55 protein-coding genes and 1 riboswitch (2 of these 56 cut by a window edge) are annotated in these 55595 nt (G+C 68.1%); of the genes, 35 read left to right on the top strand and 20 right to left on the bottom strand.

The genetic code is table 11. The features are described from left to right. Positions 1-671: the 3' portion of a LuxR C-terminal-related transcriptional regulator gene (locus ACGFNJ_RS02225; RefSeq protein ID WP_393442453.1), read on the top strand. It extends 1933 nt beyond the left edge of the window; the window shows 671 of its 2604 coding nt (coding positions 1934-2604); its start codon lies off the left edge, out of view; its stop codon occupies positions 669-671. A gap of 159 nt (positions 672-830) precedes the next feature. Here the strand turns inward: ACGFNJ_RS02225 and ACGFNJ_RS02220 are convergent, their stop codons facing one another. Next, positions 831-2336, bottom strand: coding sequence for a glycosyltransferase family 39 protein (locus tag ACGFNJ_RS02220; RefSeq protein WP_393442451.1), 1506 nt, complete (start codon positions 2334-2336; stop codon positions 831-833). 430 nt (positions 2337-2766) lie between these two features. On the opposite strand from ACGFNJ_RS02220, the gene ACGFNJ_RS02215 reads away from it, so the two are divergent. Further along, positions 2767-3219: a hypothetical protein gene (locus ACGFNJ_RS02215; RefSeq protein WP_393442449.1), complete on the top strand. Its 453-nt coding sequence runs from the start codon at positions 2767-2769 to the stop codon at positions 3217-3219. 24 nt (positions 3220-3243) lie between these two features. Here ACGFNJ_RS02215 and ACGFNJ_RS02210 read toward each other — a convergent pair whose 3' ends face one another. The 3 genes from ACGFNJ_RS02210 to ACGFNJ_RS02200 form a co-directional block, all read right to left on the bottom strand. Further along, positions 3244-4062, bottom strand: a complete 819-nt coding sequence (locus tag ACGFNJ_RS02210; RefSeq protein ID WP_393442447.1) for an alpha/beta fold hydrolase — start codon at positions 4060-4062, stop codon at positions 3244-3246. A 94-nt stretch (positions 4063-4156) separates the two neighbouring features. Beyond that, positions 4157-4726, bottom strand: a complete 570-nt coding sequence (locus ACGFNJ_RS02205; protein WP_393442445.1) for a methylated-DNA--[protein]-cysteine S-methyltransferase — start codon at positions 4724-4726, stop codon at positions 4157-4159. Between the two features lie 55 nt (positions 4727-4781). Beyond that, positions 4782-5216: a hypothetical protein gene (locus ACGFNJ_RS02200; protein ID WP_393442443.1), complete on the bottom strand. Its 435-nt coding sequence runs from the start codon at positions 5214-5216 to the stop codon at positions 4782-4784. Between the two features lie 61 nt (positions 5217-5277). Here ACGFNJ_RS02200 and ACGFNJ_RS02195 point away from each other — a divergent pair, with 61 nt between their 5' ends. Then, positions 5278-6786, top strand: a complete 1509-nt coding sequence (locus ACGFNJ_RS02195; RefSeq protein WP_393442441.1) for a PLP-dependent aminotransferase family protein — start codon at positions 5278-5280, stop codon at positions 6784-6786. Positions 6787-6794: 8 nt separating this feature from the next. On the opposite strand, the gene ACGFNJ_RS02190 is transcribed toward ACGFNJ_RS02195, so the two are convergent. Continuing rightward, on the bottom strand, positions 6795-7379 hold the full coding sequence (locus tag ACGFNJ_RS02190) for a TetR/AcrR family transcriptional regulator (protein WP_393442439.1): 585 nt from the start codon (positions 7377-7379) through the stop codon (positions 6795-6797). Positions 7380-7513: 134 nt separating this feature from the next. On the opposite strand from ACGFNJ_RS02190, the gene ACGFNJ_RS02185 reads away from it, so the two are divergent. Then, on the top strand, positions 7514-8338 hold the full coding sequence (locus tag ACGFNJ_RS02185; protein ID WP_393442437.1) for an SDR family NAD(P)-dependent oxidoreductase: 825 nt from the start codon (positions 7514-7516) through the stop codon (positions 8336-8338). A 60-nt stretch (positions 8339-8398) separates the two neighbouring features. Here ACGFNJ_RS02185 and ACGFNJ_RS02180 read toward each other — a convergent pair whose 3' ends face one another. Then, positions 8399-9496: a CaiB/BaiF CoA transferase family protein gene (locus ACGFNJ_RS02180; protein WP_393442435.1), complete on the bottom strand. Its 1098-nt coding sequence runs from the start codon at positions 9494-9496 to the stop codon at positions 8399-8401. 167 nt (positions 9497-9663) lie between these two features. Here ACGFNJ_RS02180 and ACGFNJ_RS02175 point away from each other — a divergent pair, with 167 nt between their 5' ends. Next, on the top strand, positions 9664-10146 hold the full coding sequence (locus tag ACGFNJ_RS02175; RefSeq protein WP_393442433.1) for a DUF456 domain-containing protein: 483 nt from the start codon (positions 9664-9666) through the stop codon (positions 10144-10146). A 12-nt stretch (positions 10147-10158) separates the two neighbouring features. Here the strand turns inward: ACGFNJ_RS02175 and ACGFNJ_RS02170 are convergent, their stop codons facing one another. Together ACGFNJ_RS02170 and ACGFNJ_RS02165 are read right to left on the bottom strand one after the other, a co-directional pair. After that, on the bottom strand, positions 10159-11031 hold the full coding sequence (locus ACGFNJ_RS02170; protein WP_393442431.1) for an amidohydrolase family protein: 873 nt from the start codon (positions 11029-11031) through the stop codon (positions 10159-10161). Positions 11032-11080: 49 nt separating this feature from the next. After that, positions 11081-12469 (bottom strand): FAD-dependent oxidoreductase, encoded by a 1389-nt coding sequence (locus tag ACGFNJ_RS02165; protein WP_393442429.1) that lies wholly within the window; start codon positions 12467-12469, stop codon positions 11081-11083. A 350-nt stretch (positions 12470-12819) separates the two neighbouring features. Between ACGFNJ_RS02165 and ACGFNJ_RS02160 the strand changes: the two genes are divergently transcribed. The 8 genes from ACGFNJ_RS02160 to ACGFNJ_RS02125 all read left to right on the top strand — a co-directional run bounded on the left by ACGFNJ_RS02160 (position 12820) and on the right by ACGFNJ_RS02125 (position 18894). Beyond that, positions 12820-13266 (top strand): hypothetical protein, encoded by a 447-nt coding sequence (locus ACGFNJ_RS02160; RefSeq protein WP_393442427.1) that lies wholly within the window; start codon positions 12820-12822, stop codon positions 13264-13266. Positions 13267-13330: 64 nt separating this feature from the next. Continuing rightward, positions 13331-13447, top strand: a riboswitch (SAM riboswitch). 13 nt (positions 13448-13460) lie between these two features. Further along, entirely contained in the window at positions 13461-13877 is a 417-nt protein-coding gene (locus tag ACGFNJ_RS02155; protein ID WP_393442425.1) for a rhodanese-like domain-containing protein, read from the top strand. 31 nt (positions 13878-13908) lie between these two features. Next, positions 13909-15123 carry an O-succinylhomoserine sulfhydrylase gene (locus tag ACGFNJ_RS02150; RefSeq protein ID WP_069167394.1) on the top strand — a complete coding sequence of 405 codons (1215 nt, stop codon included), beginning with the start codon at positions 13909-13911 and terminating at the stop codon, positions 15121-15123. A gap of 90 nt (positions 15124-15213) precedes the next feature. Beyond that, positions 15214-15666: an RpiB/LacA/LacB family sugar-phosphate isomerase gene (locus ACGFNJ_RS02145; RefSeq protein WP_393442423.1), complete on the top strand. Its 453-nt coding sequence runs from the start codon at positions 15214-15216 to the stop codon at positions 15664-15666. Between the two features lie 102 nt (positions 15667-15768). Further along, positions 15769-16410: a type 1 glutamine amidotransferase family protein gene (locus tag ACGFNJ_RS02140; RefSeq protein WP_393442421.1), complete on the top strand. Its 642-nt coding sequence runs from the start codon at positions 15769-15771 to the stop codon at positions 16408-16410. Positions 16411-16464: 54 nt separating this feature from the next. Further along, the gene (locus ACGFNJ_RS02135) at positions 16465-16917 is read left to right on the top strand and encodes a MarR family winged helix-turn-helix transcriptional regulator (protein ID WP_393442419.1); all 453 of its coding nucleotides are present in this window, start codon (positions 16465-16467) and stop codon (positions 16915-16917) included. Positions 16918-17147: 230 nt separating this feature from the next. Next, entirely contained in the window at positions 17148-18389 is a 1242-nt protein-coding gene (locus tag ACGFNJ_RS02130; RefSeq protein WP_393442417.1) for an MFS transporter, read from the top strand. Between the two features lie 88 nt (positions 18390-18477). Then, on the top strand, positions 18478-18894 hold the full coding sequence (locus tag ACGFNJ_RS02125) for a Dabb family protein (RefSeq protein ID WP_393442415.1): 417 nt from the start codon (positions 18478-18480) through the stop codon (positions 18892-18894). Positions 18895-19006: 112 nt separating this feature from the next. Here ACGFNJ_RS02125 and ACGFNJ_RS02120 read toward each other — a convergent pair whose 3' ends face one another. Continuing rightward, positions 19007-19765 (bottom strand): HAD-IIA family hydrolase, encoded by a 759-nt coding sequence (locus tag ACGFNJ_RS02120; protein ID WP_069164823.1) that lies wholly within the window; start codon positions 19763-19765, stop codon positions 19007-19009. Positions 19766-20067: 302 nt separating this feature from the next. Here ACGFNJ_RS02120 and fgd point away from each other — a divergent pair, with 302 nt between their 5' ends. Beyond that, entirely contained in the window at positions 20068-21078 is a 1011-nt protein-coding gene (gene fgd, locus ACGFNJ_RS02115) for a glucose-6-phosphate dehydrogenase (coenzyme-F420) (protein WP_393442413.1), read from the top strand. 84 nt (positions 21079-21162) lie between these two features. On the opposite strand, the gene ACGFNJ_RS02110 is transcribed toward fgd, so the two are convergent. Beyond that, positions 21163-21669 (bottom strand): nitroreductase family deazaflavin-dependent oxidoreductase, encoded by a 507-nt coding sequence (locus ACGFNJ_RS02110; RefSeq protein WP_393442411.1) that lies wholly within the window; start codon positions 21667-21669, stop codon positions 21163-21165. Between the two features lie 168 nt (positions 21670-21837). On the opposite strand from ACGFNJ_RS02110, the gene pta reads away from it, so the two are divergent. Further along, entirely contained in the window at positions 21838-23910 is a 2073-nt protein-coding gene (gene pta / locus ACGFNJ_RS02105; RefSeq protein WP_393442409.1) for a phosphate acetyltransferase, read from the top strand. A gap of 115 nt (positions 23911-24025) precedes the next feature. Continuing rightward, positions 24026-25237 (top strand): acetate kinase, encoded by a 1212-nt coding sequence (locus tag ACGFNJ_RS02100; RefSeq protein ID WP_393442407.1) that lies wholly within the window; start codon positions 24026-24028, stop codon positions 25235-25237. Positions 25238-25518: 281 nt separating this feature from the next. On the opposite strand, the gene ACGFNJ_RS02095 is transcribed toward ACGFNJ_RS02100, so the two are convergent. Genes ACGFNJ_RS02095 through ACGFNJ_RS02085 form a run of 3 tightly spaced genes read right to left on the bottom strand, consistent with a single transcriptional unit; the run spans position 25519 to position 30233 of the window. Continuing rightward, entirely contained in the window at positions 25519-27867 is a 2349-nt protein-coding gene (locus tag ACGFNJ_RS02095) for a serine/threonine-protein kinase PknG (protein ID WP_393442405.1), read from the bottom strand. Between the two features lie 6 nt (positions 27868-27873). After that, positions 27874-28848, bottom strand: a complete 975-nt coding sequence (locus tag ACGFNJ_RS02090; RefSeq protein WP_393442403.1) for a glutamate ABC transporter substrate-binding protein — start codon at positions 28846-28848, stop codon at positions 27874-27876. Continuing rightward, entirely contained in the window at positions 28845-30233 is a 1389-nt protein-coding gene (locus ACGFNJ_RS02085; protein ID WP_393442401.1) for a hypothetical protein, read from the bottom strand. Before ACGFNJ_RS02085 ends, ACGFNJ_RS02090 begins: the two co-directional genes overlap by 4 nt. 180 nt (positions 30234-30413) lie before the next feature. On the opposite strand from ACGFNJ_RS02085, the gene ACGFNJ_RS02080 reads away from it, so the two are divergent. Further along, positions 30414-31088 (top strand): NUDIX domain-containing protein, encoded by a 675-nt coding sequence (locus ACGFNJ_RS02080; protein ID WP_393442399.1) that lies wholly within the window; start codon positions 30414-30416, stop codon positions 31086-31088. A 38-nt stretch (positions 31089-31126) separates the two neighbouring features. Here the strand turns inward: ACGFNJ_RS02080 and thiE are convergent, their stop codons facing one another. After that, positions 31127-31825, bottom strand: a complete 699-nt coding sequence (gene thiE / locus ACGFNJ_RS02075) for a thiamine phosphate synthase (RefSeq protein ID WP_393442397.1) — start codon at positions 31823-31825, stop codon at positions 31127-31129. Positions 31826-31889: 64 nt separating this feature from the next. On the opposite strand from thiE, the gene thiO reads away from it, so the two are divergent. The 6 genes from thiO (at position 31890) to ACGFNJ_RS02045 (ending at position 37126) form a co-directional block, all read left to right on the top strand. Continuing rightward, positions 31890-32984, top strand: a complete 1095-nt coding sequence (thiO, locus tag ACGFNJ_RS02070; RefSeq protein ID WP_393442395.1) for a glycine oxidase ThiO — start codon at positions 31890-31892, stop codon at positions 32982-32984. After that, complete coding sequence (thiS, locus tag ACGFNJ_RS02065; protein ID WP_069164765.1) at positions 32981-33199, top strand: sulfur carrier protein ThiS; 219 nt, start codon at positions 32981-32983, stop codon at positions 33197-33199. The genes thiO and thiS overlap by 4 nt, the downstream gene beginning before the upstream one ends. Next, positions 33192-33956: a thiazole synthase gene (locus ACGFNJ_RS02060; RefSeq protein ID WP_393442393.1), complete on the top strand. Its 765-nt coding sequence runs from the start codon at positions 33192-33194 to the stop codon at positions 33954-33956. Before thiS ends, ACGFNJ_RS02060 begins: the two co-directional genes overlap by 8 nt. A gap of 157 nt (positions 33957-34113) precedes the next feature. Next, positions 34114-35058: an ABC transporter ATP-binding protein gene (locus ACGFNJ_RS02055; protein ID WP_393442391.1), complete on the top strand. Its 945-nt coding sequence runs from the start codon at positions 34114-34116 to the stop codon at positions 35056-35058. After that, entirely contained in the window at positions 35058-35819 is a 762-nt protein-coding gene (locus ACGFNJ_RS02050; RefSeq protein WP_393442389.1) for an ABC transporter permease, read from the top strand. The genes ACGFNJ_RS02055 and ACGFNJ_RS02050 overlap by 1 nt, the downstream gene beginning before the upstream one ends. A 383-nt stretch (positions 35820-36202) precedes the next feature. Next, positions 36203-37126, top strand: a complete 924-nt coding sequence (locus ACGFNJ_RS02045) for an adenylate/guanylate cyclase domain-containing protein (RefSeq protein WP_393442387.1) — start codon at positions 36203-36205, stop codon at positions 37124-37126. Between the two features lie 57 nt (positions 37127-37183). Here the strand turns inward: ACGFNJ_RS02045 and ACGFNJ_RS02040 are convergent, their stop codons facing one another. After that, entirely contained in the window at positions 37184-37345 is a 162-nt protein-coding gene (locus ACGFNJ_RS02040) for a hypothetical protein (RefSeq protein ID WP_167837738.1), read from the bottom strand. Positions 37346-37499: 154 nt separating this feature from the next. Here ACGFNJ_RS02040 and ACGFNJ_RS02035 point away from each other — a divergent pair, with 154 nt between their 5' ends. Genes ACGFNJ_RS02035 through ACGFNJ_RS02005 form a run of 7 tightly spaced genes read left to right on the top strand, consistent with a single transcriptional unit; the run spans position 37500 to position 46549 of the window. Beyond that, on the top strand, positions 37500-39215 hold the full coding sequence (locus ACGFNJ_RS02035) for an acyclic terpene utilization AtuA family protein (RefSeq protein ID WP_393442384.1): 1716 nt from the start codon (positions 37500-37502) through the stop codon (positions 39213-39215). A 5-nt stretch (positions 39216-39220) separates the two neighbouring features. Continuing rightward, entirely contained in the window at positions 39221-40369 is a 1149-nt protein-coding gene (locus tag ACGFNJ_RS02030) for an acyl-CoA dehydrogenase family protein (RefSeq protein WP_393443711.1), read from the top strand. Beyond that, entirely contained in the window at positions 40366-41964 is a 1599-nt protein-coding gene (locus ACGFNJ_RS02025; RefSeq protein ID WP_393442382.1) for an acyl-CoA carboxylase subunit beta, read from the top strand. The genes ACGFNJ_RS02030 and ACGFNJ_RS02025 overlap by 4 nt, the downstream gene beginning before the upstream one ends. A 9-nt stretch (positions 41965-41973) precedes the next feature. Continuing rightward, positions 41974-43980, top strand: a complete 2007-nt coding sequence (locus tag ACGFNJ_RS02020; protein WP_393442380.1) for an acetyl/propionyl/methylcrotonyl-CoA carboxylase subunit alpha — start codon at positions 41974-41976, stop codon at positions 43978-43980. Next, positions 43977-45137 carry an acyl-CoA dehydrogenase family protein gene (locus ACGFNJ_RS02015; protein ID WP_393442378.1) on the top strand — a complete coding sequence of 387 codons (1161 nt, stop codon included), beginning with the start codon at positions 43977-43979 and terminating at the stop codon, positions 45135-45137. Before ACGFNJ_RS02020 ends, ACGFNJ_RS02015 begins: the two co-directional genes overlap by 4 nt. 10 nt (positions 45138-45147) lie before the next feature. Beyond that, on the top strand, positions 45148-45930 hold the full coding sequence (locus ACGFNJ_RS02010) for an enoyl-CoA hydratase family protein (RefSeq protein ID WP_393442376.1): 783 nt from the start codon (positions 45148-45150) through the stop codon (positions 45928-45930). Between the two features lie 4 nt (positions 45931-45934). Next, positions 45935-46549 carry a TetR/AcrR family transcriptional regulator gene (locus tag ACGFNJ_RS02005; protein ID WP_393442374.1) on the top strand — a complete coding sequence of 205 codons (615 nt, stop codon included), beginning with the start codon at positions 45935-45937 and terminating at the stop codon, positions 46547-46549. Here ACGFNJ_RS02005 and ACGFNJ_RS02000 read toward each other — a convergent pair. Next, a complete protein-coding gene (locus ACGFNJ_RS02000) occupies positions 46546-47574 on the bottom strand; it encodes a hypothetical protein (RefSeq protein ID WP_393442372.1) in 1029 nt (342 codons plus the stop codon). The genes ACGFNJ_RS02005 and ACGFNJ_RS02000 overlap by 4 nt on opposite strands. Positions 47575-47767: 193 nt before the next feature. Between ACGFNJ_RS02000 and ACGFNJ_RS01995 the strand changes: the two genes are divergently transcribed. From ACGFNJ_RS01995 to ACGFNJ_RS01985, 3 genes are all read left to right on the top strand, one after another. After that, positions 47768-48658: a phosphotransferase family protein gene (locus ACGFNJ_RS01995; protein WP_393442370.1), complete on the top strand. Its 891-nt coding sequence runs from the start codon at positions 47768-47770 to the stop codon at positions 48656-48658. Between the two features lie 391 nt (positions 48659-49049). Continuing rightward, positions 49050-49265 (top strand): hypothetical protein, encoded by a 216-nt coding sequence (locus ACGFNJ_RS01990; RefSeq protein WP_393442368.1) that lies wholly within the window; start codon positions 49050-49052, stop codon positions 49263-49265. Positions 49266-49435: 170 nt separating this feature from the next. After that, a complete protein-coding gene (locus ACGFNJ_RS01985) occupies positions 49436-50215 on the top strand; it encodes an SDR family oxidoreductase (RefSeq protein WP_393442366.1) in 780 nt (259 codons plus the stop codon). Between the two features lie 71 nt (positions 50216-50286). Here ACGFNJ_RS01985 and ACGFNJ_RS01980 read toward each other — a convergent pair whose 3' ends face one another. Next, a complete protein-coding gene (locus ACGFNJ_RS01980) occupies positions 50287-50655 on the bottom strand; it encodes a MerR family transcriptional regulator (RefSeq protein WP_393442364.1) in 369 nt (122 codons plus the stop codon). Positions 50656-50706: 51 nt separating this feature from the next. On the opposite strand from ACGFNJ_RS01980, the gene ACGFNJ_RS01975 reads away from it, so the two are divergent. Then, complete coding sequence (locus ACGFNJ_RS01975; protein ID WP_393442362.1) at positions 50707-51615, top strand: NAD(P)-dependent oxidoreductase; 909 nt, start codon at positions 50707-50709, stop codon at positions 51613-51615. A gap of 52 nt (positions 51616-51667) precedes the next feature. Here ACGFNJ_RS01975 and ACGFNJ_RS01970 read toward each other — a convergent pair whose 3' ends face one another. Both ACGFNJ_RS01970 and ACGFNJ_RS01965 read right to left on the bottom strand, forming a co-directional pair. After that, positions 51668-53701, bottom strand: coding sequence for a glycosyltransferase family 39 protein (locus ACGFNJ_RS01970; RefSeq protein ID WP_393442360.1), 2034 nt, complete (start codon positions 53699-53701; stop codon positions 51668-51670). Next, positions 53698-55032: a glycosyltransferase gene (locus ACGFNJ_RS01965; protein ID WP_393442358.1), complete on the bottom strand. Its 1335-nt coding sequence runs from the start codon at positions 55030-55032 to the stop codon at positions 53698-53700. The genes ACGFNJ_RS01970 and ACGFNJ_RS01965 overlap by 4 nt, the downstream gene beginning before the upstream one ends. A 156-nt stretch (positions 55033-55188) precedes the next feature. On the opposite strand from ACGFNJ_RS01965, the gene ACGFNJ_RS01960 reads away from it, so the two are divergent. Continuing rightward, positions 55189-55314 carry a hypothetical protein gene (locus ACGFNJ_RS01960; protein ID WP_255508388.1) on the top strand — a complete coding sequence of 42 codons (126 nt, stop codon included), beginning with the start codon at positions 55189-55191 and terminating at the stop codon, positions 55312-55314. 49 nt (positions 55315-55363) lie between these two features. Here ACGFNJ_RS01960 and ACGFNJ_RS01955 read toward each other — a convergent pair whose 3' ends face one another. Then, positions 55364-55595 carry the 3' portion of an MFS transporter gene (locus ACGFNJ_RS01955; RefSeq protein WP_393442355.1) on the bottom strand. The gene runs 1286 nt beyond the window's last position, so 232 of the gene's 1518 nt are visible here — the last part of the coding sequence; its start codon lies off the right edge, out of view; it ends in the stop codon at positions 55364-55366.

Here is a 55595-nt window from a genome sequence, read left to right as displayed (position 1 = left end):
ACAGTGCGGTCTACGTGCCGCAGCTCGAGATCGCGCGCGCCTGGCATGCCGCCGCCGAGGGCACGGTCACCCCGGCCATCCGCCTCGCGATGGGCGCGGCCGATGCCGCGGCCCGCTCGAACCAGCACGCGATCGAGGCCATGGCGCTGCATGCCGCCGCCCGCTTCGGCGACCACTCCGCGGCGGGCAGGCTCGCCGATCTCGCGGCCAGGGTGGACGGCAGGCTGGTGCAGGCCCAGGCCAGGCACGCGGTCGCGGTGGCGGCGCACGACGGACCGGGACTCGATGCCGCCGCAGCCGAATTCGAGCGGATCGGCGCGCTGCTTTCGGCCGCGGATGCGGCCGCCCAGGCGGCGTCCGCGCACGAGCGGGCGGGCGATCGCCGCCGCCTGCTCGAATCGGCCGCCGCGGCCAACCGGCTCGCCGCCGCGTGTGGCGGTGCGAGCACGCCCGCGCTGCGGCAGGCCGCCCAGCCGCTGCCGTTGACCGCCCGGGAACGCGAGATCGCCAATCTCGTTGCCGCAGGCCTGTCCAACCGCCAGATCGCCGACCGCCTCACCGTCTCGGTGCGCACCGTCGAGGGCCACCTCTACCGCGCCTGCATCAAGATGGACGTCACCGACCGAGAGTCGTTGGGCGCCTTGATGCGTGGTGAATCCACGCCCGGCTGACCGCAGTACGCCGGGCGGACCCCAGATCCGCACCCTTTCTGTGCATCCGCACTGCTTCTGGCACCCCGCAGCGGGTGCGGATTCGCTGAAAGGGTGCGGATTTTGGTGGGGCACGTCGCGCGCCTAGCGGTTGAGGTGGTTGCCGGGCACGATGGCCGCCTACTGGGCGCGTAGTTGTGGCCAGAGTACTGTCCACGGCACTGTTCGTCCCGTCAAAAGGGTTGCCAGGTCCGGGATTACGGGCTCGGAGTCGGTGAACGCGGCGGTGAGCTGTGGCGGTGGGGTACCGAGAAACAGTACGGCCGTGGCGGTTTCCGGTGGGGCGCCGAAGTAGTAGTACGCGCGGTGTGGGCTGTAGGCGCGTGGCAGGCCCGTCGCGCCACGGTTCACGTCGACGGCGGCGGCGAAGGGGTAGCTCTCGGCGAGGATGGCCGTCTGCGAGCGTTGCTCGGCCGGGAGTCCGTTGTAGGCCGCGGCGACGGCGTCCGAGAGATCGCCGATCATGGTGTCGGACTGGATGAATGCCCGCGCGGTCAGGATGGCGGTGGTATCAGGAATGCGTTCCGCCCAGGAGCGTGGATACACCGGGACCGCGGCCGCGCCCATCGCGAGCCCGGCCGTCAGAGCGACCGCGACGAGCACCCGGACCACAACGTGCTTGCTCAATCCGGCCACGACCACTGCGCCTGCGGCGATCGGCAGCGCGTACAAACCTGCCGTGTAGTACGAGCGCCCCGAACTCACCAGGTAGGCAAGGAAAACCAGGGCGAGCGCGGCACCGGCGAATCGATAGGTGCGAAACCGCTGACCGAACAGCAGCGCGGGAAATCCGATCAGCAGCAACGGCAACCCGACCGCGAGGCCCGCACCCGCCGCGCTGTCCCAGAGAAACCGGCCGACACCGGGAAACTCGGCGGCCACCACCTCCGACATGTGCGTGTACGGCCACGAATTCTGTTGCTGCCAGATCAGATTCGGCACGGTGGCCAGCGCCGCGACGAGCCCGCCGACCCACAGCAAGGGCCTGCCGACCAGACGCCGCGGCCTGAACACCAAGGCGCACAGCACGAGTGCCACCCAGAGCGCGGGCACCAGGAACTTCGTCTGCAACGACAGCACCGTCACCAGCCCTGCCCCGAGCAGCAGCCGATCGTCGGGCCGCCCCTCGGCGTGCAGCCGGGCCCAGCGGACCACCAGAAACACGATCGCGGTCCAGAACACCGGATCCAGCGAGTACGTCGCGAGCCAGTGACACAGCACCACTGCGGTGGACAACGCGTACCCGATCGCCGCGAGCACCTGCGCGCCGCGACCGCCGCCCAACTCGCGCGCCAGGAGCGCGGTGAGGACGATGCCGACCGCCGCGGCCACCGTGACGGGCAGCCGCAGCGCGGTCAGCGAGTCGGGCGCAAGGTGATTCATCGCCGCCGCCAACGCCGGGATCAGCGCGGGTTGGTCGAAATAGCCCCAGGCCAGGTGATCGCGGCCCGCGACGACGAAGTACGCCTCGTCGAAGAAGTAGCCGTAGTTGCGGCTGGCGATCAACAGGGCCAGCCCGGCGATCCCCGCCACCGCGAGCACCGGCGCCCATGCCACCCGAGGCAGCTCCGGCCCTGGGTCGAGCGGTGCCACGTCTATCGATGATTGAGCCTCTGCAGTGGGCATGTCCCACCCTCCGTCGTTGTCTTCCGAAGCCGACCTGAGCGCGCGCCCACCGATTGTGCGGCCGGCGCCCGTCCTGCCGAATCCGCCGCAGGTATCGACCGGAGTAGGGACGAAGGACTACCCCAACCACGCAGAGGGACCACGCCGGTGCACACCTTTGTCGAGTAACACGCCGAATCGGATATTCGATATGCCATTGCGACGTTCGTTCGAAACCGCCGTTGCCTCGATCTGGAATGGGTAGGTTTGCGATTCGGACGGCGCGGAGCTGCCCCCGATATCGGGGGATACCGACCGGGCGAGATCGCCTGTTACCGTCCATCATCCAGCCCGAATCCTGTGCACGCCGCGACTCGACACGGTGAATTGAGCGAGTGGGGAGCGACTGTGCGCAGTTACTGCGGAAGGTCGATAATTGTCCAGAAAAAAGTTGAGCAGCGTACTCGTCGGCGCAGGCGTGCTTGCCGCCATGATCGGCCTCAGCGCACCCGCCTCGGCCAGTGAGTACCGGAGTTTCGACCTACCGCTGCTGACCACGGGGGCCGACGGGATCGGCTGCGCGGGCGACGTCTGGGGAATTGGTCAGAGTTATCCACAGGGCGATGTGCCAGGCCAGGTCAGCCTGCAGTTGAAGGGCTGGCTGAAGGTATTCGGCGTGCCTGCACCGTGGTGTGAGTTGACGCCGACGGTGCAATGGCGAAACTTCACCACCGGCGAATCAGGCGCGGTGCCCGTCCGTTTGGGTAATTGGCAGCCGTTCTTCTGGGTGGCGCCGAAAGTGGGCAACATCGACCACCTCTACACCGGAGCGGGTGACGTCGAGATTTCCATCACCACTAATTACCCGCACTCGCCGAGCGTTACCAGGGTCACGGTTTACTGACGCCGGCACAGGTGGAGCTTCTGCTTATGTCCTGGTGAGGAATTCACCGACGACAGGAGCAAGAAGCTCCACCTTCGGGTTATGGCTGAGTTTCGGGATCTCCTGAAATTCGGCATCGGTGAGAACGGCCGCGATCGCCTCGGCGCCGGTCCGCAGCAGGGGAATGCTCTTGGCGCCCGCGATGACCAAGGTCTCGGCCTTGACCCCGGCCCAGTCCTCGGTGCGCAACGGTTCGCCGCGCATGAACTCGTGCATCACGGCCCAGTCGTGCGGTGTCGAGTTCGCGGTGGCGAGCAGGTTCTTCCAGAACGGGGTGAACCGGATGACGGCGACCATCGCGCGCGGCATGCCCATGGCCTTGGTCATGTAGAAGCGCACGGTGTCGGCGCGGCGGTCGGCGGCCACCAGTTCGTGCAGGGTGGTGTGCAGGCCGGGATCGGGGACGAAGTGTTCGCGGTTCACCACGAACGGCGGCTCGAAGGCGACCACCTTGGTGATGCCGGGCACGCGGCCCGAACCTGCCGCACGCAGCACCAGACCCGCGCCGGACGAGATGCCGTACAGCGCCGCCGATCCGCCCACCGACTCGACCAGCGCGGTGAGGTCGTCGATTTCGTGCTCGACGTCGTAGTCGCCCGGTGTGTCGGTGCTGTCGCCGCGGCCGCGCCGGTCGTAGGTGAGGACGGTGAGGTCGTACTCGCGGTGCAGCGCCTCGGCCAGCGCCACCGTCTTGGGGAAGTTCCGGTAGCCGAAGGCGCCGTCGACCAGGATCACGGTCCCTGCGGTGCCGTCGCGGCGGTCGTACGCGATCACGGTGCCGTCCGCGGAAGTCACTGTGTGCACGGCTGTCTCACTTTCCTCGGGCCGTCCGGCCACTGTTCGTCGGTGCTTGTGCCTGTTCAGACGGTGCGTGACGACGGGACTAATCGGTGTCGGCTCAGAACAGTGTCGGCTCGCCGAAGCCGGGCGTGCGCTCGATCTCGAGCAGGTGCTGCTTGGTGGTGATGCCGCCGGGCGCGGAGAAGCCGGTCAGGGCGTTGTCGGCGGCGAGCACACGATGGCAGGGGATGATCAGCGGAATCGGGTTGCGGCCGAGGGCCTGGCCGACGGCCTGGGCGGCGCCTGGCGCGCCGATGCGGTCGGCCACCTGGCCGTAGGTGAGGGTGTGACCGGGGTCGATGGCGCGGGTCACCTCGTAGACCGCACGGTGGAACTCCGGAATTCCGCTGGTGTCCAGGGGGATCCAGCGCAGGTCGTCGAGTTCGCCTGCGAGATGGGCGCGGATGGCCTCGATGGCCTCGGCGATCGCGCCGGTGGGGGTCTCTTCGCGGACCTCGTCGTCCGGCAGGCCTGCGCGACGGCGCGTGATGCGCGCACGGGTCGCGGCGGGGCTTGCTTCGGGGAGCTGGAACCGGATCACGGTCGCTCCACTCCACGCGATCGCACAGCGGCCGATCGCGGAGTCGAAGAGTGTTGCCTCGGCGGACAGGCAACGCGGGTCACTCATGCTGCCAGTGTGCACCGGGGCACCGACAAGTACACAGATACCAGTCCAGTTTTACTCAACTGGCCTTGATTCCTAGTGTGCTTCGGTCAGCGAGGGGACCGAGCTGTCGGACGCCGTCGCGGGTCGCGGCTTTTCGCGCCGCACCGCTGCCCGTGCCTTCGGCCGACCTGGCGTCGCAAATGCTCTGGACTACTTGCGATTTCGTTGGCTGCGCCGCGGCGTCTTCGCCCGAAGCCTGCGCCGATTGTGCGAGCTCATCGGTGGTCGGGTCGAGCGCAGGCCTGGTGTCAGGCAGGTCGCTGCGCCCGTAGATCGCGGCCAGATCCGAGTAGCGGCGTTGGTCCTCGTAGTACGAGGTACTCCAGTCGGACATCGGGGTGCGCGGATGAAAACGCTCGAGCCGGAACGCCCGTTCGGCGCCCCTGGGCAGGTAGTGATAGATGGCGTAGCCGAAGACGGCGACGACCAGCAAGGCGGCAAAGGTGCTCATGTACCCAGCTTGCGCGCGACTGGCCTTGCTTTAAATATCCAATCCCTCAATACTGGACTGTATGGCGACGAGAGTGATCGGCGCGGGCACCCTGGCCCGCGACCTTGGCCGGTGGCGGAGTATCGATGCGGACGGCGAGAGCGTGGCGTCGGCGCGGCGGTCCGCGCGCCCGGCGTATCTCGCACTCGCCGAAGGCATTCGGCTGCTGATCCACGACGGGCGGGCGCCGCTCGGCGTCGCGTTGCCGAGCGAGCGTGACCTCGCCGCCACCCTCGGGGTCAGCCGCACGACGATCACCTCGACGTATTCGCTGCTCCGGGAAAACGGCTACCTGATCAGCAGACAAGGGTCGCGCAGCACGGTCGCGCTGCCGCGGGACGTGCAGCACGACGGCAGCAAGCCGGCCAGGAGCATCCTGGCGATGATGGGGGCCTCCGAGCTGCCGACCATCGACATGACCTATGCCGCGATGGCCGCCCCGATGGAGATGCAGGAGGCATATTCGGTTGCGCTGGAAGGCATTCCGGCCTACCTGGGGACGCACGGCATGGACCCGGTCGGTGTGCTCGCGTTGCGCGAGGCGATCGCCCGCCGCTTCACCGCACGCGGCCTTGCCACCGATCCGGACCAGATCCTGGTCACCCTCGGCGCCCAGCACGGCCTGCGGCTGCTGCTGAACGTCCTGACCGCCCCCGCGGCCAGGGTGCTCATCGACCACCCCACCTACCCGAACGCCATCGAGGCGATCCGCGATGTCGGCGCCCGCCCGGTTCCGGTGCCGCTGCGGCCCGAGAGTCCGGACAAGGGCTGGGATCTCGACGGAATCCGCAGTGCCGCACGGCAAACCGCGGCCACCCTGGCGTATCTGGTGCCCGACTTCAACAATCCGACCGGGCTGCTGCTCGATGCGGAGGGTCGCGCGGAACTGGCCGCCATCGCCAGGGAAACCCGGATGACCGTCGTGGTCGACGAGTCGATGGGTGAGCTCGACCTCTCCAGCGACGAGTTGCAGCCGCCGGTCGCCGCCTTCGCCAAGGGCAACGAGATCGTCACCATCGGCTCGGCCTCGAAGTCGTTCTGGGGCGGCCTGCGCGTCGGCTGGATCCGCACGAATCAGCCGCTGATCACCAAACTGCTCGGCATCCGCTCCACGGTCGACCTGGGTACGCCGGTGATGGACCAGTTGGCCACCGTGCACCTGCTCGCCAATGCGGGCCCCATTCTCGAGCGCCGCCGCGGCCAGTTGCGCGCGCAGCGTGCCACGCTGATCGAGGCCCTTGCCGAGGAACTGCCGGACTGGCGGCCGACTTTCGGCGCCGGCGGCATGTCGGTGTGGGCTCAGCTGCCTGCTCCGGTGTCGACGGCACTGGCCGCGACCGCGCCGAACCACGGCGTATTGCTGGCTGCCGGACCACGATTCGGGGTGCAAGGCGCCTTCGAGCGGTTCATTCGGCTGCCCTTCACCCATCAGGAGCCCGAACTCCGGCTGGCGGTCAAGGCGATGGCGGCCGCCTACGAGGCGCTGACGCCGCGCGCTGCCGATCCGCTGCAGCCGCTCACCTGCTACTGAGCCGTGGGTTACCGGCGGTTGCCGATACCGTTCATGAGCGTGTCGATGACGCGGCGCGCGAGGGTGTCCGGGTCGGCGTTGCCGTCCAATGTTGTGTTGCCGTGCACGGTTTCGGTGATCAGCGCGAGGTAGACCCGCCTGGCCCAGGCCAGATCGGTGTCGGCCGCGATGAGTGCATCGGCTTGGGCTCTGACGAACACCGCGTCGCATTTGGCGTAGACGTCCGACTGGAGGGCCGCGACTTCGGGATCGGTGCTGTCGACGCGTTCGAGCGCGTAGGCGGCGCCGTACTTGATCTCGATGACGTTGGCGGTGGCCTGGTGCAGCGCGACCAGTGGCGGCGCGGTCTGCGGTCGGGCCGCGTCCACTGCCGCGGCGATCCGCCGCCATGCCGCAACGGCCATGGTGCGCAACAGATCCTCGCGGTTGGCGAAGCGCCGGTGCACCGTCGTGCGGGCGACCCCGGCGGCCTCGGCGATCTGTTCCAGTGTGGCGTGCGGGTTTTCGCTCAGCACGCGCTCGGCCGCGTCCAGGATGACGCGCACGGTGCGTTCGGCGTCGGCGCGCAGCGGTCGTGCGGACGTGGGCGGCATGGGACTCCTGTTCGCTGGTTTCTCTCCGAGATAGTACATGTGAGCTGCGGTTTCTACATTAACTGCAACAATTATGTTGCAATTACTAGAAAAAAAGCTACTCTAATGTTGCACGCACACTCGAGGAGTTAGATATGACCCGCTCAGGTAAGACCGCCCTCGTCACCGGCGCATCGTCGGGCATCGGCGCGGAGTTCGCCGCCGCGCTCGCCGCTCGCGGCGACGACCTCGTCCTCGTCGCCCGCTCGCTGCCGCGACTGGAAGCCCTTGCGGCGCAACTTCGCCAGCGCCACGGCGGCCGAGTCGAGGTGATCGGCCAAGACCTCACCGCGCCCGACGCCGCCGCCCGGGTGGCGAACGAGCTTGCTGCGCGCGAGCTTTCGGTGGACATCCTGATCAACAACGCAGGCTTCGGCAGCGCGGGCCGCTTCGAAGACCTGGACGCCGATCGCGAGCAGGAGCAACTGATGGTCAATGTCGTTGCGCTGTCCGGGCTCACCCGTCGCCTGATCCCCGGGATGCTCGCGCGCGGCAGCGGCGAGATCGTCAACGTCGCCTCGACCGCCGCGCTGCAGCCCGCGCCGTACTTCGCGACCTACGCGTCCGGAAAGGCGTTCGTGCTGAACTTCAGTCTCGCGCTGTGGAGTGAGTACCACGGACGTGGCATCAAAGTCCTTGCCGTCTGCCCAGGCCCGACCGAGACCGCGTTCTTCGACGTCGTCGGTACCCGTGATGCCGCCATCGGCGGCCGGTTGGGCACCGCCGCGGACGTCGTCGGGGCCGCGTTGCGCGCACTGGAGCGCAACAAGGGCTACATCGTGCCTGGGCGGGCGAACTTCGCTGCCGCACATCTGATGCCGCGTCGCCCGCGCACGCTGGTCGCCAGAATTGCCAAGCTGGTCACCCGCGGGGTGGCCGACGGCGGTCGGCCGATCAGCGCGGACCGGGTCACCGCGTGATCCACCCGAAACGACGCAGGCCCCCGGCGGCTGCCGGGGGCCTGCGATCCAGGTGAGAAGTCAGTTCGCCCAAACGGATTCGATCGGCGTCGCCACGGTCGGCGGCGGGGTGGGGGTGCCGTTCGGCGTGCGCGAGAAGCGCGGCGCAGGCGCGTGCTGGGTGATGTTGTCGACGTCGATCAACGAGCCACGGGCCGTGAGGTGTTCGTTCTTCGTGGCTTCTTCGAAGGTGAGGACGGGGGAAACGCAGGCGTCGGTGCCGACGAAGATCGCGGCCCACTCGTCCCTGGTCTTGGACCGGAAGCGTTCGGTGAACAGCTTTTTCAGCGTTTCCTGACCGGCAGGGTCGATCTGGTACGGCAACCCTTCCGGATCGATCTCCAGCCCCGCGAGCAGCTGTGCATAGAACTGCGGCTCGATCGCGCCGACCGCCATGTACTTGCCGTCGGCGGTTTCGTAGGTGTCGTAGAACGACATTCCGGTGTCGAGCAGGTTCACGCCGCGCTCGTCGGACCAGGCGCCGTGCCCGCGCATGCCCCAGATCATGTGCGAAAGGGCAAGCGCGCCATCGACCATAGCCGCGTCCACCACCTGGCCCTTGCCGGAGGTCTGCCGCTCGACCAGCGCGGCGAGCAGACCGAACACCAGGAACATCGAGCCGCCACCGAAGTCGCCGACCATGTTCAGCGGTGGCACCGGGCGTTCGCCCTTGCGGCCGATGGCGTGCAGCACGCCGGTGATCGAGATGTAGTTGATGTCGTGGCCTGCGCGGTCGGCCAGCGGGCCCTCTTGGCCCCAGCCGGTCATCCGCCCGTAGACCAGCCGGGGGTTGCGGGCGAGCGCGTCATCCGGGCCGAGCCCCATCCGCTCGGTGACGCCGGGGCGGAAGCCCTCGATGAGCACGTCCGCCTTCTCGATCAGACCGAGCACCTTCTCGATGTCGGCTGGGTCCTTCAGATTGGCTTCGACGATGGTCCGCCCGCGCAGCTGCGGCCGGTCGAATCCGCCGGGCAGTTGCCCGGCGCGCTGCACCCGCACCACGTCGGCGCCCAGATCGGCCAGCAGCAATGCGGCGTGCGGACCAGGCCCGATCCCGGCGAGCTCGATGACCTTGATGCCCGCGAGCGGGCCCTTGACGGCGGTGGATGGAGTGCTCACGCCCTACCTCGGTTCGTCGTTGATCCAGCACCGGCGCCCCGGCGCTTCCTCCGGCAGGCCCGGAGGTTGTATTGACAGTATGACAATAACGCCAGCCCCTGGCACCGGCAGCGAAGCCTGCGACAATCGCGGAAGCGTCCGGTGCGCGGGCGCAGTGAGGTGGAGTCATGAGTGTTGCTGGGGAGATCGTCGTCGGCCTGGTCATCCTGGTCGGCCTGCTCGGCATCATCGTCCCGATCTTGCCGGGCGTCATCCTGATCTTCGGCGCAATCGCGGTGTGGGCCTTCATGACTGGTGGGGCGACGGCGTGGACCGTGTTCGCCATCAGCACGGTCCTGCTCGTGTTGTCCGGCGTCATCAAGTACACCTGGCCCGGTCGAAAGATGAAGGACGCGGGCGTCTCCAACCGTGCCTTGGTGTTCGGCGCGATCCTCGGCATCATCGGTTTCTTCGTGATCCCGGTCGTCGGCCTCTTCGTCGGATTCGTACTCGGCGTGTTCCTTTCGGAACTGCACCGCCTCCGCACCGGCCAACAAGCCTGGCAGGCAACAGTGCACGCACTCAAGGGCGTCGGCCTGTCCATGCTCATCGAACTCTTCGGCGCCCTCCTCGCCACCGGCGTCTGGCTGATCGGCGCCATCGTCGCCTGAAGTGGCGCAGCGCTATTCGATGATCGGGAGTGGCAGGGTGTCTGCTGCTTCGAGTTCGAAGACGGCGTCGCGGCGGATGGGGAGGGTTGGCTGTTCGGTGCGGTGCAGGGGGAGGGTCGGTATGGGGTCGCTGGGGGCTTCGCGGATCCGGGCCGGGAGTCGGTAGAAGGCGCGGGCGTTGTCTTCCAGAACGGCGAACATGTCGGTGCCGACGACGTCGCAGATCAGATTGACGTCGGCGTCCTCGAAGGGCCGGCCCGCGCGGGTGCCTGGCAAGTCGGTGCCGAACATGAGGGCCTCGGGGTTGACCGTGTGGATGCGGCGCAGCGTTTCCGCGACATCGAGGGCGACCCTGCCGAAACCTGTCGCCTTGACCTTGGCGCCGCGGTCGACCAGATCCAGCAGATAGGGCAGGCCCTCCTCGGACATGCCGAGGTGATCGATGGAGAAGGCGGGCAGCTTGGAGATCACCGGCTGCAGCGACGCGAGCATCTGGCCGTCGATATAGACCTCGACATGCCAGCCGACGAGCTCATGGGCGCGCAACGCCTGCAAGGTCATCCCGGTGATGTCGGCGGCGGCTCGCTTGAGGTTGAAGCGCAGGCCGCGCACGCCGATGCGGTCGAGCTCGATGATCTCCGCATCGGTGGCATCGAGATCGAGCCTGGTCACCCCGACCCACCCGGCGCCGAGCTCGGCGAGGGCCGCCTTCAGATATGCCTGATCGGTGCCCTGAAAAGACCCGCTGACCACGGCACCACCGCCGACATCGAAGCGCGACATGCGCTTTCGATAGTCGGCGATGGTGAACAGGTCAGGCAGGTAGCCCTCGTTCTCGACCAGAGGAAACCTCGGGTCGAAGATGTGGACATGGGCGTCGAACACCTGTACAGAATGCCTCAGTACCGGAGTTTTTGCTGTGACGGACCTCCGGCTAGACCTTGTGCGGTTCGCTGGCCCTGAGCATGTCTTCGCGTTCGACCACCTTGACGCGTTCACGTCCTTCGGGCTCACCGAGGGCACGCTCGTGCGCGTCGAGCCGGTACCAGCCCTGCCAGGTGGTGAACGGAATGCCCTTGCTCTCCAGGAACTCGGTGACGGCGTCGAGCTCGGGCCGTTCGGCCGGGGTGAAGTTCTTGCTGTCGTCGAGCAGGCAGGCCACCGTCTCGTTGGCGTCGCCCTTGGTGTGGCCGATGAGGCCGACCGGGCCGCGCTTGATCCAGCCGGTGACGTAGGTGGCCGGGATGTAGCGGTCGGCGCCGTCGGCGTTCTCGTCGGCGATGACGCGCCCCGCCTCGTTCGGCACGGTGCCCGCCTGATCGTCGAACGGCAGGTTGGTCAGGTTCTGCGACAGGTAGCCGACGGCGCGATAGATCGCCTGCACGTCCCATTCCTTGAAGGTGCCGGTGCCCTTGACGTTGCCGGTGCCGTCGAGCTGGGTGCGCTCGGTGCGCAGGCCGACGACCTTGCCGTCTTCGCCGAGGATTTCCGAGGGCGACTCGAAGAAGTGCAGGAACAGCTTGTGCGGGCGGTTGCCGACGTCGCGAATCGCCCACTGCTCCAGGGTGTTCGCGATCATGTCGACCTGCTTGGAGTGGCGCCGCGCCGCCTCGGAGCCTTCGTCGTAGTCGATGTCCTCGGGATCGACGATGACCTCGATGGTCGGCGAGTGGTCCAGTTCGCGCAGCTCCAGCGGCGTGAACTTGGCTTGCGCCGGGCCGCGGCGGCCGAACACGTGCACCTCGACGGCCTTGTTGGCCTTGAGGCCGGAGTAGACGTTCGGCGGGATCTCGGTGGGCAGCAGCTCGTCACCGGTCTTGGCCAGCACGCGCGCCACATCGAGGGCGACGTTGCCGACGCCGAGCACGGCGACCTTCTCCGCGTCCAGCGGCCAGGTGCGCGGCACGTCCGGGTGCCCGTCGTACCAGGACACGAAATCGGCGGCGCCGTAGGAACCGTCGAGCCCGATGCCGGGGATGTCCAGTGCGCGGTCGGCGTTGGCTCCGGTGGAGAAGATGACCGCGTCGTAGAAGCTGCGCAGGTCGTCGAGGGTGATGTCGGTGCCGTAGTCGATGTTGCCGAGCAGGCGGACCTGCGGCTTGTCGAGGACCTTGTGCAGGGCGGTGATGATGCCCTTGATGCGCGGGTGGTCCGGTGCGACGCCGTAGCGAATCAGCCCGAACGGCGCGGGCATCCGCTCGAAGAGGTCGATGCTCACCTCGGCATCGGACTTCATCAGGGCGTCTGCGGCGTAGATACCGGCCGGTCCGGCGCCAACGATGGCGATGCGGAGCGGGCGGGAACCTGCACTCTGTTCGGTCATCTTTTACGCGCACCCTTTATTGGTCGAGAACAATTACGGCGTCTTCCTTAGCCTAGGCTAAGTTACGCGCTGGCTGGTTGCACCTGTCGATGCGGACACCGGAGTCGTCGGCTCGTGGCCACTCCTGCCGCGGCTATGACAGCAGGCCGCAGTCCCGCGATTCTATCGGTGGTGGCGAGTGCGGCCCCGGGCGGTGCGTGAACTGAGTGGATGCCGCACTGCCCGTTCCGTCCCGGTTACCCACTGCGCGTGCCCGAATCACCTCGCGGTGTCGCCGGCATCGGCGCAGGCCGCCGCATCGTGTGGGGGTGGTCGGCGGATAACCGGGCCGACCAGGGATCATCGTCGTTATGAGCGATCAGCAACCGCCCGCGGACGACGAGGTCATCGTGGTCGATCAGACCGACAAACGGTCGGTCGCGCCGTTCGTCGCGGCGGCCGTTGTCGCGGTGCTCGTGCTCGGCGCGATCATCCTCGGCGGGGTGCTCTCGCCCGCTGAGAAAAATGTCACAGAATCCGACCGGATCGCCGCAGCGGTGCGTGGCTTCGTCGAGGGCTCCAACCAAACCGAGGCAGTGCCCCCACCAGGCACGGGCTGCCAGGGCTTCGTGCCGGAGCGGTCGCCGCTGGCCGGACGATCCGGGCGCGGAAAGACCGTGGAAATCACGCAACTCGTCGATCCGATGGTCGATGGCGACCGGGCTAAGGCGACCGTGACGACCAAAGTCGACGGCGTCGAGCAGACCGCGACCTGGAATCTGACCCGATCCGGCAACAAATGGCTGGTCTGCACGTAACCGTTTCTCACCTCTTGAACAGCCGTTTGACAGGTTGACCCCTGTCCAGGCAATCTCAATCGAAGGTCATGAGAACCAGTGACAAGCCCCGGCAATACTGGTCGGCAACCCTCCTCCGCGGTGGGGTGCTCCGGGTGACGACCTGGCCGTGCGTCAAACCTGAGCGCGGCAAGTGCGGATTCTAGGAGGTCCACATGAGTTATGCCGGTGACATCACCCCACAGCAGGCCTGGGACCTGTTGCGGGACAATCCGGAAGCCATTCTGGTCGACGTGCGTACTGCCGCCGAGTGGAAGTTCGTCGGCGTGCCAGACACCAGTTCGATCGAGCGGGAGACCGTGCTGATCGAATGGGTCGACGCCACCGGCACCCGCAACAGCGAGTTCACCGAAGAGCTGGTCAAGGAGCTGGAGGGGCACAACCCCGAGGCACCGGTGATCTTCCTCTGTCGGTCGGGCCAGCGCTCCATCGGCGCGGCGATCGCCTCGACCAACGCGGGCTTCGGCACGTCCTACAACGTGCTCGAGGGCTTCGAGGGTCCGCTCGACGAGAACGGGCATCGCGGCGGCTCCGGCTGGCGTGCCCTCGGATTGCCGTGGCGGCAGTCATGAGTGGGTGCTGTCACGCTGCCGGGAGGCGGTCATGATCACCGGTGGTGCGTTCGACAAGCCGCTGCCCGAGGGCGTCGGCCCCGGCACGCTCGGCGTGCGCGGCGGGTTGCGGCGCTCCGGTTTCGAGGAAACCTCCGAGGCGCTGTATCTGACCTCCGGCTTCGTCTACGAGAGCGCGGAGGCCGCCGAGGCGGCGTTCACCGGTGACGTCGAGCATTTCGTCTACTCCAGGTACGGCAATCCGACGGTCGCCATGTTCGAGGAGCGGATGCGGCTGCTCGACGGCGCCGAGGCGTGTTTCGCCACCGCGAGCGGAATGTCCGCGGTGTTCACCGCTTTGGGCGCGTTGCTCGGTGCAGGCGACCGACTGGTGGCCGCGCGCAGCCTGTTCGGGTCCTGCTTCGTGGTGTGCAACGAGATCCTGCCGCGCTGGGGCATCGAGACCGTCTTCGTCGACGGCGAGGACCTGGACCAGTGGGAGCAGGCGCTGTCGGTGCCCACTCAGGCGGTGTTCTTCGAGACGCCCGCCAACCCGATGCAGACGCTCGTCGATGTGCGCCGGGTCACCGAGCTCGCGCATGCGGCGGGCGCGAAGGTGGTGCTGGACAACGTCTTTGCCACCCCGCTGCTGCAGCGCGGCTTCGAGCTCGGCGCCGATGTGGTCGTCTACTCCGGCACCAAGCACATCGATGGTCAGGGCCGAGTGCTCGGCGGCGCCATCCTCGGCGCACAGGACTACATCGACGGACCGGTGAAAACGCTGATGCGCCATACCGGTCCGGCGCTGAGCCCGTTCAACGCGTGGACCTTGCTCAAGGGCTTGGAGACCATGCCGCTGCGGGTGCGGCATTCGACCGAGTCCGCCTTGCGGATCGCCCGGTTCCTGGAGAGCAACAAGGCCGTCAGCTGGGTGAGATATCCCTTCCTGGAATCACATCCGCAGCATGCACTGGCCAACAGCCAGATGAGTGCAGGCGGCACCGTGGTCACCTTCGAGCTGAATGCGACTGCGCACGAGGCGAAGAAGCGGGCTTTCGAGGTGCTCAACCGGCTGCGCGTCATCGACATCTCCAACAACCTCGGTGACGCGAAGTCCTTGATCACCCACCCTGCCACCACCACGCACCGGGCCATGGGCCCCGAAGGGCGTGCCACTATCGGGCTGACCGACGGTGTCGTGCGGATTTCCGTCGGCCTGGAGGATGTCGAAGACCTCCTCGCCGACCTCGAACACGCTCTGAGCTGACGTTCGCGCCGGCTCGGTCACCGCCTGTGCGGGACCGGGTCGGGCGCGAAGCGGCCACCACTCGGATCGAAGCCGCATTACGCTGGGCGTATGCGGATTTCGGTGGCGGCGGACGAGTACGCCGGGGTGGCAGGCGAGCTGGTTGCCGAGCTCGGTCGGCGCGGGCACGACACGATCCTGCACGGGGCGCTGTCGGAGGCCGAGCGCGACGATTGGGCCTGGGCGAGCGAGGCGGCGGCGCGGGATGTCGCCGAGGGGCGGGCCGAGCAGGCGATCGTGTGCTGCTGGACCGGGACCGGCGCGTCGATTGCCGCGAACAAGGTGCACGGTGTGCGAGCCGCACTCTGCGCAGATGCCTCGACCGCGTCAGGCGCCCGCACCTGGAACGACGCGAATGTGCTTGCGCTGAGCCTGCGTTCGACCTCGCAGGCCGAACTTCGGGAGATTCTCGACGCCTGGTTCGCCGGTGCGCCGAGCGAGGACGCCGACGATCGCGCCAACGTCGAACACCTCGCCGCCATCGAACGCTGGCCCTTGACCTGAACCGCTGCCGATCACGGCCGAGTAGTCCCTGCATGTCCGGTGCGGGGATCGATGCTGCCCGCATCATTGACAGCATGCTGTCAAATATGACAGAATACTGTCATGACCAAGAAAACAGTTCACGTTGCCGTCTACAACACCTTCTCCGACTGGGAGATCGGCGCCACCACGGCGCACATCAACCGGACCACCTGGCAGCGGGAGCCGGGCACCTGGCAGACGAAAACGGTTGGGCTGAGCACGGATCCGATCACCACGCTCGGCGGCATGCGGGTCACGCCGGAACTGGCGGTGGCCGATCTCGATCCGGCCGACAGTGCGATGCTGATCCTCGCCGGCGCGGACTCCTGGGACACCGACGAACTCGTGCCGTTCGCGCGGAAGGCGCGCGAATTCCTCGCGGCGGGCGTTCCGGTCGCGGCGATCTGCGGTGCGACACTCGGGCTGGCCAGGGAGGGCCTGCTCGACACGCGCAAGCACACCAGCAACGTTCGAGAGTTCTTGCTGTACAGCGGATATGCGGGCGCCGACAACTATGTGGATGAGGCCGCGGTGACCGACGGTGATCTGGTCACCGCGGGCGGCACGTCGCCGTTCGAGTTCGCGCGCGAGGCGCTCGGCAGGCTCGGCGTCTACGAGCCGCATGTGCTCGACGGGTGGTACCGGCTGTACGGGCATTCCGATCCGGCAGGCTGGATGGTGCTCGAACAGTACGAGGAGCAGCGCTCGGCTCAGGTCGGATGACGAACAACGAGGTGGCGATCCGGCTCGTGCGGCCGGATCGCCAGGAGGTGACGTGTGGACAGGACTGAACAGGAGCTTTTCGCCACGGCCGCGATCACATCGTTCCGGTTGAACGGCCAGTTCCTCGCCATCGCCGAGGAACTGGCGCGCCCGGCGGGCCTCACCGCCGCCTGGTGGCAGGTGCTCGGCGCGGTGTTGCGCGCGCCGCTCCCGGTCGCAGGCATCGCCAGGGAGATGGGCATCACCAGGCAGAGCGTGCAACGCATCGCGGATCTGCTGGTGGACAAGGGACTTGCCGAATACCGTCCCAACCCCGCGCACCGCAGAGCCAAGCTCGTCGCCGCCACCGACACGGGCATCGAAGCGGTGCGCCGCATCAACCCGCAGCACGCGGTCGTCGCCAAGCGCCTGGTCGCCGAACTCGGCTACGACCAGCTCGCGGCCACCGTCGACCTGCTCACCCGCCTGTCGACCGCCTTGGACGCGATCGGTGTGGAAGAGGAGTGAGCGCTCTGATCGGTTGACGCGCAAGCCGATCGACCGAGCCGCTGCGAGCTGATCGGCCGAGCCGCTGCGAGCTGATCGGCCGAGGCACTGCGAGCTGATCGGTCGATGCGCCGCGGCCTACAGCCGCAGGCCACGTCAGTCGCCGACGGTGTACGTACCTACCGTCGATGCCACCGTGCATATAGGTGAAAATCGCCGACGCGAATGCCGGTGCGTTGATGGAAATCTCGATGTCAGCAAGCGACCACGGGTCGCAGGACACCGAGGAGGACACCATGAGCGCGGCACTAGAGAAGGCGGTGGCGCAGGAGTCGGCGACGCCGACCCGCGTTGCCCGCGGCACAGTGCTGGCGGCCGCGATGCTGACCATCATGGCCCCCGCCGTCATCGCACCGAGCCTGCCCGCCATGCGCGAGGTGTTCGCGGATGTGGCGGGGGCCGACGTGCTGGTGCGCCTGGTATTGACCATCACCTCGCTGGCCATCGGCATCAGCGCACCGTTCGCCGGGATGATCGCCGACCGGATCGGCCGCAAACCGCTGCTGACAGCCAGTCTCGTGCTGTACGCCCTGGCCGGAGTCGCCGGGTACTTCGTCGACGCCCTCGGTGTGTTGCTGGTGACCAGAGCGCTGCTCGGCGTTGCGGTCGGCGGCATCATGACCGCGGTCAGCGCCACCATCACCGACTGGTTCGACGGACCGAAACGGGCGTCGTTCCTCGGGCTGCAACAGGCTTTCGCCAGCATCGGCGGTGTCGTGTTCCTGCCGCTGGCCGGCTTGCTGGCCGCCTCGAACTGGAAATCGCCGTTCTGGATCTACGCCGCCTCGGCCGTCATCGTGCCGTTCGCGTTGCTCGCCCTGCGGGAGCGACCGCGAGGCGATGCATCGGGACCGGTTGTCGCCGACGACGGCGGGGCGCGGCCTGCGATCTTCGGGCCGATCGCCGGGCTCTACCTGCTCGCTTTCCTTGTGACACTTGCCTTCTACATGGCGCCGACCCAATTGCCGTTCCTGCTTGCGCAATTGGGCACCGGTCCGGCGGTGGTCGGCGCGGTGATCGCCGCGACAACGCTGAGCAGTGTCGGTGGCGCACTTGCCTTCCCGTCGCTGCGGGCCAGGTGGGCCCCTGCCGTCCTCACCGCAGCGAGCATCGCACTGCTCGGCGGCGGGTGGATCCTGGTCGGCACCGCGAGCACGGTGGCGCAAGTGGTGGCCGGACTGCTCGTCGGCGGCTTCGGCGTCGGCCTCGCCGTGCCCAATCTGAACCTGCGATTGAGCGACCTCGCCCCCGCCGCCCTCCGTGGCCGGATCCTCAGCGGGCTGGTCACCGGAATCTTCCTCGGCCAGTTCCTCTCTCCGCTGGTCGTCCAGCCGCTCATCCACCTCACCGGCATCGGCGGTGCGTTCGGCTGGTCCGGCCTCGCCTTGGTCGTCGGCGCGATCGTCGCCCTGCCGCTGCTCCGCAAGATCTAGCGATCCCCGAAGACCCAGCAAGTCAACGAATTTCGCAACAACCCACCGAGTCCGCGAACCCGCGGCGCCACTGCAAAGGATGAAAGACATGATCTACCACGGCAACCGCTTCACCCTCCGCGCCGACGCCACCCCCGAGGCGATCGAAGAAGCCCTCGAAAGCCTGCGCAACCAGGGACGGGTCATCCCGTCGGTGCAGTCCTTCGTCGTCGGTCCCGACTTCGGCGGTGAATACCAGTGGGGCGCAGTCTTCGTCATCGAAGACCTGGCAGGCTACTGGGAGTACCTGACCCACCCGGCCCACCGCAACACCGACCGCGTCGGGCTGCCCCTGGTCGAGAAGTTCGCCTCCTTCGACATCACCGACGACCTGGACCCGCAGATGGGCGAGAAGATCGCCGAACTGCACCAGCGCCGCTACGACAGCGACCCGGAACTGACCAAGCTGGTCTCGGATCTCGACGAATACAGCGGAAGCGCCGCCCCCGGCTCGCACGGCAAGTAAACCCGAACCCCGCAACCCCCTGTCGACTTGCTCGACAGGGGGTTCGTGCGTTGCGCGCACCCGCCGATCCAGGCCTCGCGCACCGGGTGAGCCGACAGCAGGTGCTCGAAAATCAGTCGGCGAAAGGCGCTTTGGTGCGGCCGACGAGATCGGCGACGGAGTCGAGCACCATCGTCGGGCGGTAGGGATACGCCTCGACCGACGAGCGGGTGGAGATGCCTGTGGTGACCAGGATCGTGCGCATCCCGGCCTCCAACCCGGAGATGACATCGGTGTCCATCCGGTCGCCGATCATCACCGTCGACTGCGAGTGCGCGCCGATCCGCCGCAGCGCCGACCGCATCATCAGCGGGTTGGGTTTGCCGACGTAGTACGGGTCGCGCCCGGTGGCGCGGGTGATCAACGCGGCCACCGAACCGGTGGCAGGCAGCGATCCGTCGCGGGACGGGCCGGTCGGGTCGGGGTTGGTCGCGATGAAGCTCGCGCCGCGCTCGATCAGGCGGATCGCGGTGGTGATCGCCTCGAAGGAGTAGTTGCGGGTCTCGCCGAGCACCACGTAGTCGGGTTCGCTGTCGGTGAGCACGTAGCCGATCTCGTGCAGTGCGGTGGTCAGGCCGGATTCGCCGACCACATACGCGGTTCCGTTGGGCCGCTGCTCGTTCAGGAAGGTGGCGGTGGCCAGCGCCGAGGTCCAGATCGCCTCTTCCGGAATGTCCAGGCCGGTGTGGCGCAGCCTGGCCTGCAGGTCACGCGGGGTGCGGATCGAGTTGTTGGTCAGCACCAGGAACGGGGTCGCGTTGGCGCGCAGCTCGGCGAGGAACTCGTCGGCGCCGGGCACCAGGTGGTCCTCGTGGACCAGCACCCCGTCCATGTCGGTGAGATAGGACAGGATCGGTTCAGCTTCGGTCACCAGACAATTGTCCGCTATCCGGCAGGGTCCGTGGGGTGAGACCGACGCGATGCGACCCTTCGCACACCGCGGAGCCGCGCTGACTATGGTCGGAGACGGCCGTGTGACGCGCGCGGACAGAGCTCATGCGATCGCCGCGGCGCGGGAACGTCCGCGCACCGGCGGCGGTTGTAGCGAGACGGGACCGCGGCGTGTCCGCGGCGGACAAACGGTGTGCGGGACCGCCCGCACAGGTGTGCAGCGAAGCGACAGGAGTGGCGCACATGGGTGACCTCAAGCTCGGATACAAGGCGTCGGCGGAACAGTTCGGACCGCGTGAACTGGTGGAAATCGCGGTGCTCGCCGAGGAACACGGCCTCGACAGCGCGACCGTGAGCGATCACTTCCAGCCGTGGCGGCACAAGGGCGGGCACGCGCCGTTCTCACTGGCCTGGATGGCCGCGGTCGGCGAACGCACCAAGCGGATCCAGCTCGGCACCTCGGTGCTCACCCCCACCTTCCGCTACAACCCCGCGGTGATCGCCCAGGCGTTCGCGACCATGGGCTGTCTGTACCCGGACCGGGTCATGCTCGGTGTCGGCACCGGTGAGGCGCTCAACGAGATCGCCACCGGCTACACCGGCGAATGGCCGGAATTCAAGGAGCGTTTCGCGCGCCTGCGGGAGGCGGTCGACCTGATGCGCGCCCTGTGGACCGGCGACCGCGTCGACTTCGACGGGCAGTACTACCGCACCGTCGGCGCCTCCATCTACGACGTGCCCAAGGGCGGCATCCCGATCTATGTTGCCGCGGGCGGACCGCTGGTCGCGCGCTACGCGGGCCGCACGGGTGATGGCTTCATCTGCACCTCGGGCAAGGGCATGGACCTCTATACCGAGAAGCTGATGCCCGCCGTCGCGGAGGGCGCCGCGAAGGCGGGCCGCACCGTCGACGACATCGACCGGATGATCGAGATCAAGATCTCCTACGACACCGATCCCGAACTGGCACTGGAGAACACCCGCTTCTGGGCCCCGCTGAGCCTGACCGCCGAGCAGAAGCACAGCATCACCGACCCGATCGAGATGGAAGCCGCCGCCGACGCGCTGCCGATCGAGCAGATCGCCAAGCGCTGGATCGTCGCCAGCGACCCCGACCAGGCCGTCGACCAGATCAAGCCTTACCTCGACGCGGGCCTCAACCACCTGGTCTTCCACGCCCCCGGCCATGACCAGCGCCGCTTCCTCGACCTCTTCCAGCGCGACCTCGGCCCCCGCCTGCGCGCCCTCGCCTGACATCGGGTGCAGCCGCACCGATATGTGGCCGAAACACCGACGCCGCACTGCCTTTCGGCGGTGCGGCGTCGGTATTTGTGCTGACTAGACCCGGCGGAGGGCGAAGATGCGGAGGTCGCGGGTGGTGCGGTCGCGGTAGGCGGCGTAGGCGCCGGTGATGTCGACGAACCGGGCGAAGACGGCGTCCTTGTCGGCGGGCTCGACCAGGGTGGCGTCGACCGGGAGCCGCTGGCCTGCGATGGTGACGGTCGCGGCGGGGTTGGCCAGCAGGTTGGCGGTCCAGGCCGGGTGGTGTTCCTGACCGAAGTTGCTGCCGATGACGTACAGCACGTCGCCGTCGTGCACGTGCAGCAGCGGCTGGGTGCGCGGTTGGCCGGACTTGCGCCCGATGGTGGTCAACAGGATCAGCGGCGCGCCGATCGGGCCGAGCACGGTGTATTTGGCGTCGGTGCGCTCCAGCACCGCGCGATCCAGCGGGGTGAGCTTGCGGATCAGCCAGGAGCCGGGCTTGGTCGCGGCGAACTTGTTCGCGACGCGGGAAACTGCGGTCGTGCGTGAACCCCATTGCCGGGTCGGAAACTGCTGAGCCATGTCCGGGACTATATCGGCGATCGGTGCTGCCGGAGACCCGTGCGAACCCCGGTCGCCGGGTGCAGCGATGCCGAGTGAGCCGATCATGGTGCCGCAAACGGACGACCGTGGGTGACGACGGTCTCGCGGGGGCGTCCTGATTGCCGGTTGTTCACTAAGCTCTGAACCATGGCCGATCACGCTTCATCCACCGTGTACATCGCCTCGCCGGAGGGGGACACCGGGAAGTCGACGGTGGCACTCGGGGTGCTGCAGATGTTGTGCGCGACCACCGCGCGGGTGGGTGTGTTCCGCCCGATCACCCGGTCGACCACCGAACCCGACTACATCCTCGAACTGTTGCTCGAGCACAGCACCGCCGACATCGACTACGCGCAGGCCACCGGCGTCACCTATGAGCAGGTGCACGCCGACCCGGATGCCGCGATCAGCGAGATCGTGATGCGCTTTCACGAGGTCGCGAAGGTGTCTGACGCGGTGGTGATCGTCGGCAGCGACTACACCGATGTGGCCAGCCCGAGCGAACTGCGCTTCAACGCCAGGATCGCGGTGAACCTCGGGGCACCGGTGCTGCTCGTCGTGCGCGGCTCCGGCCGCACCCCCACCGAGGTGAAGCATCTCGCCGAGCTGTGTGCCAGCGAGCTCGCCCTCGAGCACGCACAGTTGGTCGCGACCATCGCCAACCGCTGCGACCCGGCCGCGCTCGACGAGATCCGTTCCGCGCTGAGCGGATTCGACGTCCCGTGCTGGACACTGCCCGAGGTGCCGTTGCTGATCGCGCCGACGATGGCCGAACTGTGCGGCGCCATCGACGGCGAAATGTACAGCGGCGAACAGGAATTGCTGCAGCGCGAGGCGCTGAAGATCATGGTCGGCGGCATGACGGTCGAACACATCCTGGAACGCCTGGTCGACGGCGTCGTGGTGATCGCGCCGGGTGACCGATCCGACGTGCTGCTCGGTGTCGTGAACGCCCATGAGGCGGAGGGCTTTCCGTCGCTGTCGGGCGTCATCATGAACGGTGGCATGCTGCCGCATCCCGCGGTGGCCAGGCTGATGACCGGGTTGAAGCCGAAGCTGCCGATCCTCACCACCGAGCTCGGCACCTACGACGCCGCGAGCGCCGCCTACCGCACCAGGGGCCGGATGTCGGCGGGCAGCCCACGCAAGGTCGACACCGCCCTCGCGCTGATGGAGGAGCATGTCGACGCCGCGGAGTTGTTGCGGCGCATCGAGGTTCCGCTCACCTCGGTGGTGACGCCGCAGATGTTCGAGTATCAGCTCATCGAGCGCGCCAGGGCCGACCGCAAGTGCATCGTGCTGCCCGAGGGCGACGACGACCGGATCCTGCGCGCGGCGGGACGGGTGCTGCAGCGCAAGATCGCCGACCTGGTCATCCTCGGTGACGAGTCGGCCGTGCGGGCCCGCGCCGCCGAACTCGGCGTCGACATCTCGGCCGCGCAGGTGCTCGATCCGCGCACGTCCGGCTACCTGGACGACTTCGCCAAGGAGTACACCGAACTCCGCAAGCACAAGGGCATGACCGTCGAGCGGGCCCGCGAAACCATGTCCGACATCTCGTATTTCGGCACCATGATGGTCTACAAGGGCATCGCCGACGGCATGGTGTCCGGTGCCGCGCACACCACCGCGCACACCATCCGGCCGTCGTTCGAGATCATCAAAACGGTGCCTGGCGTGTCCACCGTGTCGAGCGTGTTCCTCATGTGCCTGGCGGACCGGGTGCTCGCCTACGGCGACTGCGCGGTGGTCCCGGATCCGACCTCGGAGCAGCTGGCCGATATCGCGATCTCCTCGGCGGCCACGGCGTCCCGGTTCGGCATCGAGCCGCGGATCGCGATGCTGTCCTATTCGACCGGCGAATCCGGCAGCGGCGCCGACGTGGACAAGGTGCGGGTGGCGACCAAGCTGGTGCGCGAGCGTGCGCCGGAACTGCCGGTGGAGGGCCCGATCCAGTACGACGCGGCGATCGAGCCGACCGTGGCAACCACCAAGCTGCCCGATTCCGAGGTGGCGGGCCGGGCAACGGTTTTCGTGTTTCCCGACCTCAATACCGGCAACAACACCTACAAGGCGGTGCAGCGCAGCGCGGGTGCGATTGCCATCGGGCCGGTGCTGCAGGGACTGCGCAAGCCGGTCAACGATCTGTCCCGGGGTGCGCTGGTCGCCGACATCGTCAACACGGTGGCGATCACCGCGATCCAGGCGCAAGGCGATTGACGGTGTCTTTCGCGACACAGCGGCATTCCGGCTGGAACAGCGGCCGCGCGGCCGTGGTTGCTGAGAGAGTGCGGGATCGCCGGACGACGGCGATCCGCGGGACACGGGAGGCATGATGACTGCGGCGTCCGACGACCAGGTGCTGGTGATCAATTCCGGCTCCTCGTCGATCAAATACCAACTCCTCGACCCGGAATCGGGCGTGGTGACCGCGTCCGGCATCGTCGAGCGGATCGGTGAGGACGACGGCGGGATCGAGCATCACGCCGACGGGAAAACCACCGAGCATCGTGGCCGGATCGCCGATCACACCGCTGGGCTGCGGCTGGTCTTCCAGATGTTCGCCGACACCGGGCACGACCTTGCCCAAGCGGGCGTGCACGCAGTCGGGCACCGGGTGGTGCACGGCGGCGAGGTCTTCTACTGGCCGACGCTCATCGACGACGACGTGGTCGCCGCCATCTCGGACCTGTCTTCGCTTGCCCCGCTGCACAATCCGGCGAACGTGGCAGGCATCGAGAGCGCGCGGGCCTTGCTGCCGGACGTACCGCAGGTCGCCGTGTTCGACACCGCGTTCTTCCACGGCCTGCCCGACGCCGCCAAGACCTACGCCATCGACGCGAAAGTAGCTGCCGCGCACGGTATTCGGAAGTACGGCTTCCACGGCACCTCACACGAGTACGTCGCAGGCCAGGTCGCCGAGCTGCTCGGCCGCGACCCGGCGGACCTGAATCAGATTGTCTTCCACCTGGGTAACGGCGCCTCGGCCTCCGCGATCCGCGGCGGCAACGCGGTCGACACCACGATGGGCCTGACCCCGTTGGAGGGTCTGGTGATGGGCACCAGGTCCGGTGACATCGATCCCGGCATCGTCGCGCATCTGATGCGCTCCGCGCACCTGGACATCGACCAGGTCGACACCCTGCTGAACCGCGACTCCGGCATCAAGGGCCTGTCCGGCGTCAACGACTTCCGTGAGTTGCAGCGCCTTATCGACAGCGGTGACACCGCGGCCCGACTCGCCTACGACGTCTACATCCACCGCCTCCGCCGCTACCTCGGCGCCTACCTGATCGACCTGGGCGGCGTCGACGCCATCACCTTCACCGCAGGCGTCGGCGAGAACAGCCCCCAGGTCCGCGCCGACGCCCTGGCAGGCCTGTCCCGCTTCGGCATCGAAGTCGACCCAACCGCCAACACCGCGAAAGACCGCTCCGCCCGCCGCATCTCACCCCCAGGTGCCGAGGTAGCGGTCCTCGTCGTACCAACAAACGAGGAACTCGCAATAGCCAGAGCCGCCCGCCAGGTAGTAGCCGAATCATCCTGACCCCCGGGCAAACCCGCACCTAGGCCTGGCCAAAAAACTCGGAGAGGCGGCGGCGCCCGGTCGGCGGGGAAAGACCGACCGGGCGGGACCTGCCGCCGGAACGGCTGCGCACCGACCGTGGTTCGGCCGCCGCATGCCTTGCCGGAGGGCAGTCCGGTGGCGGGGACCTGGGTCAGCCGAGGGCAGGCTGGGCAGGTGGCATGCGGTGGCCGGGTGGGTGCGGTGCGAACTCGATCCGGTAGCGAGCATGCCGGAGTGATCATGAGGTTTTCGTGAGGGTGCTAGACCCAGGTCTTGGCGCGGATGGTGTTCGCCAGGTCGACCAGGGCGTAGCGGTGGTTGCGTCCGGGGGCGCTGCGGGCCAGGGCGCGCAGGCCAGCCTCGGTGCCCGCGCGGAGCTCGCGCTCGGTGAACGGTGCGCCGAACAGGCTGGCGTCGGGGCGTTTCGGGGTGTTGCCCGCTTGCAGCCAGGCCAGTGCGGCGCCGAGCACGAGAACGCGCATCTGGACGGCCCTGCTTTCGCCGGTCGGGAGGCTCTGGACTCGGGATGCGGTGACGTGCAGTGTCGACTCGTCGAGGTCGGCCACCGGCGCCGCGGTGAGCAGCAGGAGCACCGCGGTCATCCGCGCGGTGGTGAAATGCCGTGAGGCGGCGGGTACTTCGTCGAGAGCATGCACGGCGTCGACCACCCGTTCGGCCGCGGCCAGCTGCCTGGCCAGGCCGAACGCGGCGCTCACCACCGCACGGTCGGTGCGCCACACGGTGGCGTAGAACTTCTCCGCATAGTCACGCCACTGTTCCGGGTCCGGCGAATCCCAGTTCTGCAGTACGAGTTCCGCGGTCGCGGCCAGCGCCAGTTTGGGGCCGATCTCGCCGGGCAGCACCTGCAGCACGTCGTCGAAGAGGGCGAACGCCTTCTCGTACTCCAGGTCGAGCAGCTGCGCCAAGCCTCGGAACCAGCTGACGCGCCAATCGTTTTCGGGCAGCCGGGTCAGCAGATCCAGCACCGCGGCCGACTCGCCGAGGTCGAGTCGCATTCGCGCCTCGGCCAGCGTGATCTCCAGATCCAGTGTCTCGGAAGGAGTGTCGGGATCGGCCCCGGCGCGCTCGCGGGCTGTCCGCAGCGCCTCCAGCGACCGCGCAGGCTCGGGGTGGACGGTCGAGGCAACCAGTGGCGCGGACGGGTCCGCCGCGTCGATCAACGGGACGGGCAGCGCCGCAACCACATCCCGCGCGATGAGCTGCTTGCTGCGGGCGTGACCGTCGGCGTAGGCGTCGGTCTGGCTGATCAGTTCCTCGGTGCCGAAGCTGGCCCGCGGCGGGCTGAACACCGTCGACAGCTGCGGGTGTTCGGTCGCGGTCTCCATCGCCAGAATTTCCCGCAGCACGCCGGACAGCTGCGCGGACATGGCGCGGGCGGAGGGGAATCGGCGTTCGGGATCCGGGTCGGTCGCACAGAGCAGCAGCCGGTGGAAGAATTCGTAGCGCGCCAGCACCGGATGGTCCGCCGGATCGGGAATGCCGTCGAGATACCGTCCCTGTTCCATCGGCATCTCGACGGTGAGCACGGCAAGGGTGCGTCCGACGGTGTAGATGTCGGACGCGACGGTCGGCCCGGTCTTCGCGATCTCCGGTGCCTGGAATCCTCTGGTGCCGTAGAGATTTCCGTACGACTCTATGGTGGCGACGGCGCCGAGGTCGATCAGCTTCACCTGGTCTTCGGTGACCATGATGTTGTCGGGCTTGAGATCGTTGTAGGTCAACCCGATCGAATGCAGATAGTCCAGCGCGGGCAGGATCTCGAGCAGGTAGGCGATCGCCTCGGCCACCGGCATGCGGTGCGGCCGCTCGTAGGAGTTGAGGATGTCGCGCAGCGACCGGCCGCCGACGTACTCCATGACGATGTAGCCGATCGGCGCACCGTCGTCGTCGGTGTGCTCGACGAAGTTGTGGATCTTGACGATGCTGGGATGCGCCACCTCGGCGAGGAATTGGCGCTCGGCGACGGCGACGGCTTGCGCCTCGGCGTCGCCGGTGTGCAGCAGGCCTTTCAGCACCACCCAGCGATCGCTGACATTGCGGTCGATCGCCAGGTAGATCCAGCCCAGCCCGCCGTGCGCGATACAGCCCTGGACCTCGTACTGCGCGGACACGATATCGCCCTCGTGCAGCGACGGCCGGAAATCATAAGCGGCGCCGCAGGTTTCACAGGTACCCGCAGTAACCGCAGGCCGGGTGGCGCTGGACCGTCCGACCGGATTGCCGCACCGCCAGCAGAACCGTTTGCCTTCGGAGACAACAGGATCGGACAGCACGGCGGCGCGCGGATCGGACGGCGTGACCGTCGGGATCGGCACCAGCCCACCGCCGAGCTTGCGCACGGTCGGCCGGGACCGCGCCGTGCGCACGCTGCGACCCGAGGTCCGCATCGTCGCCGCGGAATCCGGTTCGGAGTCGGTACGCCATGCGCCGACAACGGTTTCCGCCGAGGCCGATGGCGGCGTCGCGCTCGGCCCGCGCCAGCCCCTGGCGAGCTCCGTGTGCGCCGCGGCCGGATGCCTGCCGCGCGCATTCGGCGGCGTTGAGGTGTCGTCCTGGTCGGGGGTCGGATCGTCGTCAGCTGTGTTCATCTGCCGTCAGTCCAGATAATTCGGTGCGGGCGGCCCCGGCGACGGGCCGAGGACCGACAGCCACCGCTGGTAGATGCGATTCCAGGTGCCGTCGTTGCGGATACGGTCGAGGGTGCCGTTCACGAAGCGCACGAGGTCGTCGTTGCCCTGGGAGATGCCGATGCCGTACGGCTCGACGCTGATGCCGTCGCCGACGACCTGGGTGTAGGGGTCCTGCGCGGCGAGCCCGGCCAGGATGGCGTCGTCGGTGCTGACCGCGTCGACCTGGCGCTGCTGCAGAACGACCAGGCAGTCGGCCCAGGTCGGCACGGTGAGGACGGTCGCGGCGGGTTGGTCGTGCCGGATGTGGTCCAGCGACGTGGTGCCGCGCACGATGCACACCCGCTTGCCTGCCAGGTCGGCGATGCCGTCGATGCCGGAGTTCTTCATCGCGAGCACGCGTTGATTGGCCCGCAGGTACACGGTGGAGAAGGTCACCTTCTGCCGCCGTTCGCAGGTGATCGTCATGGTTTTCGCGACGATGTCGACGGTGTGGTTCTGCAGCGCGTTCTCCCGGTCGGCCGAGCCGAGGCTGCGCCATTCGATCAGGTCCGGGCTGCCGAGCAGGTCGCGGGCGATCTCCCTGGCGATGTCGGCGTCGAAACCGACGATGGTGCCGCTGATCGGATCGCGGAAACTGAAGAGGTTGCTGCCCGCGTCCAAGCCGACCACCAGTCGTCCGCGGGCGCGGATCGCATCGATCGCGGGCCCGCGGATCCCGGCGCCTGCCGGGCGCAGGCTGGCCGTCGGGTCGCCGCACTGCTGTCCGGCCGGCGTCGGGATCGGCGAATCCGTCAACACCGGAACAGCTTTGGCAGGCAGCGGGGGATCGGTGTACTTGACCGTCTTGGTCGGCAGCCCGGACGGCGCCTCGCTGGTACAGCCGCCGACCAGCGCCACCGCGGCGATCGCGACGGCGACGACGGCGCGCCCCGGTCTCACCGGTACTCCCGAAGCCGAGGCCAGAGCCCGATGCCGACGCAGCCCGCCGCGATGATGCCGAGCACCAGTGCGCCGGGGGCCATGAAGTCGAGCGCCCTTGCTGCCCGGGAGATGTTGTCGCGCAACGTGTCCCGTGTCTTGTTGATGCCTTGCTCCAATGCCTTGTCCAGCGCGTCCACCTGGGCGGTCGCATCCGCGGCGCCGGGGCCGGTCGCCACCGCCGCCGCGCCGTTGTAGTCACCGCGCGCCAGCGTGCCGTTCATCCGCTGATGAGCTGCCCGCCAACGGCCGAGCACCGGAATAGCATTGCGCACATCCGCGGCGGCGGGCGCGGAACTCGGGTAGCCGCCGAGCAATTCGGCGAGGCGGGTGATGTTCGCGTCGAAGGTCCGGTCGTAGTCGCCGGTCGCGTCCCTGCTCACCAGCTTCAGCGTCTCCGCCGAGCGCGCCTGCTGCGCCAGGATCCGGCTCTCGGTCAGCCGCGAGGCAGGCACCGCGCCGTCGTCGCGGCCGTGGATCATCGACGCCGCCGACACCGACCCGGCGAGCACCGTCCACGCCAGCAGGATCAGCACTGCGCCGGAGGCCAGCAGCAGCCCGGGATTGAACATCCGCCGCCACCGCTTCGCCAGATCGATCTGGCCCCACACCAGCGCCGCCGCGGCGACGAGCAACAGCACGATGGCGGTCCACGGCGGCCGGACGTGGTTGCGCTGTGCGTCGGTCACCGCCGCCGAGCGCCGGTTCTGCAGCTCTTCGGCCATCGGCAGCACCGTGGTCTGCATCTGGTTCGACGCTTCGCTGAGATACGCGGCGCCGACCGGATACCCGCTGCGATTGTTCGTCCGCGCGGTCTCCACTACCCCCGTGTACACGGGCAGGCTGGTGGCAATTCCGGTGCGTAACTGGGTATCCGCGTCGTCGACGCGAACGACGGACGGTCCGGCGGCGCGCCCGGACTGGGCGACCAATTCCGCGGCGGCCTCGCCGATCGCCTGGCTGTAGCGATCACGAACCGACTGCGGCTCCAGCCCGCCCGCGATGAACGCGGTGCTCGCCGCCGCGTCGGCGATGGACAGCGACGTGTAGAGCCGATGCGCCGAATACGCGTCCGGTTCCGTGTCGTCGAGGAGCACGTCCAGTGCTTGCTGCCGCTCGCCCACTGTCGCGGCGGTCACCCACCCGGCGGCCACGCACAGCCCGATGAGCAATAGCCCGATCGCGATCAACCGTCCAGGCGAGGACTTGGCGAACAGACGCAACCGGGTCGGGTCGAGTTGTTCACGGAGGACCGTGCTGCGCAGGACGGCAGGGCTGTCCCTGGCGCCTGGCTCGGCGGTCACTGACGGCTGAAGCAGTGCCGTCGTCTGCTCGGTCCGAGCCATATCCACCTCCCCAGTCTGGGCCGCATTCGCCGATTTCTCGACGGGATCGACCGGATAGCCGATCGCTCTGTGTCAGTTGTCGCGGAGTTTATTGTGGTCGTAGTGGTGCCGCGGCGTGTGAAACACCCCTGATTGGCAGTGTGACGTGGCATCCGGGCTGCTGGATGAGGATGGGTGCGAATGCGTGGTGACGGTGACGGGTGGTCGCGCGACCCCGATGGATTGCGGCGGTGGGGTCGGTTCGGCGCCGCCGGACTGCTGCTGCGTGCCCCGCTCGCGGTCGGCGGATCCGCGGTGCTGATGCAGCATCGCGCGCCGTGGAGTCATCAGGGCGGCACCTGGGCGCTGCCAGGCGGCGCGCGCGACAGCCACGAGACGCCGGTGCATGCCGCGGTGCGTGAGGCATGGGAGGAAGCGGGTATCAATCCCGCCGATGTCCGGGTGCGCAGTGAGCGGGTGACCGCGTCCGTGCCGAGCGGCTGGACCTACACCACGGTGGTCGCCGATGCCGTGACGACCCTGCCGACCAGCCGAAACCGGGAGAGCTCCGAGCTCGCCTGGATTCCGGAGGCCGAGGTCGACGCCAGGCTGCTGCACCCGGGGTTCGCCGCGGCATGGCCCGCGTTGCGCGCCGCTCCCGCCCGCGTGTGCCCCGACGAGCTCGCGGCCGACCGCGCCGTCGCCGCCGCGCTGCCGCGCACGGTCGACCTCGCCGACCAAGGATTCTTCTGGCTGCACACCGATCCCGACGGGCCGGGCGACTGCGTCCGGATCGTCGATCCCGACGCCGCGTCGCACAACGGTGCCGCCGTCGATTCGGTGCTCTCGCTCACCCGAGGCCAAGTGCTGTCCTGACCCGGTCGACGGGATTCGCTTCGGCCGGAGCACGAGGCTCACGAATTCGCGAGCAGCACCGATTTCAGTTCGCGTGCCGCCGCCTGCGGGTCGTTTGCCTCGGTGATCGCGCGCACCACGACGACGCGATCCGCGCCCGCCGCCAGCACATCCGGCAGTTTTTCCAGGTCGATGCCGCCGATCGCGAACCATGGCCTGGTCGGATGCGCGTCCGCGGTGGATCGGACCAACTCGATGCCAGCGGCCTGTCTGCCCGGCTTGGTCGGGGTCGCGTACACCGGTCCGGTGCAGAAGTAATCGATGTGTTCGTCGATTGCGGCGAGCCCGGCCTGCGCGCGGTTGTGGGTGGAGCGCCCGATCACCACGTCCGGTCCGAGGATGCGGCGCGCGTACCAGGGCGGCAGGTCACCCTGCCCGAGGTGCAGGATGTCGGCGCCCGCGGCGAGCGCGATGTCGGCGCGATCGTTCACCGCGACCAGCGCACCGTGCCTGCGGGCCGCCGCCTTGAGCTCGGCTAGCGCGCCCAACTCGGCGCGCGCTTCCAGCGGGCCGTACTTCGCCTCGCCAGGCGAACCCTTGTCTCTGAGCTGGATGATGTCGACTCCACCCGCGAGCGCGGCTTCCGCGAACTTGGCGAGATCGCCCTTCTCCCGTCGGGCGTCGGTGCAGAGATAGAGCCGAGCGGTGGCCAAGCGCTCCCGTGGCGATGCGGGTCGATGGGGGTGGGAGGGTTGCACGCCCTCGACCGTAGCCGCGCTAACGTGGTGATGCGAACGGCGGCGTGAGAGGCAGGTGGAGCGAATGCGGACACTGGCCGTCGTCGGTGGCGGCGTCATCGGTCTCGGTGTGGCCTGGCGGGCCGCCGAGGCGGGCTGGTCGGTCAGCCTGTTCGATCCGGCCGTCGGAACCGGCGCCTCCTGGGTCGCCGGCGGCATGCTCGCGCCGTTGTCCGAGGGCTGGCCGGGGGAGGACCTGGTGCTCGCGTTCGGCGCCGCGTCGCTGGCGCGCTGGCCCGATTTCGCCGCCCGGCTCGAAAAGGCTTCGGGTGTCTCGGTCTTCGTCGCCGACTCGACGTTGACCGTCGCGCTGGACGCGGCCGACGCCGCCGATCTGCGCACGGTCGCCGACTGGGTCGGTGGCCGTGGTCACGAACTCCAGGTCGTTGACCGGGCAGGCGTGCGCGCTGTGGAGCCGATGCTCGCGCGCACGGTGCGGGCCGGGCTGCACGCGCCCGAACCCGCGATCGACAATCGACGCTTGCTCGCCGCGCTGCGCCAGGCGGCGGAGACGGCGGGCGTGCGGTTCCATGCCGAATCGGTGGACGCACTGGCCGCGCTCCCGCACGATCGGATCGTTCTCGCCGCCGGTGCGGCCGTTGCCCGGCTGTGGCCTGGGCTGCCGGTCCGCCCGGTCAAGGGTGAGATCTTGCGCTTGCGCGCCCGCCCAGGCGTTGCCCCCGCGCCGAGCCGGGTGGTCCGGGCCAGGGTGCACGGACGCGCGGTCTACCTGGTGCCCCGCGCCGACGGAATCGTGGTCGGCGCAACACAATACGAGGCAGGTTTCGACACCGCGGTGACCGTCGCCGGTGTCCGTGACCTGATCGCCGACGCCGAGGCGATCTTTCCAGGCATCGGCGAATACGAGCTGGCCGAGGCCAACGCGGGTTCGCGACCGGGCACCCCGGACAACCTGCCGCTGCTCGGCCCACTGACCGACCGGGTGCTGGCCGCCACCGGCCACGGCCGCAACGGCATGTTGACCTTGCCGCTCACCGTGGACGCGGTGCTCGCCCAGCTCGCCGGAACACCGTTGCCCGAGGCGGAACCCGCCGACCCGCAACGTTTCTCGACGGCGCACCCGTCGTCGCCCTTGTCATCCGCAGGAGGTATTCGATGACTTCGACATCCATCCCCATCGGCGTCACCGTGAACGGCACCGATCACGAGTTCGCCGAAACCCTCACGGTGCGTGAGCTGCTCAGCAGGCTCGAGCTGCCGTCGCAGGGCATCGCGCTCGCGGTGGACGGCGCGGTGTTCCCGAAGTCCCGCTGGGACGAGCCGGTCGGGCGCGGGTGGCAGATCGAGGTGCTGACGGCGGTCCAGGGTGGCTGAGGATTACGCGCCGCTGCGGATCGCGGACCGGGAGTTCGGTTCTCGGCTCATCATGGGTACCGGCGGCGCGGACAACCTGGCCGTGCTCGAGGAGGCGCTGATCGCCTCCGGCACCGAGCTCACGACGGTCGCCATGCGCCGCGTCGACGCCGCGGGCGGCACCGGCGTGCTCGATCTGTTGAAGCGCCTCGACATCGCGCCGTTGCCCAACACCGCAGGATGTCGCACCGCCGCGGAGGCGGTGCTCACCGCGCAGCTGGCCCGCGAGGCGCTCGGCACCGAATGGGTCAAGCTCGAGGTGGTCGCCGACGACCGGACCCTGCTGCCCGATCCGATCGAATTGCTCACCGCCGCAGAGCAGTTGGTCGACGACGGTTTCGTCGTGCTGCCCTACACCACCGACGACCCGATCCTGGCGCGCCGACTGGAGGACGCTGGCTGTGTCGCGGTGATGCCGCTCGGGGCGCCGATCGGCACCGGCCTCGGCATCGGCAACCCGCACAACATCGAGATGATCGTCGCGGAGGCGAAGGTCCCCGTCATTCTGGACGCGGGCATCGGCACCGCAAGCGACGCCGCACTAGCCATGGAGCTCGGCTGCTCAGCGGTCCTGCTCGCCACCGCGGTGACCAGAGCGCGGCAACCCGAAGTAATGGCCGCGGCCATGGCGGCCGCCGTGCGCGCCGGCTATCTGGCGCGCGAGGCAGGCCGAATTCCCAAGCGCTTCTGGGCACAGGCGTCCTCGCCCGCCCGCTGACCTGGCCGATTGCCGAAAGGCGGCCGCTCAGGGGGTGGTCCGCCTTTGGTCAGGGTTTCGGTCGGGGTAGGCGGGGGATGTGGTCATCCTCGAGGATGAGGAGACACGAAACTTTGTAGTGACGCGCAGCGCGGAGTTTTCCGGAATGCTGGTCACCATGATCGAGCTGAGAGGGCTGACCAAGCACTACGGGCAGACCGTTGCGGTTCAGGATCTCTCCTTCACCGTTCGTCCAGGACAGGTGACAGGGTTCCTTGGGCCGAACGGCGCCGGTAAGTCGACGACGATGCGGATGATCCTCGGGCTGGACAAGCCCACCGCGGGAACCGCGCTCATCGAAGGCAAGCCGTACCGAGAACTGGACCATCCCCTGCGGACCGTCGGCGCGCTGCTCGACGCGAAGTGGGTGCATCCGAATCGTTCGGCGCGCGCCCACCTCGAGTGGATGGCCGCCTCCAACGACATCCCCAAGTCGCGGGTGGAGGACGTGCTGCGGCTGGTCGGCCTGTCCGAGGTGGCAGGCAAGGCCGCAGGCGGTTTCTCCCTCGGCATGTCCCAGCGCCTCGGCCTGGCCGGCGCGCTGCTCGGCGACCCGCAGGTGCTGCTGTTCGACGAGCCGGTCAACGGCCTCGACCCGGAGGGCATCCTGTGGATCCGCCGGTTCATGCAGCGGCTGGCCGCCGAGGGCCGCACGGTGCTGGTCTCCAGCCACCTGCTCTCGGAGATGGCGCAGACCGCCGAGCACCTCGTCGTCATCGGGCGCGGCCAGCTGATCTCCGATTCGACCACCCAGGAATTCATCGAGCGCGCCTCCGAACAGTCGGTGCGGGTGCGCAGCCCGCAGCTCGACCAGCTGCGCAGCGTGCTCACCTCCAACGGCATGACGGTCAAGGAAGACGGCTCCGGCCAGGACGGCCCCGCGCTCGTCGTGGCGGGCGTGACCAGCGACGCGGTCGGCAAGCTGGCGGGCGCCAACGACATCACCCTGTTCGAGCTCGCGCCGCAGCGTGCCTCGCTCGAGGAGGCGTTCATGCGGATGACCGGTGGCGCCGTGCAGTACCACGGCGAAGGCTTCGATCAGGTGATGGGAGGTGCGCTCTGATGGGCGTGCTGGCAGCAGAACGAATCAAGCTCACCTCGACCAAATCGCCGTGGTGGTGCTCGGCCATCGTGGTTGTGCTCGGCATCGGCCTGGCCGCCCTGTTCTCCATCGTGGTGAAGTCCTCCGGCGATGAGCCGACGCAGGGCACGCCGACCCTGGACGTGAGCACCGCGACCTCCGGCGTTGTCGGCTTCGGCGTGATGGTCCTGATGATCATGGCCGCGTTGACGGTGACCAGCGAATACCGATTCGGGGTCATCCGGACGACATTCCAGGCCGTGCCGAATCGGATCAAGGTGCTGACCACCAAGACCGCCTTGGTCGGCGGGTTCAGTGCGGTGCTCACCACGGTGCTCGCCTTCGTCGCCATCGGCGTCGCCAAGGCCATCGGTGGGTCGGCGCCGGGCGCGAACCTCGATCTGGACGGGCAATGGCGTGCCGTCTACGGCATTCCGATCTACGCGTTCCTGATGATCGCGGTTGCCATCGGGGTCGGCGTCCTGGTCCGGCAGTCCGCGGCGGCGATCTCGCTGATCGTGCTGTGGTCGCTGCTGATCGAGCCGCTGCTCGGCGCCTTCGGTAGCTTCGGCCGCAACGTCGGGCCGTTCCTGCCCTTCCAGAACGCCAGCCACTTCCTCAGCGTCTCGGAGTCGGGCGCCAACTGGCACTGGGGTCCGTGGGGCAGCCTGCTGTACTTCGTCGCCTTCGTAGCGATCGTCTACGGCGCCGCACTGATCATGATCAACCAGCGCGACGCGTAATTCCAGACCACCCGAGTTGCCTTCCCTCGCCACTCGGGTTCGGGGCGCCGACCTTGTCGGGAGGATCGCGCGCCCCCTGCACCGCCCCGCCACTGCCCGGCGGACGGTGTTAACCATCGGCCCGGTGTGAATCCCCTTCACACCGGGCCGATGGTGTTGTGCGGGAGCGGCATTATTGCGGGCCTATGGCTCATGTGAATACTGCGGAAACTGTGAAATATGCCGCTGTATCGGGGTGGAAACCGCGAGTAGAGTCGGTGCCAGCAACCAGCTCGTTATCTATCCGCGGCCCCAATGATGTGCCCGCTTCGTCCGTCGGGAGGTAGCAGGTGGCCATGATCAGTGATCCGCCAGCCGCAGGTCGGCTGAGATACCCTCTGGGCGTGAGCGAAACACCTTCCGGCGGTGCTGCGCCAGGGTCGGAGCCGGAAGACAACGACGGCATCCCGCCCGAGGTCACCATCCCGCTGGTGCCCGTCGAAGGCGACGGTCCCCTCCGGCGATCGGGGGCTGGACTGCGCAAGGGTCAGCTCTCCGCGCTGATGAATGTCGCGAACAACCGATCGGATCTGATCGGCGTGCTCCGCAAGGCGCGTGAGCAGCTCCCCGGAGACCCGTCTTTCGGTGATCCACTGTCGGTTTCGGGTCCTGGCGGCGCTCGTGCGGTGGCCCGCGCCGCCGACAAGCTGGTCGGTGACACTCCGAGTGCGGCCAGGGAGATCGGCTTCGGCGCGCTGCAGGTCTGGCAGGCCATGCTGGAGCGCGTCGGCCGCGGCAAAGGTAACGCAGAGGTAACTGTGATGTTCACCGACCTGGTGGCGTTCTCCAGCTGGTCCCTCTCCGCGGGCGACGAGGCGACGCTGGAACTGCTGCGCCGGGTCGCGAAGGCCATCGAGCCGCCGATCGCCGAGCGCGGCGGTCAGGTGGTGAAGCGGATGGGCGACGGCGTGATGGCCGTGTTCCCCTCGGCCGAACGCGCGGTCCGTGCCGCGATCAATGCCAAGCGCAACCTGGTCGATGTCAAGGTGCGCGACTACCGCCCGCAGATGCGGATCGGGCTGCACACCGGTTCGCCGCGGGAGATCGGCGGCGACTGGCTCGGTGTCGACGTCACCATCGCGGCGCGCGTGATGGAAGCGGGCGGCAACGGCAACACCATGCTGTCCGAGGCGACGCTGCAGGCGTTGCGACCCGAGACCCTCACCGAGCTCGGCTACGCGGTAAAGCCGTACCGCCGCAGCTTCTTTGCCGCACCTTTGAGCGGGGTCCCGGAGGACTTGCGGATCTTCCGCCTCTCCGAAGGCTGAATTTTCTGGCCGCGCGGGCGCTCGTAAGACTCGCGCTGTGCGGGGTGGGGTAGCGGGTCAGCTTCCGATCCACCAGGCAGCACCGCCGGCTATGGCCAGTGCTGCGCAGACTGCGAGTCCGATGGACAGCGGGCGGGCGGTTTTCCAGGTTGTGTAGGCGCCGCCGAGCAGGAATCCGGCGAGGGCGAACAACAGGATCACGGTGACATCGGTGGGCACCGTGCCATTGTGCTCTGCCCTCTTTGCGCCTATTTTTCGGCTATAGCGCAGTGATCTGAACCACACGCCATTAACAAGCACGCGTGCTTGCTTTTTTCGAAATACGGTGTGATGCTGAGTGCGCCAGGCCATCGCACAGGAGGCTTACCCACTGATGAGTACGCTGTCCGCCGACCCGGAAGTGCTGCGCGTCGGCAACTGTTCCGGGTTCTACGGCGACCGATTCGGGGCGATGCGCGAGATGCTCGAAGGCGGGCACCTCGACGTGCTCACCGGCGACTATCTCGCCGAGCTCACCATGCTGATCCTCGGCCGCGACCGGATGAAAGATCCGAGCCTCGGCTACGCCAAGACCTTCGTCAAACAGATCGAGGACTGCCTCGGTCTCGCGCTGGAGCGCAACGTCCAGATCGTCACGAACGCGGGCGGCCTCAATCCCGCCGGGCTCGCCGAGAAGCTGCGCAAGGTGGCCGCCGACCTCGGCCTCGACGCGAAGATCGGGCATGTCGAAGGCGACGATTTGGTCGCTCGCGCAGGCGAACTCGGCCTCGGCGCGCCCCTCACCGCCAACGCCTACCTCGGTGCATGGGGCATCGCCGAATGCCTCAACGCGGGCGCCGACATCGTTGTCACCGGCCGGGTCACCGACGCCTCGGTGATCGTCGGCCCTGCGGCGGCCCACTTCGGTTGGGGCCGTACCGATTACGACGCCCTCGCGGGCGCGGTGGTGGCCGGGCACGTCATCGAATGCAGCACGCAGGCCACCGGCGGCAACTTCGCGTTCTTCACCGAGCTCGCCGATCTGGGCAGACCTGGCTTCCCGATCGCCGAAATCCGCAGGGACGGAAGCAGTGTCATCACCAAGCACGACGGCACCGGCGGCGCGGTCACGGTCGACACCGTCGAAGCTCAGCTCATGTACGAGATCCAGGGCGCGCGCTATGCCGGACCTGATGTCACCGCGCGCCTCGACTCGATCCGGCTCGCCGCGGACGGTCCCGATCGAGTGCTGATCAGCGGCGTCGTCGGCGAGGCGCCGCCCGCGCAGCTGAAGGTTTCGCTGAATACGCTCGGCGGCTTCCGCAACGAGATGGAATTCATCCTCACCGGGCTCGATATCGAGGCGAAAGCCGCACTGGCGCAACGGCAGCTGGAGTCCTGGCTGCCGACCAAGCCCGCGGAGCTCGACTGGACGCTCGCGCGGCTCGATCGCCCGGATGCCGACACCGAGGAACAGGCCAGCGCCCTGCTGCGCTGCGTGGTCCGGGATCCGGATCCGAACAAGGTCGGACGCGCGTTCTCCAACGTCGCGGTCGAACTGGCGCTGGCCAGCTACCCGGGCTGCAGCTTCACCACGTTGCCAGGCAACGGTGGACCGTACGGCGTCTACACCCCCGGCTATGTCGAGGCGACCGAGGTGCCACACGTCGCGGTGCTGCCGGACGGTTCGCGCGTCGATGTCGCGCCGTCCGCGGACACACTGAGACTGGCCGAGGTCGACGAGCCCGCGCTGCCGGAGCCGTTGTCCGCAGGGGAAACTCGTCGTGCGCCGCTCGGCGCGGTCGCGCTCGCCCGCAGCGGCGACAAGGGCGGCAACGCCAACGTAGGGGTGTGGGTCCGCACCGACGCGCAGTGGCGGTGGCTGGTGCACACCTTGACGGTCGCACGGGTCAAGGAGCTGTTGCCCGAGGCCGCTGCGCTGACGGTAACCAGGCATGTGCTGCCCAATCTGCGCGCCGTGAACTTCATCATCGAAGGCCTACTCGGACAAGGTGTCGCCTATCAGGCGCGCTTCGATCCGCAGGCCAAGGGGCTCGGCGAATGGCTGCGGTCTCGTCATCTCGACATTCCATTGGAGTTGTTGCCATGAACTACGTGAGTCCGTGGAACACCCCCGAGCGGCGCGAATTGCGTGCCACGGTACGGGGTTTCGCAGAGCGTGACGTGCTGCCCTATCTGGACGAGTGGGAGCGCGACGGCGAGATCCCGCGGGAACTGCACAAGAAGGCGGGCGCGCTCGGCCTGCTCGGCATCCAATTCCCGGAATCCGCGGGCGGTTCCGGCGGTGACGGCATCGACGCGATGATCGTCTGCGAGGAGATGCACCAGGCCGGGTGCTCCGGCGGCCTGTTCGCGTCGCTGTTCACCTGCGGTATCGCGGTGCCGCACATGATCGCCTCCGGCAATGCCGACCACATCGAACGCTGGGTGCGCCCGACCCTGGCCGGGGAGAAGATCGGCTCGCTGGCCATCACCGAACCCGGCGGCGGCTCCGACGTCGGCCACCTCACCACCACCGCGCGCCGCGACGGCGACCACTACCTCGTCAACGGCGCCAAGACCTTCATCACCTCCGCCTGCCGCGCCGACTACGTGGTCACCGCGGTGCGCACGGGCGGGCCTGGCTCCGGCGGGATTTCGCTGCTGGTGGTGGAGAAGGGCACGCCGGGCTTCACGGTCAGCCGCAAGCTGGACAAGATGGGCTGGCGGGCCTCCGACACCGCGGAACTGTCGTACGTGGATGTGCGGGTGCCCGCGGCGAACCTGGTCGGCCCGGAGAATTCCGGCTTCTTCCAGATCGCGGGCGCCTTCGTCAGCGAGCGCGTCGGCCTTGCCGTGCAGGCGTATTCGAGCGCGCAACGCTGCCTCGACCTCACCCTGGACTGGGTGCGCAGCCGGGAAACCTTCGGCCGCCCGCTGATCAGCAGGCAGGCCGTGCAGAACACGGTCACCGAGATGGCGCGGCGCATCGATGTGGCCCGCGTCTACACCCGGGATGTGGCCCAGCGCAGCGCGAACGGCGAGACCGACCTGATCGCCGAGGTCTGCTTCGCCAAGAACACCGCGGTCGAAGCGGGCGAGTGGGTGGCCAATCAGGCCGTCCAGCTGTTCGGTGGACTCGGCTACATGCGCGAGTCCGAGGTGGAACGCCAGTACCGCGATATGCGCATCCTCGGCATCGGCGGCGGCACCACCGAGATCCTGACCGGTCTAGCCGCCAAGCGATTGGGGTACCAGTCTTGACGACACTACGTAGCACCCTCGATACCGCGGCGCCGGAGTACGCCGCCGCGGCGGCAGCCATGACCGCCAAGCTGACCGAGGTGGAGGGCGAATTCGCCAAGGCCATCGCGGGCGGCGGGCCGGAGAAGCTGGCTCGGCATCGCAAGCGCGGCAAGCTGACCGCCCGCGAGCGCGTCGAGCTGCTCATCGACGAGGACTCGCCGTTCCTCGAGCTCTGCCCGCTGGCGGGCTGGGGCAGCGAATTCCACGTCGGCGCAAGCACTATCGCAGGCATCGGGATCGTCGAGGGTGTCGAGTGCATGATCGTCGCGCCCGATCCGACCGTGCGCGGCGGCACCTCGAACCCGTGGACGCTGCGAAAGACGCTGCGCATCAACGACATCGTCCGGGAAAACCGGCTGCCGGTGATCTCGCTGGTGGAATCCGGCGGCGCGGATCTGCCGACACAGAAGGAAGTCTTCGTGCCCGGCGGCCGGATGTTCCGCGATCTCACCCAGGCCTCGGCCGCGGGCATTCCGACCATCGCGCTCGTCTTCGGCAACTCGACCGCGGGTGGCGCGTACATCCCAGGCATGTCCGACCACGTGGTGATGATCAAGGAACGCTCCAAGGTATTCCTCGGCGGCCCACCGCTGGTCAAGATGGCCACCGGTGAGGAGTCCGACGACGAATCGCTCGGCGGCGCCGACATGCACGCCCGCGTCTCGGGTCTGGCGGACTACTACGCGGTCGACGAGCAGGACGCGATCCGCCTCGGCCGCGCCATCGTCAAACGGCTCAACTGGCGCAAGCAGGGGCCCGCGCCCCGCGCCGCGGTCATCGAGCCGCTGTACGACCCGGAGGACCTGCTCGGCATCGTCCCGTCCGATCTCAAGATCCCGTTCGATCCGCGCGAGGTGATCGCGCGCATCGTCGACGGCTCCGATTTCGACGAGTTCAAGCCGCTCTACGGCAGCAGCCTGGTCACCGGATGGGCTGAGCTGCACGGGTATCCGATCGGCATCCTTGCCAACGCCCGCGGCGTGCTGTTCTCCGAGGAGTCGCAGAAGGCGACCCAGTTCATCCAGCTGGCCAACAAGTCGAATACGCCACTGTTGTTCCTGCACAACACCACCGGCTACATGGTCGGCAAGGAGTACGAGCAGAAGGGCATCATCAAGCACGGCGCGATGATGATCAACGCGGTCTCCAATTCCAAGGTGCCGCACATCTCGGTGCTGATGGGCGCCTCCTACGGCGCAGGGCACTACGGCATGTGCGGGCGCGCCTACGATCCGCGCTTCGTGTTCGCCTGGCCCAGTGCGAAATCCGCCGTCATGGGTGGTGCGCAACTGGCGGGCGTCATCTCGATCGTCGGCAGGGCCGCGGCCGAGGCCAAGGGGCAGCCGTTCAACGAGGAGGCCGACGCCGGGATGCGCGCCATGATCGAGGCGCAGATCGAGGCCGAGTCGCTGGCCATGTTCATGTCGGGGCGGCTGTACGACGACGGTGTCATCGATCCCCGCGATACCCGCACGGTGTTGGGAATGTCCTTGTCGGCCATTCACAATGCCCCGATCAAAGGCGCCGATGGCTTCGGCGTCTTCCGAATGTGAGGGCGGGACATGCCGATTTCCAGTGTTCTGGTCGCCAATCGTGGCGAGATCGCGCGCCGCGTCTTCGCTACCTGCCGTCGGATGGGCCTCGGCACCGTCGCGGTCTACTCCGACGCTGATGCCGCCGCGCCGCATGTGGCAGAGGCCGACGCCGCCGTCCGGCTGCCTGGCAATACGCCGGCCGAGACGTACCTGCGTGGCGAACTCGTCATCGAGGCCGCACTGGCCACCGGTGCCGACGCGATCCACCCCGGCTACGGATTCCTTTCCGAGAACGCCGATTTCGCCCGCGCGGTGCTCGCGGCCGGGTTGGTGTGGATCGGCCCGCCGATCGAGGCCATCGAACAGATGGGCTCCAAGGTCGCCTCGAAGAAGATGATGGATGCCGCAGGCGTCCCCGTCCTCGCGGAGCTCGATCCGGCCGAGGTCACCGAAGCCCAGCTGCCCGTGCTGATCAAGGCATCCGCCGGTGGTGGCGGGCGCGGCATGCGGGTGGTGCGCAGCCTCGGCGAGCTCGACGCGCAGATCGAAGGCGCACGGCGCGAAGCGGAATCCGCGTTCGGCGATCCGACGGTGTTCTGCGAGCGCTACCTCGAGACCGGCCGCCACATCGAGGTTCAGGTGATGGCCGATACGCACGGCACGATCTGGGCGGTCGGCGAGCGCGAGTGTTCCATCCAGCGCCGCCACCAGAAGGTGGTCGAGGAGGCGCCCTCACCGCTGGTCGAACGCACCGACGGCATGCGCGAGCAGCTGTTCGAGGCGGCCAGGCTCGCCGCGGGCGCAATCGGCTATACCGGCGCGGGCACGGTGGAGTTCCTCGCCGACGAGCGTGGCGACTTCTTCTTCCTGGAGATGAACACCCGGCTCCAGGTGGAACACCCGGTCACCGAGTGCACCACCGGGCTCGATCTGGTTGCCCTGCAACTCGATGTCGCCGCCGGCGGCGCGCTGGCTGCTGAACCGCCTGCGTTGCACGGGCATTCGATCGAGGTCCGGCTTTACGCGGAGGACCCGGCGCACGACTGGCAGCCGCAGAGCGGCACCGTCCACCGCCTGCACATCCCTTCGGTACTCACGGAATTCGATCTGCTCGACCGGCCGGGAGTCCGCCTCGACACCGGTGTGCTGGACGGCTCGGTGGTCGGCGTGCACTACGACCCGATGCTGGCCAAGGTCATCTCGTACGCCGAAACGAGGGACGCGGCAGCACGACTGCTCGCCACCGCGCTGCATCGCGCCGAGATCCACGGTCTGGTGACCAACCGCGACCTGCTGGTCCGCGTGCTGCGCCACCCGGCCTTCCTGGCTGGCGACACCGACACCGCCTTCTTCGACACACACGGATTGGCCACCCTCGCCGCGCCTTTGGTGTCCGAGTCCGACGAGGAGCTGTCCATCGTGGCCGCCGCACTCGCCGACGCCGCGGCGAACCGCAGCGCGGCCAGGGTCGGCGGCGGATTGCCGAGCGGCTGGCGCAACCTGCCCTCGCAGTCGACGCACAAGCTGTTCGAGAGCCGCACCAGCGGGACGCATGATGTCGGCTACCGCTTCACCCGAGGAGTCCTCTCGGTGGACGGGCACGAGGGACTCGAGCTCGTCGAAGCGACACCGCATCGGGTCGTCCTCGCTGTCCCCGGCGAACGCGGCTCGGTCCGAAGGCATTTCGCGGTCGTCCGCTACGACGACCTCATCTGTGTCGACTCGCCGCTCGGCCCGGTCAGCGTGCGCAAGCTGCCGCGCTTCAGCGATCCCGCCGACCAGGTGGCCACCGGCTCGCTGCTTGCGCCCATGCCCGGCAGCGTGATTCGGCTCGGCGCCGAGGTGGGCAGTACCGTCACCCATGGCCAACCCATCCTGTGGTTGGAGGCGATGAAGATGGAGCACACCATCGCCGCACCCGCCGACGGTGTGCTCAGTGCCGTCAACGTCACCGTCGGCCAGCAGGTCGAGGTCGGTGCCGTCCTAGCTGTCGTCGAGCCCGTAGCGGCCACGGAAACCCAGGAGATCAAATGAGTTTCATCGAAACCGAAGAGCAGCAGGCGCTACGGGCCGCGGTCGCCGCGCTCGCCGCGAAGTACAACTACCGCGACTACGTGCTGCCCAAGGCCCGCGCCAACGAGCCGCTCACCGAATTGTGGGACGAGGCAGGCAAGCTCGGCTTCCTCGGAGTGAACCTGCCCGAGGAGTACGGCGGCGGCGGGGCGGGCCTGTACGAGCTGGCGCTGGTGATGGAGGAGCTCTCCGCCCAGGGCGCGGGGCTGCTGCTCATGGTCGTCTCCCCGGCCATCTGCGGCACCATCATCACCAAGTACGGCACCGATGAGCAGAAGCAGCAGTGGCTGCCCAAGCTCGGCGACGGCAGCGCGAAGATGGTCTTCGGCATCACCGAGCCGGACGCGGGCTCCAACTCGCACCAGATCACCACCACCGCGCGCAAGGACGGCGAGGACTGGATCCTCAACGGCCGCAAGATCTTCATCTCCGGCGTCGACCAGGCCGAGGCCGTGCTGATCGTGTCGCGCACCGAGGACCACAAGACCGGCAAGCTCAAGCCCGCCCTGTTCATCGTGCCGACCGATGCCGAAGGCTTCCACAAGACGCCACAGGAAATGGACATCATCGAGCCGGACCACCAGTTCACGCTGTTCCTCGACGACGTACGGCTGCCGGCGAACGCGCTGGTCGGCAAGGAGGACGCGGCGCTCATGCAGCTGTTCGCCGGCCTCAATCCGGAACGGGTCATGGGTGCGGCGATGGCGATCGGTCTTGGCCGCTACGCCATCGATCGCGCGGTGGAGTACGCCAAAGAACGCACCGTGTGGAAGACGCCGATCGGTGCACACCAAGGCATTTCGCATCCGCTCGCGCAGGTGAAGATCGAGCTGGAGCTGGCCAAGCTGATGATGCGCAAGGCCGCGACGCTCTACGACAACGGTGACGAGATGGGTGCCGCCGAGGCCGCCAACATGGCGAAATACGCGGCCGCCGAGGCGAGTATCAAGGCGCTCGACCAGGCGATCCAGACGCACGGCGGCGCTGGCCTGACCAAGGAATACGGCCTGGCCGCCATGCTCGCCGCGTCTCGCATCGGCCGGATCGCGCCGGTCAGCCGTGAAATGGTGCTGAACTTCGTCGCCCAGTACTCGCTGGGCCTGCCCAAGTCCTACTGAGAGGCCGCCGATGACCGACACGGTGACGGGTCCGTTCGTCCGCTACGAGGTGGCGGACGGTTTCGCGACGCTCACGCTCGATTCACCGCACAACCGCAACGCGCTGTCGTCCAAGCTGGTCGCCGAGCTCATACAGGGTCTGGACGACGCGGCCGCCGACGCCGCGGTGCGGGGAATCGTGCTGGCGCACACCGGGAATACCTTTTGTGCGGGCGCCGATCTCAGCGAGGCGAGCAACGCCGATCCCGCGGTGGCCGCCGACGACCGCACCCGTGTCTTCGTCGGCGTGCTGCGTCGCCTGCTCGTTTCCCCGAAGCCGGTGATCGCGCAGATCGACGGCAACGTGCGGGCCGGCGGCATGGGCATCGTCGGCGCCTGCGATCTCGCGGTGGCCGGGCCGACGAGCAGCTTCGCGCTCACTGAGGCGCGGATCGGGTTGGCCCCGTTCATCATTTCGCTGACCCTGCTGCCGCGCCTGACCTCGCGGGCGGCCAGCCGGTACTTCCTGACCGGCGAGAAGTTCGACGCGGGCGTTGCCGAGCAGATCGGCCTGATCACCACCAGCGCGGCGGATCCGGTGGCAGAGGTGGCGCGGCTGCGCGCCGAGCTGCGCAAGAGCGCCCCGCAGGGCCTGGCCGAGAGCAAGCGGCTGGCGAACGCGGCCATGCTTGCCGAGTTCGATCGGTCCGCCGAGGAGCTGGCGCACCGGTCGGCGAGCTTCTTCGGCACCGACGAGGTGCGCGAAGGCATGACGGCCTTCCTGCAACGTCGCCCGCCGAGCTGGGCAGAATAGCCCCATGGCCACACCCCACGAACCCAAGCAGGACCGCAGCCGGGCCACCAGGCAGCGTCTGCTGGAGGCGACCATCGACTGTCTCGCCGAAACCGGCTGGGCGGCAGCGACGGTCGCGGTCGTCGCCGAACGGGCCGGGGTGTCGCGTGGCGCGGCGCAGCATCACTTCCCGACCAGGGAAGACCTGATCACCGCCGCGCTCGAGTACATGTTCGACAGCAGGGACCAGCGGGCCAGGGACGAGGCGATCGCGGTCGCCGCACTGGCGAGCGGCAGCGCCAGGACCGAGGCCGTGGTGGCTGGCCTGGTCGAGTCCTACACCAGCCCGCTGTTCAAGGCGGCGCTGCAGGTGTGGACGCACGCGGCCGCCGATCCGGCCCTGCGCGAGCGAATCGTGCCGCTGGAGGCCAAGTTCGGCCGGATCTCGCATCGGCGCGCGGTGGAGGCGCTCGGTGTCGACGATTCGGATCCGGTCGCCCACCACCTCGTCCAGGCCACCCTGGACATGGCGCGCGGGCTCGGCCTTGCCGACGTGCTCACCGACGACTCCGCGCGGCGCAAGCAGATCGTGCACCAGTGGGCGGCCACACTGCACGCGGCCCTCAACGCGCCGCGCTAGTCGGTCCCTTCCTTGGCCGGTGCGACGTGGCGGAACCACTCGGTGGCTTCCGCCACGGTCAGCACCCGCTCCAGCGCCAAATCGGCGGGTACGAACGGGAAGTACCGCCCGGCTGGCCAATTGCGCTGGTATGGCGGCGGATCCAGGACAAGAAGGCGCTTGCCGTCGACCACCGGGATGTCCGATGGTGTGCCCTCGTTCCATATCCAGTTTCCTTCGGGGGAAACAAGATTGAACGATCCAACGGTCATCGACTGCCCTTCGCGGTCGCGGCACATCGCGACCGCCTCGGCCGAGGGCGGGTCGCCGGGGAGATGACCCCCGCCGATCAGCGCATCGGCGAGCAGGGTGTGCAGCTGGAAGTTGTCGGCGATCCCGTTCATGCGCAGTAGATATCCGGTGCCGGACTCGCGGTGCAGGACGACGAGCGGCTCCTCGTCGAGGAGCAGCAGCATGGTGGACAGCTCTTTCCACCAGCGGCCGTAGCCCTCCCCGAGGGCGTTGTGGCGCTGCTGCACCAGCTCGCGGCCGTTGCGCCCGAACAACTTCCGGACCTGCTTGTGCTGCAGCATCGCCATCGCGGGCGATATCCACATGTCCACCGTCCACCAGGCCATGAGCGGCTGCAGGCCGAATTGCTCGAGCCACTCCCACTCGGTGTCGGTCTGTTCCGGATCGGGCAGTTCGGCCTGCATCGTGGCCTGCCATTGCTCGGCGAACTGTTTGGCGTACTCGAGCGCCTTGGCGAGATTCGCGAGGATCAACGGCGCGCACTCCGCGGCGTCCTCCGGGGTGTGCACGTACGCGCCGATCATGTTCGCTATCTGCGCTCGTGCCCCTGGCGGAATCCGATCGAGCAACGGGGCGAGTGCCTTGCACCCGAGCACCAGGATCTCGGCGCTCGCGTCGTCGAGTGACGCGATGAGTTCTTCGTGCGCAGTATGGATTTCCGTGGGTTCCTCGGTCATCAGTGCCTGCATGTATGCCCCGACAGCGGCATGAAATCGGTTATCGCCCACGCTCATGGCTGCACGGTATTGAGTGCTTGCTCAGCTTGTCGACCCCCCCATTATCGGGGGCACCGCCCGGCGCTCGCCCGCACACCGTGTCGCGTCCTTCGCGGTCGCCGCGGACGCCGGCGACGAGCACATGTTTCAGTTACCGTGCGCTGACCTCGATCGGTCCGAAACCGCCCGCGCTTGCCTTAGGGTCTGCCGTATGGACAGTGCGGAGTACGGCGGGCTCGAGCAGACCCTCGGTCAGCCGATTGCCGAGAGCGCGCCCGCCGAGTGGGGCTTCCAGAACCGCACCGATCTGCTCACCCTCGCCGACGGCGATCGAATGGTCCTGCAGCGCTACCGCGATCCGGACGATGCCGAGCGCAGGCTGCGCGTCATGCACACGCTGTTGGAGCCCGCCGCCAAGCGCGGCATCGCGATTCCGCGCATCCGCCGCTTCGATCTCGACGCCGATCCCGCGTGGATCGTCTTCGATGCCCTGCCAGGCGTCCCGATTCCGGCAAGCGACGAAACCGGCCTCGGCACGCCGCGATTCCCCGCCATCGCCGGCGAGATGGGCACGCTGCTGCGCGCCTTCCGCCGCCTGCCGATCGCGGGGCTGCAGCTCGACGATCTCTGGGCGAGTCCGACCCGCCTGGCGCGCCGTGCAGCCGGCTGGGTGCTCGACGTGACCGCCGAGCTGACCGCGGCACAGCGCGGCGCGCTGGAGCGCATTCTCAAGGCCGTCCCCACCCTGTTCGCCGATCGCCCCACCGTCCTCGCGCACGGCGATTTCACCCCGGTGAACGTCCTCACCGACGGCGAAAATATCACCGGCCTCACCGATTTCGAATCCATCCGACTGGCCGACCCGCTGTTCGACCCCGCCTGGTGGTCCTGGTCGGTCGGGTTCGCCGGTGCGCACGTCTTGGCCCTCGCCTGGCCCGAGTTTCTCGACAGCGCCGGGTTCGACCCCGCGGAACCGGATCTGCCGCAACGGGTCGAGGCCATCCAGATCCTGCGGATGCTCGAATTGCTCACCGAGCAAAAGAATCTCAGCCCTGATGTGCGAAACGTTGTCAACGAGCGCCTGTTGCAGATGCTCGACTGAGGAGAACTTCGCCGCCGATACGGCCGGTGCAGGCGCAATTCTAAGGTCCGTTGCTATTTCTGATGAATCGATAATTTCGGACGAAGCATGGCGGCAGTCTGTCGTTTCATCTGCGACCGTCCGGGTGCTATTTCGGGGCGAAGATATCGCATGGCAGACCTGGTCGACGGGAAGTCGTTGCCCCTGTAATTAGGGGCATGAGGCCAGTTTTGGGTACCGATCGAGGTCCTGTGATGTGCCAACACTAATACCGGGTAGATATATAATATATTCGTGAACGCAAATTTATCGAAAAATTATGTTTCCCCCGTAACGGGCTGCGGATAGCTGCGTATGAATGGCATGGGTCCGTTCTCTCTGGCTCAACCGTTCGATAAAAGGAGCATCCAATATGAAGTGTCTTTCGCGGCTCACCTTCGGCGCACTGGTGATCGGTGCAGCGCTGCTGCCTATGGCCACCGCGCAGGCGCAGGTCCCGCTGGAGCCCGCCACCAACGCCGAGGTTACGGCTCCAGTGGCGTCTCCTGCCCCCATCGGAAGTGGTTCGTCCAGCATGTCGGGCGCAGGCGGCGGTAAGCAGTGCTGGCTCCCCGAGGGCTGCGTGTAAGTAGTCCTTCTCCCTGAGGGCTGCCGGTAAGGAGCCCTTGGTCGGGGGTAGACCGATGTCCCGGTACCAGGCGCCGTAGCAACGGGCCTGGTACCGGCGATGTCACACTCCCGGCTCCCACGTCGTCCTCTCTGTGAACGCGGACAACGCAGCACAGAGGAGCAGCAATCATGACGAACATCAAGAAGATCGCGGTGGCCGGAGCGACCGGACGGCTCGGCAAGCACGTGGTGGATGTGCTCACCGAACAGGGCCACGAAGTGGTGGCCTTCTCCCGCAAGAACGGTGTGGACATCGAGACCGGCGCGGGCTTGGTCGAGGCGCTCGCCGGCGTCGAGGTCGTCATCGACGCCTCCAGCACCCCGTCCGCCGATCAGGGCATCGCCACCGAGTTCTTCACCGCCGCCGCGCGCAACCTGCACGACGCGGGTCAGCGGGCCGGGGTGCAGCGCCTGGTCGTCGTGTCCATCATCGGCATCGACACCTCCGTGGCCGGCTACAACGCCGCCAAGCTGGCGCACGAGCGGGAACTCACGAAAGGCCCACTGCCCGTGCAGATCCTGCGCGCCGCTCAGTTCCACGAGCTGGTCGAGGTGATGACCCAGTGGGGCACCCAGGGTGACGTCGCCTACCTGCCGACCATGCGGACCCAGCTCGTCGCGGCTCGCACCGTCGCCGAGGCGCTGGTCGACCTCGCGGTCAATCCGGCCCCCGCGCAGACCGACGGCCCCTTCCCGGAAATCGCCGGCCCGCAACCGGAAACGATGGCGGGCGCGGCCACCTTGCTCGCCGCGAAGCTCGGCGGCCCGGCCCAGATCATCGAGGCGGGCGGCGAGGACAACCCAGACCGCGAGGCCTTCGAGAACGGCGGACTGCTGGCAGGCCCGCACGCCACGCTCGCTGGTCCCACGTTCGCCGAATGGCTCGACGCGACCTACCCGGCGAAGTAGGCCTGCCCGGCGAAGATCCGCATCACCTTCGAAACACGAAGTGGTGCGGATCTTTTCGCGTCAGGAGGGGGTTAGCGCCGGTCGACCGCCGCGCCCTCGGTGGCGTCGATATAGCTGCGCAGCGCCTCGCGGGACTGGGTGAGTGCGTCGATGCGTTCGTCGAGTCCGTGCAGGCGGGCGCGGAGGACATCGAGCAGTTCGTCGCAGGGATAGATCTCCGGGGCCGTGCCATAGGAACAGGGCAGCAGGATGCCGATGTCCTCGGTGGACAGTCCGGCGTCGAGCAGGCCGCGGATCTGGGTCACCGACAGCACGGCGTCCTCGGTGTACTCGCGGTAGCCGTTGACTCCGCGGATCGGCTCGAGCAGGCCTTGCGCCTCGTAGTAGCGCAGCAGATGGGTGCCGACCCCGGTGCGGCGGCTGAGTTCCCCGATCAACATCGAACACTGCTCCTTGACCTTCATATCGGTATGAAGGTTGACGATACAGCCATGACCGAACAATTGACTTTGTCCTCCGACACCGACCACCAGGCGGTGACCGTCCTCGGCCTCGGCCGGATGGGTCAGGCGCTGGCCGGTGCGCTCCTCGCGGCCGGGCACCACACCACCGTGTGGAACCGTTCCGCCGCCAAAGCCGAAGGGCTGGTGGCACAAGGCGCGACGCTCGCCGCCACAGTGCGTGACGGGGTCGTGGCGAGTCCGCTGGTGATCGTCTGTGTCACCGACTACCCGGCCGTGCGTGCGCTGCTCGAGCCGATCAGCGCGGATCTGGCGGGGCGGGTGGTGGTGAACCTGACCTCGGGTACCTCACAGCAGGCCCGCGAGACCGCCGAATGGGCGGCACGGCAAGGCTTCTCCTATCTCGACGGCGTGATCCTGGCCATTCCCAGCGCCATTGCCACGGACGAGGCGGTGCTCCTCTACAGTGGGCCGCGCGAAACCTTCGACGCGCACGAGCAGACCCTGCGCAGCCTGGGTGCGGCCACCAGCCACCTCGGTGCGGATCACGGCCTTTCCGCGCTGTACGACATGGCCATGCTCAGCCTGATGTGGAGCGTGTTGAACGGATTCCTGCACGGCGCTGCGCTTCTCGGCACCGCACAGGTCGACGCGGCGACGCTCGCGCCGTTCCTGAACCAGGGACTGCAGACGATGCGCGGATGGCTCACCGCGACCGCGGAGCAGATCGACGCGGGTGCCTACCCGGCCGTTAACGCCACCATCGACATCCATCTCGCGTCGATGGCGCACCTCGTCGAGGAGAGCGAGGCGGCTGGAGTGAACGCGGAATTGCCGATGTTGGCAAGGGCATTCGCGGATCGGGCGGCTGCCGAGGGGCGTGGCGGTGCCGGATACGCGGCGCTGATCGAGCAGTTCCGCAAGCCCGCTTCGGCGTAGGCACACCGGAGTCCGCGATCCGCACCGAGTGGTCGGTCCGGATCGCGGCGGCTCAGCGGGCGGCGGTCAGGTCGTACAGGGTGACACCATCCACCTCGACCGCGGGGTAGTTCTCCTGCACCCACTGGGAGATCCCGGAGCTGCGGGTGGCGCCGGACGCGTCGGGGCCGCCGTGCCCGCCACGGTTGCCGCCGATGAAGTAGTGGATCTTTCCTTCGGCCACATACTGTTTGAACTGGTCGAGGGTGGGCGAGGGATCACTGCCGTTGAAGCCGCCGATGGGCATGACGGGCAGTTCGGTGGCCAGTTGGTATCCGGCCGCGCTGTTCGAGCCGATCGCCGCGGCGACCCAGGTGTAGGCGCCGCCGTTCTGCTCCAACAGCGAGACGATCTTGTCGCTCGGCTTGCTTGCCCCGAGCAGGCCACCGCCAGCACCCATTTCGTGCCCGGCCATCGCGCCCTGTCTACCCGGACCGTTGCGTCCGTCGGGAGCATTGCCGCCGGGGAATGCGTTGCCGCCGGGGAATGCGTTGCCGCCGGGACCATTCGGCGCACCGCCTGGCCCATTCGGGCCTTCCGTCCCTGGCGGGCGGCCGAACTTGCCGAACCGTCCCCCGACATCCGGTCCCGCCGTGGGAATCGCGCCCGTATGCGGGGTAGCGATGGCGTCGACGGCATAGGCGGTCGGCCCGGCCAGTCCGGTGTACGCGATGGCCACGGCCGCGATGACGGCCAGCTTCCGCTGCGCGGGCACCAGCACGACGAGCGTCGCAAGCACGCCGACGATCAGCACGGTCCAGCGCAACCACGGCAGCCAATGCACACTGCGCGACAACAGCATCCACGCCGTCGCCGTAGTGAGTCCGACTGCCAGCGCGAGGAGCGCCCGCACCCAGAATCGTTGCCGTTCGCGCCACAGCAGCACGGTGCCCGCGCCGACGAGCGCCGCGATCGCGGGTGCCAGCGCCACCGTGTAGTACTGGTGGAAGATCCCGGCCATGAAGCTGAACGTCAGGCCGGTCGCCAGCAGCCAACCGCCCCAGACGATCAGCGACGCGCGTTGCCGATCGGTCCTGGCGGCCTTGCCGCGCAACAGGAGTCCACCGACCAGCAGCACGAGCGCGGCCGGGATCAGCCAGGCGATCTGACCGCCCTGCTCCGGCTCGAACATTCGGGTGATGCCGGGACTGCCCCACAGGCCGTTGCCGCCGGCGGGCAGATCGGCGCCGCCCATCCCGACGCTGCCGCGTTCGTTGCCGTTGAGCCGCCCGAGCCCGTTGTAGCCGAGCGTCAGCTCCAGGATCGAATTGTCCTGTGACCCACCGATCCACGGCCGGGACGAGGCGGGCCACAGCTCCACCGTGAGCAGCCACCAGCCTGCCGCGCCCACCATCGCGACACCGGCGGCGCACAGTTGGAGCAGCCGGGTGCCGAGCTTCGGCGGGCCTGCGATCAGATAGGCCAGCGCGAGCGGTGGCACCACGAGCAGCACCTGTAACTGCTTGGTGAGGAAGCCGAATCCGACGAAGACGCCGGTGAGCACCAACCACCGCCAGCGGCCGTCCTCGATCGCCCGCGTGAGCGCCCATGCGGCCGCGACCATCAGGAAGACCAGCAGTGCATCCGGATTGTTGAACCGGAACATCACCGCCGCAACGGGAGTCACGGCCAGCGCCAGCCCGGCAAGCAGTCCGGCCGCAGGGCCGAACGGTTTGCGCACCGTCGCCCACAGCAGCGCGACGCTGGCGACGCCGAGCAGGACCTCCGGCACCAGGATGCTCCAGCTGTTCAAGCCGAACGCCCGCACCGACAGCTCCATCAACCACAGCGAGGCGGGTGGCTTGTCCACGGTGATCGAATTCGCCGCATCCGACGAGCCGAAGAAGAATGCCTTCCAGGACACCGAACCCGCCTGCACCGCAGCGGAATAGAACGAGTTGGCCCAGCCGTTCGCGCTCAGGTTGCACAGGTAGGCGATCGCGGTGCCGATCAGCAGCGCGGCCAATGCCGGGTATTCCCAGCGGATCTTGCGTTCGGCGACCGGTTCCGGTGGTGCCGAGGGCGGTGCGGTGAGCGTTGCCGTCATCGCAGGCCACCGTCGGTTCCCGAGACCCGGTCCGCGAGCGCGACATCCGCCGCCGCAGGCTCGGTGCCCGTGCAGCCCGGTTCACCCTGCACCGAAACGGCCGTCCGCCGTGCCGGATTCGGAGTGTTCCGGAAGACCCACCGCAAGCCGACGAACCGCAGCACCGTGGCGAGCAGGTTCGCCAGCACGAGCACGAAAAGCTCCAGGTGCACCGGCGCGTCCGGCGCCCAATGATGCAGCGTGAACAGCGATCCGCTGGTCAGCACCAGGCCGATGCCGAAGATCACCAAGCCCTGGAACTGATGCGACACCGCTCCGGTCGACCCACGCACGCCGAAGGTGAAGGCCCGGTTGGCCGCGGTGTTGGCCACCGCGGTGACGAGCAGGGCGAGGAAGTTCGCCACCTGTGGATTGGTAAACGATTGCAGCACAACGTAAAGCAGCAGATAGGCGAGCGTGCTCAGCACGCCGACGATCGCGAACCGCACCACCTGCCCGACCATGCCGAGCGGCACGCCAGGCACCAGCGGCTCGCGGCCGACTGCCCGTCGTAGCTCCTCGAGCGGCAGCGCGCCGGTGGCAAGGGCGCGGCCGAGCCTGCCGATGCCGAGCAGGTCCTTGCGTGCGGTGTCGACGATGTCGACCCGGCTGTCCGGGTCGTCGATCCAGTCCACCGGCACCTCGTGGATGCGCAGCCCGGCCCGTTCGGCCAGCACGAGCAGTTCGGTGTCGAAGAACCACTCACCGTCGCGTACCAGCGGAAGCAGCTGGCGGGCCACCTCGCTGCGCATCGCCTTGAATCCGCACTGTGCATCCGAAAAGTGTGCTTGCAGTGAGGCTTTCAGAATCAGGTTGTAGCAGCGGGAGATGAACTCCCGCTTCGGTCCGCGCACCACTCGGGAGGAGGAGCTCAGCCTGGTCCCGATCGCCAGGTCCGAATGCCCGGTGATCAGCGGTGCCACCAACGGCAGCAGCGCGTTCAGGTCGGTGGACAGGTCGACGTCCATGTACGCGACCACCTGGGCGTCGGAGCGTTCCCACACCGCGCGCAGCGCCCGGCCGCGGCCCTTCTTGTCCAGGTGCACCACGCGCACACCGTCGAGCTCGCCAGCCAGCAGCTTGGCCACCTCGAGGGTGGCGTCGGTGCTCGCGTTGTCCGCGACCGTGATCCTGGCCGGAAACGGGAAGCCTTTGCGCAGATAGGCGTGCAGCCTGCGCACGCACACGCCGAGGTCGGCCTCTTCGTTGTAGACGGGTATCACCACGTCAAGCACGGGCGTACCCTCGGTCTCGGCTAATTCCGCAGCCGCGACGGTCACAGTCTCGGTCATGAGAACCAGCCTCGATGATCGAGTTGTCGCGGAGCTGGGCCTAAGCTGTGAGGTTGCTGGGTGTGCCGTGCCGCGACGACCGGCTTCGGTAGCGGCGGCGGTGGCGTACGGTCTGAGGATCGGGGCCGTTCAGGTCCTGCGAGCAAAGGACCACGTTTGTCCGACAAGTCGCCGCGCAGCTCGATGTCGAAGAAGTCCGGGAAATCGCTCAAAGAGAAGCGAGCGGACAAAAAGACCAAGTCCGCCCCCGAACAGAGCATCATCGATCCGAAGAAGCGCTGACCGATGCTGAGCGAGGCGGGCAACCGCCTCGCTCAGCATCGCAGCTTCATCAGGCGGGGACCTGGGCCGCCTGCTCGGTCACTGCTTGCGCCGAGCGGTCCGGCCGCATCAGCAGCAGCACAAGCACCCCGCCGAGCAGTCCGACGACACCGCTCACCGCGAGCGTGCCCTGCACCCCGGCGGCGGACGAGGCATGCACCGCCGTGTCGAGCGCCGCTCGCGCCTCGGCGGGCAGCTGCCCCATCAATGCGCCCGACTGACCTGAGCCGACGGCGCGGGCC

The organism is Nocardia sp. NPDC049149 (genome assembly GCF_043197455.1).
GTDB lineage: Bacteria > Actinomycetota > Actinomycetes > Mycobacteriales > Mycobacteriaceae > Nocardia.
Note: the sequence above shows the minus strand (reverse complement) of the source record. Positions and strands in the feature narration are given on the sequence as shown.

Coding starts and splice junctions, on each gene's coding strand:
- ACGFNJ_RS02050 (WP_393442389.1), top strand. CDS start 35,058: ATGGGCGTGCTGGCAGCAGAACGAATCAAGCTCACCTCGACCAAATCG.
- ACGFNJ_RS01985 (WP_393442366.1), top strand. CDS start 49,436: ATGACGAACATCAAGAAGATCGCGGTGGCCGGAGCGACCGGACGGCTC.
- ACGFNJ_RS02145 (WP_393442423.1), top strand. CDS start 15,214: ATGCGGATTTCGGTGGCGGCGGACGAGTACGCCGGGGTGGCAGGCGAG.
- ACGFNJ_RS02150 (WP_069167394.1), top strand. CDS start 13,909: ATGATCACCGGTGGTGCGTTCGACAAGCCGCTGCCCGAGGGCGTCGGC.
- ACGFNJ_RS02085 (WP_393442401.1), bottom strand. CDS start 30,233: ATGGCTCGGACCGAGCAGACGACGGCACTGCTTCAGCCGTCAGTGACC.
- ACGFNJ_RS01970 (WP_393442360.1), bottom strand. CDS start 53,701: ATGACGGCAACGCTCACCGCACCGCCCTCGGCACCACCGGAACCGGTC.
- thiO (WP_393442395.1), top strand. CDS start 31,890: ATGCGGACACTGGCCGTCGTCGGTGGCGGCGTCATCGGTCTCGGTGTG.
- ACGFNJ_RS02220 (WP_393442451.1), bottom strand. CDS start 2,336: ATGCCCACTGCAGAGGCTCAATCATCGATAGACGTGGCACCGCTCGAC.
- ACGFNJ_RS01965 (WP_393442358.1), bottom strand. CDS start 55,032: ATGACCGAGACTGTGACCGTCGCGGCTGCGGAATTAGCCGAGACCGAG.
- ACGFNJ_RS02175 (WP_393442433.1), top strand. CDS start 9,664: ATGAGTGTTGCTGGGGAGATCGTCGTCGGCCTGGTCATCCTGGTCGGC.
- ACGFNJ_RS01975 (WP_393442362.1), top strand. CDS start 50,707: ATGACCGAACAATTGACTTTGTCCTCCGACACCGACCACCAGGCGGTG.
- ACGFNJ_RS02110 (WP_393442411.1), bottom strand. CDS start 21,669: ATGGCTCAGCAGTTTCCGACCCGGCAATGGGGTTCACGCACGACCGCA.
- ACGFNJ_RS02055 (WP_393442391.1), top strand. CDS start 34,114: ATGATCGAGCTGAGAGGGCTGACCAAGCACTACGGGCAGACCGTTGCG.
- ACGFNJ_RS02000 (WP_393442372.1), bottom strand. CDS start 47,574: ATGAGCGTGGGCGATAACCGATTTCATGCCGCTGTCGGGGCATACATG.
- ACGFNJ_RS02080 (WP_393442399.1), top strand. CDS start 30,414: ATGCGTGGTGACGGTGACGGGTGGTCGCGCGACCCCGATGGATTGCGG.
- ACGFNJ_RS02010 (WP_393442376.1), top strand. CDS start 45,148: ATGACCGACACGGTGACGGGTCCGTTCGTCCGCTACGAGGTGGCGGAC.
- ACGFNJ_RS02125 (WP_393442415.1), top strand. CDS start 18,478: ATGATCTACCACGGCAACCGCTTCACCCTCCGCGCCGACGCCACCCCC.
- ACGFNJ_RS02005 (WP_393442374.1), top strand. CDS start 45,935: ATGGCCACACCCCACGAACCCAAGCAGGACCGCAGCCGGGCCACCAGG.
- ACGFNJ_RS02020 (WP_393442380.1), top strand. CDS start 41,974: ATGCCGATTTCCAGTGTTCTGGTCGCCAATCGTGGCGAGATCGCGCGC.
- ACGFNJ_RS02185 (WP_393442437.1), top strand. CDS start 7,514: ATGACCCGCTCAGGTAAGACCGCCCTCGTCACCGGCGCATCGTCGGGC.
- ACGFNJ_RS02200 (WP_393442443.1), bottom strand. CDS start 5,216: ATGAGCACCTTTGCCGCCTTGCTGGTCGTCGCCGTCTTCGGCTACGCC.
- ACGFNJ_RS02165 (WP_393442429.1), bottom strand. CDS start 12,469: ATGACCGAACAGAGTGCAGGTTCCCGCCCGCTCCGCATCGCCATCGTT.
- ACGFNJ_RS02035 (WP_393442384.1), top strand. CDS start 37,500: ATGAGTACGCTGTCCGCCGACCCGGAAGTGCTGCGCGTCGGCAACTGT.
- ACGFNJ_RS01995 (WP_393442370.1), top strand. CDS start 47,768: ATGGACAGTGCGGAGTACGGCGGGCTCGAGCAGACCCTCGGTCAGCCG.
- ACGFNJ_RS02120 (WP_069164823.1), bottom strand. CDS start 19,765: ATGGACGGGGTGCTGGTCCACGAGGACCACCTGGTGCCCGGCGCCGAC.
- ACGFNJ_RS02195 (WP_393442441.1), top strand. CDS start 5,278: ATGGCGACGAGAGTGATCGGCGCGGGCACCCTGGCCCGCGACCTTGGC.
- ACGFNJ_RS02095 (WP_393442405.1), bottom strand. CDS start 27,867: ATGAACACAGCTGACGACGATCCGACCCCCGACCAGGACGACACCTCA.
- ACGFNJ_RS02140 (WP_393442421.1), top strand. CDS start 15,769: ATGACCAAGAAAACAGTTCACGTTGCCGTCTACAACACCTTCTCCGAC.
- ACGFNJ_RS02155 (WP_393442425.1), top strand. CDS start 13,461: ATGAGTTATGCCGGTGACATCACCCCACAGCAGGCCTGGGACCTGTTG.
- ACGFNJ_RS02015 (WP_393442378.1), top strand. CDS start 43,977: ATGAGTTTCATCGAAACCGAAGAGCAGCAGGCGCTACGGGCCGCGGTC.
- thiS (WP_069164765.1), top strand. CDS start 32,981: ATGACTTCGACATCCATCCCCATCGGCGTCACCGTGAACGGCACCGAT.
- ACGFNJ_RS02190 (WP_393442439.1), bottom strand. CDS start 7,379: ATGCCGCCCACGTCCGCACGACCGCTGCGCGCCGACGCCGAACGCACC.
- ACGFNJ_RS02160 (WP_393442427.1), top strand. CDS start 12,820: ATGAGCGATCAGCAACCGCCCGCGGACGACGAGGTCATCGTGGTCGAT.
- ACGFNJ_RS01980 (WP_393442364.1), bottom strand. CDS start 50,655: ATGTTGATCGGGGAACTCAGCCGCCGCACCGGGGTCGGCACCCATCTG.
- fgd (WP_393442413.1), top strand. CDS start 20,068: ATGGGTGACCTCAAGCTCGGATACAAGGCGTCGGCGGAACAGTTCGGA.
- pta (WP_393442409.1), top strand. CDS start 21,838: ATGGCCGATCACGCTTCATCCACCGTGTACATCGCCTCGCCGGAGGGG.
- ACGFNJ_RS01990 (WP_393442368.1), top strand. CDS start 49,050: ATGAAGTGTCTTTCGCGGCTCACCTTCGGCGCACTGGTGATCGGTGCA.
- ACGFNJ_RS02100 (WP_393442407.1), top strand. CDS start 24,026: ATGACTGCGGCGTCCGACGACCAGGTGCTGGTGATCAATTCCGGCTCC.
- ACGFNJ_RS02130 (WP_393442417.1), top strand. CDS start 17,148: ATGTCAGCAAGCGACCACGGGTCGCAGGACACCGAGGAGGACACCATG.
- ACGFNJ_RS02205 (WP_393442445.1), bottom strand. CDS start 4,726: ATGAGTGACCCGCGTTGCCTGTCCGCCGAGGCAACACTCTTCGACTCC.